Below are 53,821 nucleotides of genomic sequence, written 5' to 3'. Positions count from 1 at the left end.
TACAATCCTGCGGCTCTTTAACAGGACATTTTTTGGAGAATCGACAATCATGTATGCGGTCATCGTAACGGGCGGTAAACAGTACCGCGTCGCTCAAGGCGACAGCATCTTCGTTGAAAAACTGGATGCAGAAGAAGGCGCAAACATTGATTTCGATAATGTCCTGATGGTCGGGGAAGGTGACACCGTGCAAATCGGCGCACCTTACGTTGCAGGCGCGAAAGTCACTGCAAACGTTGTGACCCAGACTCGCGGCGTCAAAGTGCGGATCATGAAATTCCGCCGCCGTAAGCACCATCAGAAATGTACTGGTCATCGCCAGTACCTGACACAAATCGAAATCACTGGTATTTCAGCAGCGTAAGGGGATACAGCAATGGCACATAAGAAAGCAGGCGGTAGTACCCGCAACGGTCGCGATTCAGAATCGAAACGACTTGGCGTTAAGCGCTTTGGTGGTCAATTCGTTCTGGCTGGTAACATTCTTGTTCGCCAGCGTGGTACACGTTTCCATGCTGGTGAAAATGTAGGTCTTGGTAAAGACCATACATTGTTCGCCAAGGCAGACGGCATCGTGGTTTTCAAGCAAAAAGGCGCTGAAAACCGTAAGTTTGTAAGCATCCAGCCTGTTGAAGGTTGCTCTGCTTAAAAACTTCCGTCTTCGGACGATTTGCAGAAAGCCCCGCCTGTCGGGGCTTTTCGCGTGTTATGATCTTGTCATGAAAAGTATCCCACACCCCATTCAGTATCAAGGCAGCAAGCGTAATCTGGCATCCGCTATCCTCGGTTATTTTCCCAAGGATATTGACTGTCTGGTTGAGCCATTTTCAGGTTCTGCTGCTATTAGCATTGCTGCGGCAGCAGGTCGGTTGGCAGCCAGTTACACCATCAATGACTTGAACAAACCTTTGGTGGAATTACTACGGCTAATCGTGGAGCAACCAGCATCAACCGCTGATTTCTACGAACAAGTCTGGAATGGGCAGCTTGAGGGTGATAGCCCAAGCCACTATTACCAGATGCGGGATACGTTTAACCTCAATCAGGATCCCCGGCTTTTCCTGTACTTGTTGGCGCGTTGTGTCAAAGGTGCTGTGCGTTACAATGCAGATGGCTTGTTCAATCAAAGCCCCGACAAGCGACGCAAGGGAACCCGTCCGGCAACCATGCGCAGCAATATCTTGGGTGTTTCTGCTTTGCTGCAAGGGATAAGCCACTTTTCATCCGGTGATTACCGGGAAGTATTGCAAAACATCACGGTTGATGATCTGGTGTACATGGATCCACCTTATCAGGGGGTTTGTGGTGAACGGGATTCCCGCTATTTATCAGGCATTGATCACGATGAATTTGTGCTGGCGCTGGAAGACTTGAATGAACGGGGTATTGCTTATCTGGTCAGTTATGACGGACGTCGGGGCGACAAGACATTTGGTGCGTTGCTGCCCACTTATCTGGAATTATCCCGTATTGAGTTGCACGCAGGGCGTTCCAGCCAATCTACCCTGCTGGGGCGTGATGAAGCCACCTATGAATCACTGTACATGTCGCCAGTCTTGATACAAAAGCGGGCATTGTCTGCCCCGCGCGTTTATCATGTGCCATTACAGCCGCAATACGCTTTGTTTGAGACGGATACCCGTCATGTATGAGGTGTCCGCAGAATTGTTGGCACTTTGCCGTAGCATTCCCTATGAGGTGAGCGGTGATGGTGAAGGCAGTGAATTGAGTCCAGATGATTTCATGCTGTTGTCTGCTTCTGCTAACCGTGCCAAGTCTTGGTCGTGTGAGCATTGTGAAAACTGGAATGGCAGTAAAGATCGGCAGGTTTGCCTGACTTGTTACTGGGCTTTCCCGGAAAATTATACCCATGTGGCAACCCGCCACATTCGTCGTATTGACCTTGTTTGGCAAGGGGATGAGGTCGCTGTTTATGAACAACTGAAAGCAGCCGCTTCTGAGCTTGGTAAAGAAGTCCCTGAGTTTGTTAAAGAAGTGCTTGAGCGGGAAGCCAAGTTACTGGGATAGGATTTATGCATTTTGTTGATGAAGTGGTAATCCGCGTGAAAGCGGGTGATGGTGGTAATGGTTGCGTGAGCTTCCGCCGCGAAAAGTACATTGAATTCGGTGGCCCTAACGGTGGTGATGGCGGTGACGGTGGCGATGTGTATCTGGTTGCCGAGCGCAACTTGAATACCCTGATTGATTTCCGTCATCAGCGCTATTACGAGGGGCAACGTGGCGAAAATGGCGCGGGCAACAACATGACCGGCAAGCGCGGTGATGATCAGGAAATCCGTGTGCCGGTGGGTACGGTGGCTTACGACGAAGAAACCGGTGAAATGATCGGCGATCTGGTCGAGCCGGAACAGCGTTTGCTGGTGGCCAAAGGTGGCTGGCATGGCTTGGGTAACTTACGTTACAAAAGCTCGGTCAATCGTGCACCGCGCCAATCCAAGCCGGGTACGGTAGGCGAATTGCGCGTATTGCGTTTGGAGCTGAAGTTGCTGGCGGATGTGGGCTTGCTGGGCTTGCCGAATGCGGGTAAATCTACCCTGATTAGTGCAGTGTCTTCGGCACGGCCTAAAGTGGCAGATTACCCGTTCACCACCTTGTACCCGAATCTGGGTGTAGTCAGTGTTGGCGTCACGCAAAGTTTCGTGATGGCGGATATCCCCGGTTTGATCGAAGGTGCCGCAGAAGGTGCGGGCTTGGGCATCCAATTCTTGCGTCATTTGGCACGTACCAGTTTGTTACTGCATGTGGTAGACGTAGCGCCGATGGCAGAGGAAAATGAGCCGGTGCGTGCAGTACGTACCATCGAGGGCGAATTGGAGCAGTACAGCGAAGAGCTTGCTAATTATCCGCGCTGGTTGGTGCTGAACAAGATTGACGTGTTGCCGCCGGAAGAACGTGCTTCTCACTGTCAGGCAATTATTGATGGACTCGGTTGGACTGGCCAAGTGTTCCGCATTTCTGCCGCCACCGGTGAAGGCACGCAAGACCTGTGTTTCCACATCATGCAGTATTTGGATGAACATGCAGAACAGCCGACCTGAATTCATGCCCAAGACCCAGCGCTGGGTCGTCAAAATTGGTAGTGCCTTACTGACCCGTGATGGGGAGGGGCTTGATCGTGTCGCACTGGCAGATTGGGCGGGGCAAATGGCTCGCCTGCATCAGTCAGGGGTGGAAATTGTGTTGGTGTCTTCCGGCGCAGTTGCCGAAGGCATGAGCCGCATGGGCTGGAAGGTCAAACCCAAAGCCTTGTTTGAAAAGCAGGCTGCTGCCGCGATTGGGCAGATGAGTCTGATCCATGCCTATGAAATGGTGTTTCAGCAACACGGTTTCCACTCTGCACAAGTCTTGTTGACCCACGATGACCTCGCCAATCGCCGCCGTTACCTCAATGCCCGCAGTACTTTGATGACCTTGATTGAACTCAAGGTGATTCCGGTGATCAATGAGAATGATACGGTGGCGTTTGATGAAATCCGTCTGGGTGACAATGACACGCTTGGCGCGATGGTGGCGAATCTGGTGGAAGCGGATGTGCTGGTGATTCTTACCGATCAGTCCGGTTTGTACGACAAAGACCCGCGTAAGTTTCCTGATGCCCAGATGATCTTTGAGGGGCGTGCTAATAACCCCGATTACGTGGCATTTGCCGGTGGTGCAGGCACCTTGATCGGCAGTGGCGGAATGCGTACCAAGGTCTTGGCAGCGCAACGCGCGTCACGTTCTGGTTGTGCTACGGTGATTGCCTCCGGGCGTGAACCACGGGTGCTGGAGCGCCTGCGTGAGGGGGAATTGCTGGGTACGTTGTTGTTGCCGGATGCCGCCCCGATTGCAGCCCGCAAGCAGTGGATTGCGGGGCAATTAGCCGCTAAGGGTACATTGTGGTTAGATGAAGGGGCTGTAGGCGCTATCCTCAATACCGGCAAGAGTTTATTGCCCGTGGGAGTTTCGCGGGTAGAAGGCATTTTCGACCGGGGCGAAGTGGTCAGTTGTGTGACCGCCGATGGTCGCCTGATTGCCAAGGGATTGGTGAATTATTCGAGTGAAGAAGCTAATCGTATCAAACGTCAGCCGAGCAAATCAATTGAGCAAGTACTAGGCTATGTGGATGCGCCTGAACTGATCCATCGCGATAATTTAGTGTTATTGTAGGGGGAAGTTCGCTTTAGTCGGATTTTATTGTGGTGTGCGCGGGGCGTGGGATATGGTCTGCCACAGCATACACAGAGGAACAGGATATGGATGGCGAGCGTTACAATATTGAAGTGTCGGTGGAATCTCAATTCATCGAAAAAGAGTCTGACCCGGAACACTCACGTTATGTGTTTGCGTATACCGTGACCATTGTGAATCAGGGCAGCATTCCTGCCAAGCTGTTGACCCGGCACTGGATTATTTCCGATGCGGAAGGACGAACCCAAGAAGTCCGTGGGGACGGCGTGGTGGGTGAGCAACCTTACCTGCAACCGGGGGAAGGTTTCCGTTATACCAGTGGCACGATTCTGGATACGCCACTGGGTGTCATGCAGGGGTCTTATCAAATGCTGGCGGATGATGGCGAGCACTTTGATGCGGCGATTTCCCCCTTTCGTCTGGTTGATCCGCGCGTTCTGCACTAAACCCCGCTACTATTTTTAGTCAATAAAAAGGTTCGCACACAGTGTGCGCGAACCCCATTGCGACCTCACTATCCTTGTGAAATTCCGCAAAAGCATTGCCTTGGCAGCGTACACTGAGTGTAGGTCAGTGTGCGGAAAAATCAACTAACCACTTATCCACTCCTGATAGACAGTCTCTAAAATCACGGGGTATATTAATAATAGATCGTATTTATTGTATCTATAAAAAAAGAAGTGGTAACGATGAAAACCCCAAGTAAATCAGTCCATGCAAGTGGGCTCGTGGCTTTGTCTGTTCTCTGTGGGACAGCATTACACAGCCAATCAGCAGAAGCAGCGGTTTACACCTATGTGGATAAGGATGGCACCAAGTGGTTAACCAACACACCTAAAAAGGGCAACAAGTACAAACTGATCGCGAAATACGGTGCACCCCAGAAGAAAACGCCTAAACCCGTGGTTGCCTCTGGCAGTTCCAGCTATTCGGCTACACCTGCCAGCGCCAAAAGCTCCAGAGGTCATTGCGGCGGTCAAAGTCAGGCGCAACTCGACCGTAAAATGCTGATGCATCTGGACTCCATCCGTACCCATGCCCGTGCTTATGGTGTCGATGAGAATCTGGTCATGGCTCTGATGAAGCAGGAATCCTGTTTTAACCCTAATGCACGTTCCAGTGCCGGAGCGATGGGCTTGATGCAGCTCATGCCGGGAACCGCAGACATGCTGGGCGTTGACGATGCGTGGGATCCACATCAAAATATCAAGGGTGGGGTGAAATACTTGGCTGAACAGTTGCGTGCATTCAACGGCAACGAGTCGCTGGCGTTAGCAGCCTACAATGCGGGGCCAGGGGCGGTACGCAAATACAAGGGTATCCCGCCTTACCGTGAAACCCAGAACTATGTTGCCAAAATCATGAGTGACTATCGGGGTGGGCAGGCACGGCCAGCTCAGCAGGCGTCAGGTTTCCAGCGTACTGCCGGTGTGACAACGACAAAGGTGGCGAAAGGTCAGGGGTGGGCGCGTCCGGTGCAAGATTTCACGGTTTTCCGTGGCTTACCGTGAGTTGAGGTAGCCGTGTGAATTCTTTTTACAGGGAGTGTCTTTCACAGACTGGCAACAATTAAACGCTGCGTGTATGCTTTCCGTTTGATTCTGATCTGTGGAGATAAACGATGTCGATGTCTGACCGCGATGGCCTGATTTGGCTGGACGGTGAAATGGTTCCTTGGCGTGAAGCCAAAGTCCACGTCCTGACTCATACCCTGCACTATGGCATGGGCGTTTTTGAAGGCGTGCGGGCGTATAAAACCGACCAAGGCACGGCGATTTTCCGCTTGCAGGATCACACTGACCGCCTGTTTAATTCCGCAAAAATCATGCGGATGCCAATGCCATACAGCAAAGACGTGCTGATGGAAGCGCAAAAGGCCGCCGTGCGCGATAATGATCTGGACTCAGCGTATATCCGCCCGATGTGTTTCTACGGTTCGGAAGGCATGGGTTTGCGTGCTGACAATCTGGAAACCCACGCCATGGTTGCCGCATGGACATGGAGCGCCTACCTTGGTGCTGAGAACATGGAAAAAGGCATCCGCATCAAGACCTCCACCTTTACCCGCCACCATGTCAACATCACCATGTGCAAGGCCAAGGCTAACGGCAATTACATGAACTCGATGCTGGCACTGCGCGAAGCACTCGACGATGGCTATGACGAAGCCCTGTTGCTGGACGTGGATGGTTATGTTGCAGAAGGCAGCGCGGAAAACTTCTTCCTGGTCAAGGATGGCATCATTTACACGCCTGACCTAACGTCAGCACTGGATGGCATTACCCGTAAAACCATCCTGCGTCTGGCCACCGACCTCGGCATTGAAGTGCGTGAAAAGCGCATTACCCGCGACGAAGTGTACATTGCTGACGAAGCCTTTTTCAGTGGCACGGCTGCGGAAGTGACCCCGATTCGTGAACTGGATCGTCGCTCGATTGGTGCAGGCACACGTGGGCCGATTACCGAAAAGCTGCAATCGTTGTACTTCGATGTGGTATACGGTCGTGCGGAAAAATACCGCGACTGGCTGACTTACGTCTGAGCACTTGCCTGAGGAGGCCGCATGTCTACACCTAACGTCGCTGATTACAAACGTTTGAATGATACCCGCGAAGTGGTGGTGAAACGTCAGGATTTACCCCTGTCTTGCCCCACCGATGCAAGCGCGTTGTGGTGTTCACACCCGCGTGTGTCGTTGGCGATTGAGGGTGCTGAAGACAAGACAGCGCGTTGCCCCTATTGCGGTACGCTTTACCGTTTGATCGACTGAACGCGATGGCGTTCACTCCACAACGTTGCCTGATCGTCGGCCCTTCGTGGGTCGGCGACATGGTGATGGCGCAAAGCCTGTTCATGGCCTTGCGTGAACGATTCCCCGCTTTGCAGATTGATGTGCTGGCTCCGGCGTGGAGCAAGCCGATTCTGGCGGCGATGCCGGAAGTCCATGCGGCTATCGAGATGCCGTTGCAGCACGGCGAACTGGCTTTAGGCAAGCGTTACCAATTGGGTAAAGCCTTGCGTGCCAATGCCTATGATTGGGCGATTGTGCTGCCGCGTTCCCTGAAGGCGGCGCTGGTGCCCTTTTGGGCGAATATTCCGGTGCGTACTGGCTACAAAGGCGAAATGCGCTACGGTTTGCTGAACGATATTCGTCCGATGGATAAAGTTGTGCTGACAATGACGGTGCAGCGCTTCGTGGCCTTGGGCTTGCCTGCGGACGCGGCCTTGCCTCCCGCCATTCAAGCCCCGCGATTAAGCGTCGAAAGCTCCTCACCCCCTCCCGCCAAACCGACCCTAGCGTTGTGCCCCGGTGCGGAATACGGCGGTGCAAAACGTTGGCCTGCTGCGTATTTTGCCGAAGTTGCCAAGCATTACATCGCGGGTGGCGGACAAGTGCTGCTATTGGGGTCTGGAAAAGATGCACCCGTTACCGCGCAGATTGCGGCAGCTGTCAATGCCGCTGACTGTCAGGATATGGCAGGCAAAACCAGCTTGCAGGAAGTGCTGGTATTGCTGTCACAAGCCGCTCAGGTGGTCAGCAATGATTCCGGGCTGATGCACGTGGCTGCCGCCGTGGGTTCGCCGGTGATTGCCCTGTATGGCTCTTCCGACCCGACTTACACCCCGCCCTTGAGTGACAAGGCGCAAATCCTCTACCTTGGGCTGGAATGCAGCCCGTGTTTCAAACGCGAATGCCCGCTGGGTCATCTTGACTGTTTGCAAAAGATTACCCCCGCACAAGTCATTTCCCGTTTAAGCAGCCAAGCCGCATAACTCAATGGATTTCCCTGTCGTGGATCCCAGATTTTTACCTGCCCCTTGAAACAGGTCGAGCAATACTTCCTTGATCACGGGAACTGAAACAGAGTTACCAAATTGGCGATAAGCATGGGTATCTTGGGGATGGAGGGTGAACGTATCCGGGAAACCCTGCAAACGGGCGCATTCCCGTGGAGTAATACGCCGTACCCGACCGTTATGGACAACGCCCAGTTTGTGCGCGTCGCTGCTCACCAATGTGATAGAAATGCTCTCAGGGTCAAGGAATTTGAACACCTCAAATGACATATTGCCTGCTACCGGGTTGAATGTGCCGCCGTGGTCTTTCAGGTAGCCCTTTTTCAGCAGCCCTTGCATAACGGCAGACAGGTTGGGTGGGTTGAAAAAGGTTTTGATTTGTTCCAGCGTCAGTTTTTTGCCGTCTTGGTCTGCGCCGAAATGCTTTTTGCGACGGTTGGCAATCAGGGCATTCATGAAGGCAATTTCATCGTCATTGCACTCGCCCTTGATGCCCAGTTCCCACGAGTGGATGGAATTGCCATTACGGTGGTCAATCATCCGGTAGCCGTGCAGGTTTTCAGCCTTGCCATCAACCATGCGTAGTAGCCGCGAAACGAAATCAGGTGTGCAGTCATATACCGGGCTTGGGTTCGGTTCGAGAATATCCCGTACCACTTTGAACGGGTATGTTTGCTCAAACAGGCTGGATTGTGCCAGTTTGTCCTTGAATTTGTGGGAATCTGCTGCCCCTAAATCGGATTGCAGCGATAAGCGTGGCTTACCTTGGTAAACACCGACGATATACACCCGCACCCGATTTTGTGGGATACCAAAACTGGAGCCATTCAGTAACAGGTATTCGACACCATAACCCAGTGCTTCCAAATGCTGGATGATGGTCTTGAAGGTTCTGCCTTTGTCGTGTGTGGTCAGCCCGCGCACATTTTCCAGTAAGAAGCCTTGGGGTTTGTAGTCACGCAATATCCGTTCAATCTGGAAAAACAGGGTTCCCCGCGTATCGCCGAAACCTTGTTGCTTGCCCGCGTATGAAAATGGTTGGCAGGGGAAACCAGCCAACAGGAAATCAAATTCAGGGAATTCCTGGATCGCGTAAATATCCCCTTGCGGTTTTTCACCGAAATTCAGGGCGTAAGTGTCTTGTGCGTGCTTGTCAATTTCAGAAGAGAGGACACACTCGCAGGGGATACCCAATGCTTGCATGGTCTGTTCAAAGCCAAGTCGGATACCGCCAATGCCTGCAAATAAATCAACAAAACGCATCATGCCAGAACCTCCCGAATGAAATTCGCCAAAACGCCTATTTCAGCTTCTGAGTAGGCAACGGTGCAATCGCTGAATTGACAGATAGTACCTACAGCCGATGAGCGCTGGAAATTACCAGCCCCATCCAATACATAGGCGATTTTATGACCGTTTTGGTGCATCAGGCGCTGACGGGCATCAGCTTGACCAGATTTACGCTCAATAACGCTGTTGGTGGTCACTTGAAAACTGACTTCAATGCCCACGCTCTTGCCGTTGCGGGTGATAACAGCATCAAAGGGCATTTCATCGGTTTTTTCATAACCTTGCAGGAGGATTTTGCCATTACGGGTAATGCTATAACCGTTTTGCAATTGCTTTTCAAGCAACTCGACAACATAGCGCTGGGCAATTTGGCCGAGTGTATTGGTATTTGCCCCGGTAGTTATGCGGCTGACGTGGATGTATTTTTCGCGTACATATTTATCAAGTGCGGCATCATCGCCGAGCAATATGCCAATTTCGCATTTTTCCAGTGCTGCAAGATGAGCTTGTTCCGAAGTGGCTGCGTACAGCAAAATCATGATCATGTCATGATGCAGTGGGGTCATCCCCGTCAATTTGGAAATGGCAATGCCGTCAAGATGGAGTTTGGCATTACCCAAACCTTTGATGGGTAGTGCTTTAAAAATATACTCGTGACGCTCTCCTTGACGGAAATATTCAAAATACGGTTCTTGGGCGGTATTCGTGGGAAATACAGACGCGAATTCCCTCCCTAGCCGTTGGATAGCTTCTCCGCCGTAGTCTGCGAGTGTGACCAAATGCTTTAGGAATAAATTGGCAGGCATCCCCGAGGCTTCCAGCACAGCAAATATCTGTTCGGGTGAGTTACCGGACAGTTTCAGGATGCTGAGGAATTTTTCTTGGGTTGCCAGCAAAAGCTGTACAGCGCTTTGGCTTGCCACTTCGGCTTCCAATTCCTTAGGCCACCACTTGATGGCGTTAACCTCTAACTCACTCAATGTCCTGCGGTAATTCATAATTGCTCCGTGCGAAGTATTTGTGGCAAATTCAATTTTCCCTATTTCCTTGCTATAAAGCAAAAGAAGCGCTTTCGCAGCATGGTATGCTGCTTTGCACAAATGAATGCTTGGAGGAATGGTGTGATGGATATTGAACAGCTTGCGATCCGTGATTATTTGGCGAAATGCTCCCCGTTAACCGAGCTTCCAGCGGATGTGCTGGATGAGCTTACCCGTGCGGTGCAAATCCAGCGTGTCCCGCAAGGGACGGATATATTGAGCATCGGTGCAGAAAACCCCTTCGCTTTCCTGATTCGAGCCGGGGCGGTGGATGTGCTGCTGCAAAGTGGCGATTGGTACGGGCGTTTCGGCGAGGGTGACTGGGTTGGCTACCGTTCGGTAATGCGCGGTGGCAAGGTCAGCATGACGGTGCAGGCGATTGAAGATACCTTGCTGTATGCCGTGCCGGGTGAGCTGTTTTTGTCTGTGTTGGAACGCTTTGAAGGGGTGCGCCAGTATTTTTCTGAGCGCAAGCCAGAACGTTTGCGCCATGCGCTTCAGGAAATCCGGGGCAATGATGGTTTAGCACTGGTGGCGATGCACGTGCGTGACCTGATGAAGCTGCCGATGCTGGTGGGCAAAAGCGACAGCATCCAGCAAGTTGCCCGCCAGATGAATGAGTTCGATACCCAAACCGTGATGGTGACGGGCGATGATGGCGGTTTATGCGGCATTGTGACGGATGTGGATTTCCGCAAGCGTGTGGTGGCAGAAGGTCGTAGTGTGGATGCACCGATTGCTGACATTATGACCCTCAACCCTTTGACGCTTGCGCCGCGTGATCAGGCATCAGAAGCTTTGCTGCTAATGTCTCGCCGCAATATCCGCCATCTGCCGGTGGTGGAGAATGGTGATGTGGTCGGCGTGGTGTCGGCTAGTGATTTGTTGCGTACCCAAAGCAGCAGTGCGGTGTATCTGGTCGGCGATATTTTTGCGGCTAACGACGTGGCGCGGCTGGCAGAACTCAGTAAAAATCTGCCGAAAATGCTGGTGAGTTTGGTGAAACAGAGCCTGCCCGCCAACGATATTGGGCAATCGATTACCTCGGTTGGTCAAGCTATTACGAGGCGTTTGCTGGTGATGGCCGAAGAAAAGTTTGGTGTACCACCCGTGCCTTATGCTTTCATTGTGGCGGGTTCGATGGCGCGGCGCGAACAGACTGCGCATTCTGATCAGGATAACGGCATGATTTTGTCGGATGCCTACAACGAAGCCGAACATGGCGATTACTTCCGTGCTGTTGCCAAATACGTCAGTGATGGGCTGGATGCTTGTGGTTATATTTATTGCCCCGGCAATGTGATGGCGACCAATGACCAGTGGCGGCAACCGTTGGCGGTGTGGCGCGATTACTTCACTAACTGGATCGAAAGCCCGCAGCCCAAAGCGTTGATGTACGCCAGTATTTTCTTTGACCTGCGTTGTCTGCACGGTGACAAGCGTTTGCTGGAGGATTTGCAGGCTGACATTCTGGTGAAAACCAAAGTACAGACCCGGTTCCAGGCTTTCATGGCGGGCAATGCTCTCAGTCATAAACCGCCGGTGGGTTTCTTCCGGGGCTTTGTGCTGGATAAGGATAGCAAAGACGCCGACGCCGAAAAGGGCATGGACATGAAAAAACGCGGTGTTGTGCCGGTGATCGACATGGCGCGGCTGTACGCCTTGGCGAGTGGCCTTTCCCCGATCAATACGTGGGAACGGCTGGATGCGATTGCTGAAGCGGGTGGTATGACCCCTAGTACGGTGGATGATTTGCGTGATGCCTTTGAATTCATCAGTATGGTACGTTTACAGCATCAGGCCAAGCAGATTGAAAATGGCCTGAAACCCAATAACCATGTACCGCCAGAAGAGCTGTCTGCATTGGAACGCCGCCACTTGAAGGACGCGTTTGAAGTGATTTCCACCATGCAGGATAGTATGGCAAGCCGTTATCAGGCTGACCGTTTCCGTTAGAGGTCTAACTCAAGGAGCTGCATGTATACCCATCATGCGCAGGTGTTAAGCAACGATATTGGCGCAGCCCCCGATGTGGCGGCTTTGGTCGGTTTTAGCCAGCGTTTGCCAGCGGTATTGGTGCAGATGGTTCAGAATGGTGTTGCCTCTGGCGATGCCGTGTATACCCTCAGTCAATGCGGGCAGGCCATTACCCAGCGTCTGCTGGTATTGGCGGAGGCACGTTTTGGCAGCCCACCGATTCCCTATGCGTTTATTGTGGCGGGTTCGATGGGGCGTAACGAGCAAAGCGCCCATTCGGATCAGGATAACGCCATGATTCTGGCGGATACCTTCCAGCCAGAACGACACGATGCATATTTCTTGCAAGTCGCGCAATTTGTCAGTGATGGTCTGGCAGCCTGTGGGTATGTGTATTGCCCCGGCAATATCATGGCGACCAACCCGCAATGGCGACAACCGCTGCATGTATGGCAAGCGCAATTCCGTCATTGGATCGAAACGCCGGAACCCCTGGCCTTGTTGAATGCCACCATCTTTTTTGACTTGCGCGGTATTTATGGGGAAGCCAGTTTGTGGCATGACTTACGGGATGATCTGTTGGCACGCACCCACAGTCATGAATTGTTTCAGATTTTGCTGGCAGAGAACGCCCGGTCATTCCACCCACCCCTGCGTTTTTGGGGAGGATTTTCATCGCAGCGCAACACGAATGGCGAAAAGGTCATAGACTTGAAGAAAGGCGGTGTCGTGCCGGTAATCGACATGGCACGGGTGTATGCGCTGGCGCAGGGTTTGCCGGAGGTGAATACCGCCGCAAGGCTGCTGGCACTGGCAAGCCACGGGGTGATGAATGCAGGGGATGCCCACGATCTGATTGAGGCGTTGGACTGCATCGGCGGTTTGCGCTTGCAGCATCAGGTACGGCAAATTCAGCAGGGTATCGCGCCGGATAATTTGCTGCTATTGGCTGATTTATCGAGTGAGGAGCGCCATCATCTGAAGGTGATGTTTAAGGTGGTGGCAGGTTTGCAGGAGGCGATGTTCCGTCATTATTGCGTGAACTGAGTGGCCGTCATGAGGAGTGCTTATGTTGAAAGGGATGACTTCCCAGCGTTTGCTGGCGCTGTTCGCGGCGGGCGTGGTGCTGGGGCGTTATTTGCTGGAGCGCCCGCCAGAACGTTTGCCGGTAATGCGTGTTTTGCTGGCGAATAATTTTGAGGCTTTGCAACAGCGCTTGACAGTACCTTGGCGGAACGGTTGGCTTTCAATTCCTCTTGCTGCTGTTCCAGCCCTGCGGCGGTGTCAGGGGAACAGGATGGGGCGGCTTCCGCTAGGTATTCGCTCAGATGGTAAAAATCCACCAGGTAAGTGCCCTGAATGCCAAAACAGAGCACACAGGCTTTTCCCGGACTTTCAGGCCGAGCCGTTTCCAGTACCGTATTGTCCAGCATCAGGCGTCCATGACGTTCCGTCGTCTGCCGAACCGTTTCCGGGGGCAAGGTGATGCCATAATGTTCCTGAAGTTTTTCACTCACCTGCCGGAAAGGATGATCCACCCCAAAATCCGTGACCACCCGTTGCAGCGGCGCGGACACACCCCGGCAACGTACCCCCGCCGTGGCGGAACAGCCGTTCGGTCACTTCAATCAATCCGTAGGTGCTGTGCCAGTAGCGTTTTTTTCCCCATAGGACGCCAACCCGCTTCCTGTCGGCTTTGGTCGGCGGCGGCTTCCTCATGCCGTTGTGCCCAACCGGACAGCGCATCGTGTCCCAGTTGGCGCAGGGTTTCGGTTATCTGCCGTTCTGCTTCATCGGCGCGTTTCAAGTCATCCCCACTCGATTCCATGATGTTCAAGAGGGATTCATCCGTTCCTGAAGTGCGGGATGGTGGGCAAGACGTTGGGCTATCTGCGTTGGCTTGTCTAACAGGCAGGTACTCGTTTAATGGGAATATTAACCGGATATTAGACCATGCATCACTTCCGGTCACACCCTCGCGTGCCCCTAAGATTGTGGTTTGGCGGGCAGAACGGCAAACATGCTAACATGACCACAGCATCACAACCCCGGAGGTCATTATGCCCGCCACCTACATCAACCCGCTGACGGACTTCGGTTTCAAGAAACTGTTCGGCGAAGAACCCAATAAAGAACTGTTGATCAGTTTCCTCAATACCCTGCTGCCCGACCACCACCAGATTGCTGACCTGCAATACACTAAGAATGAATACCAAGGCGTCAGCCCGGTGGATCGGCGTGCCATTTTCGATCTTAATTGCATGAGTACCAGCGGCGAACGTTTCATTATTGAGCTGCAAAAGGTCAAGCAACGTTATTTCAAGGATCGTAGCTTGTATTACGCCACCTTCGCGATTCAGGAGCAGGCCAAACAGGGGGAATGGGATTACAAACTCTCCACGGTTTACACCATCGGCATCCTCGACTTTTTGATGGAGGATGCAGCGCAAAAAGTGCTGTATTACGCCCAACTCAAGGATCAGGATAACCAACCCTTTTTCGACAAGCTGCATTTCATTTATGTGGTCTTGCCGCGCTTTACCAAGACGCTGGAACAGCTCGATAGCCTGCAAGACAAATGGCTGTACACCTTCCGCCATCTGGCAGAACTGACCGATGTGCCCGACCAGTTTACCGAGGACGTGTTCCGCCGCCTGTTCGCCATTGCGGAACTGGCACACTTTGACCCGCAAGACCGGCAGCGTTACGAGGAAAGCTTGAAGTATCTGCGGGATTTGAAGAACTCGGAAGTCACTGCCCGTGAGGAGGGGCGGCAGGAAGGTATTCAGATCGGGCGGGAAAAAGGGCGGGAGGAAGGCCGAGAAGAAGGCCGAGAGGAAGGTGCCTATGCCAAAGCAGAAAGTATTGCCCGTCAACTGCTCCAACTGGGGGCTTTGTCGGATGAAGAAATCGCTCAAGTGGCGGGTTTGCCCTTGGCGGTTATCCAGCAACTCGCTATGCTAAAATGACCACAGCATCACAACCCGGGAGGTCATTATGCCCGCCACCTACACCAACCTGCTGACGGACTTCGGTTTTTTTTGTAAAGATTTGCTGGGCAAGCCTGACGGGGAAGTCCAGCCTCTTCAAGCACAGGTGTGGTAAGGATTTAGATGTGAGCCTTGTGAAACATGAATGGAATAAATAATCAAGGATGTGCCGGATCCGGGCTAAAGATCCGGCACGTTGCAAGTGAGACATTATGGGGGCTGATCATCTCACCCGTCCTTGAACAACCACGTTAAGAGGAAGAGATAAGGATAACTTCCATGTTATTTTTACATTCCGTTGGTCGTAACCTTAATGTAGCCTGAATCTGAAAAAACACAAGACTTATGTGCAAAGTTTCTTCGTAAATATTTCTCAAGGATGGAAGTTGCCCCGCATTTGCCGTAAAGTGCCAAGGTATTACTGAAGCAGACACCCGCAGGAATCATGGCCGAGATTATCCGTATCGCAACCCGCACCAGTCCCCTCGCTATGTGGCAAGCTGAACACGTTGCCCGCCGCTTACAGGAACTTCACCCCGGCCTCCAGATTGAAATGGTAGGTATGGTTACGCGAGGTGACAAAATTCTCGATAGCCCGCTCTCCAAAATCGGTGGCAAGGGTTTATTCGTCAAGGAACTGGAAGTCGGGATGCTGGAGGGCACAGCCGATATTGCGGTGCATTCCATGAAAGATGTGCCGATGGAATTCCCCGAAGGTTTGCACCTGCCGATTATTCTGGAGCGCGAAGACCCCCGCGATGCGTTTGTTTCCAACCGTTACTCAACGCTCGATGCATTGCCGGAAGGCGCGATTGTGGGTACATCCAGCTTGCGTCGCCAGACTCAAATCCGGGCGCGTTACCCGCATTTGCAGATCAGGGATTTGCGCGGCAACGTCAACACACGTTTGTCGAAGCTGGATAACGGTGAATACGATGCCATTATCCTCGCCGCTGCGGGGTTGATCCGCCTCGAATTCCAGCCGCGCATTACCGCTTACCTGTCGACCGAACAGAGCTTGCCTGCGATTGGGCAAGGCGCGGTCGGCATTGAATGTCGTCGTAACGACCCACGCGTGGAAAATCTGCTCGCGCCCTTGCGTCATGCCGAAACCACCGTGCGGGTACGCGCCGAGCGTGCCATGAACCAGCGCCTCAACGGTGGTTGCCAAGTGCCGGTGGCCGGTTTTGCCGAGCTGGAAGATGGCGGATTACGCTTGCGTGGCCTGATCGGTTTCCCGGATGGTTCCGCCGTGTACACGTGTGAACAGCGCGGCTGTGTGGTTGACCCGGAATCTTTGGGTATCGCCGTAGCCGAAGACTTGCTGGCGCAGGGTGGCGACAAAGTGTTGGCGTCACTGGGTATTCATGCCTGAAACCCTGCGCGGTTTGACGGTTCTGGTGACACGCCCGGCGCATCAGGCCAGCGGTTTCCAGCATTTATTGACAGAGGCGGGGGCGCAGGCGCTGTTGTTCCCGGTGGTGGAAGTGTGTCAACCCGACGATTTGCGCGTTGCCAGCGCCCAATTTGCTGATTTATCCCGCTACGATACTGCGTTGTTTATCAGTGCTAACGCGGTGGCGTTTGGTTTGAAGTTGCTGGATGCGCTCCAACAACAGCACTTACAGGCCATGACGCTAGGGGCGATTGGTAAAAAGACCGCCAGCGCCTTGCAGCAGCACGGTTTTACGGTGCAATGGGTTCCGGCAACGGGGTTTACCAGCGAAGATTTTCTGGCGCTGTCGCAAACCCAAGCATTGGCGGGTAGGCGTATTCTGATCTTTCGAGGGAGTGAAGGTCGGGAATTGCTCGCGGATACCTTGCGCGAACGCGGCGCAAGCGTCGATCAGGTGGCCGTTTACCAACGGATTTGCCCAAAAGTTGATGCCAGTCACCTGAAACAACACCATGAACAGCGCCAGCTTGATATAATTGCCGTCACTAGCAGCGAGGGGATATTGAACCTGCTCGTTATGCTGGATAATCCTGACTGGATAAAAACGGTTCCCCTGCTGCTTGGCAGCCAGCGTATGCTGGAGACGGCACGGCAAGCCGGGTTCAGCGGAACCCTCGTCATGGCAGATAACCCCAGCGATGAGGCCATGTTTCAAGCACTCACGCATTGGGTACAGGAACGACAATAATGATTGATAAACCAGCGACACACCAAGCTGACAATACAACCTTCGACACTACTGTTGATGCCGTCGATAATCTCAGTGCCAAAGCGGATTCCCCGCGTAGCGCCAGTGCGCGTTTTGCCTTGTTTATTGCGATTTTATCCCTACTCTTCACCGTTATCGGCATTGCCGCAGGTTACAAACATTGGCAGCGTATGAATGACCGGGCGCGTGCCAATGCAAGTGAAATTGCGACATTACGCGAGAAATTACAGTCTGTACCGGCCAGTGATGCACTCGATACCTTGCGTAAGGATCTGGAAGCGAAAACCTCGAAAACCTTGGCGGCTAACGATCAAATGATTCAGGAAATGTCTCGCATCCAGAACCAGACCCGCCAGTTTGCTGATACGGTGGCTTCACAGGTGGAGCAGGTCACGTTTTTGCAAGCCAAGATGCAACAAAATGCCGCACCTGCCAGTGCCAGTGAATGGCAAATTGCCGAAGTCGAATTCCTGTTGCAATTGGCGAGCCGCCAACTGCATTTGGCACGGGATGTGAAAGCCGCTACTGCTGCGCTGAAAGAAGCAGATGGGGTGCTGGCGAAAGTTGGCTCGGTCAATTACTTGCCGGTACGCCAACAGATTGCACAGGATATTTCCACGCTGGAAGCTACGGCTGTTCCTGATATTGCGGGTACTTCCCAACACATCAACGCGCTGATATTGGGGCTGAAACCCTTGCCAGCCTTGAATACCACGCCGACTCAGGGTGAGCCGCTGGCCTTGACTGAGGACGCTGCCGCCGCAGATGGCAATTCCCTGTGGGCTGATTACAAGCGCAAAGTGGCGGATGCGTTTGATGATGCTATCGTGATACGCCAGCATGACAAGCCTATTCAGATGCAGATGGATGCGGATGCCCGCTTGCACCTGTTCCAACTGTTACGGGTGCGCCTGGAGACCTTACGGTTGCTGGTGCTGGAGCGTGATAATGCCGGTTTCCATGCCCAGCTTGGGCTGATTCGTGATGCAGTCAGCACGTATTACCCTGCCGATCTGGCCAAGCCCTTGCTGACTGAGTTGGAAGGTTTCGATAAGCTGGAATTGCAGCCGACTACCCCGGATATTTCCGCGAGTCTCAAACAACTGGAAAGCGCCCGCCATACCGAGGCTGTCGAGCAAAAGGCGACGGTAGCGGTTGATGCTCCCGAAAAATCCGCCGACGAACCCACCGAGAAGGCCAAAAAAGAAGGGGGTAAACACGAATGATCTTTTATCTGATCGTGTTGCTGATTGTGGTGGCGGTGGTGTTCTGGCTGGGGCAGTGGGTATTGTTGAATCCGGGCATCACCACCATTACCTGGGGGGTGTGGAGTCTGGAAATGAAGACCGCCACCCTCGCCGCCCTTATTTTACTGGCGTGTGTGGCTTTTTACGTGTTTGTAGCCTTGTTGCGTCACGGCTTCGGGATGCGCCGCAGTTTCAGCCGTTTCCGTGCCGCGCGTTTGGGCAGCAAGGCCAACCGTGCCTTGACCCAAGGCTTGATCCAATTAACCGAAGGCCATTGGGATAAGGCTGAAAAGCTACTGGTTGATCATGCCCCTTACAGTGATACCCCGCTGCTAAATTATTTGGCGGCGGCTCGTGCGGCGCACATGCGCGAAGCCTACGAACGCCGTGACGAACTCCTCAAGCAGGCGATTGAAAGCGACAGTAAAGCCAATGTTGCCGTGGGTGTGTCGCAAGCAGAAATGCAATTTGGTAGCGAGCAATTTGAGCAAGCTCATGCCACTTTGGTGCGGTTGCGTGAACTGTCACCCAAGCACCCTTATGTACTGAAGTTGCTTGCAAAAGTGTTGTATCGGCAGGAAAGTTGGGAGGCGCTACTCGGCTTATTACCGGATTTGGCAAAACAGAGTCTGCTGAAAAACGATGAGATGAGTAAGGTGCAAGGCGCAACCTTACAAGCCATGTTCCAGCACTATGCCAAAGAAGGGCATACCGACAAACTCCAAGCGATGTGGAAAAAACTTCCCACTCCGATTCGCGAAAACCACGATGCGATTTTGTTGTACGCCAAAGCCTTGCACACTGCTGGGGATGATTTGGCCTGCAATGGCCTGATCAGCAATATCCTCAATAAGCGTTGGGATGATGGCTTGGCGGATTTATTCGGGCGTACCCAGCACCACAGTTTGGGGAGCACCATTCAGCAAGCGGAAAAATGGCAACTCAGCCAAGCCGATAATAACCCAGCTTTGCTGCTGCTGTTAGCGCGTCTTTACAACCAGCAAAAGCTGTGGGGCATGGCGAAAAGCTATTACGAGTCCAGCCTTAACCAGACCCCGAATGCCGAAGGCTATCTGGAACTGGCAGAATTGCTGGAAACCATGAAAGAGCCGGAAAATGCCCAGCGTTGTTACCGTTTAGGCTTGCGTTACTGTATTCGTCATGACGGTGAAAAGCTAAGCCTGACGCCGACACAGCGCCCGCAGCTTAACCCGCAGGCGCCACCAGCGTTAACCCCTTACAACGGGTTATAAGGCAAACGGGCTACCCCGGATGCCACTGCCGCTTTGGATACGGCAGCCGGTACACGTTCACGCAAACGCGGGTCGAACGGGGTCGGGATAATGTAATGCTTGCCGAATGACAAACTGTCGAGGCTATAAGCCGTCAACACTTCAGCGGGGACAGGTTCCCGTGCCAATTCCGCCAAAGCATACACCGCCGCTTTCAGCATCTCGTTATTGATGCAGCGGGCGCGTACATCCAACGCTCCACGGAACAGGAACGGGAAACCCAGCACGTTATTGATCTGGTTGGGGTAATCACTGCGTCCGGTAGCCATCAGCAGGTCATCACGTGCCGCCAGTGCCACGGCTGGCGCAATTTCCGGGTCAGGGTTAGACAGGGCAAACACAATCGGATTAGCTGCCATGCTGTTGAGCATGTCGACGCTCATGACATTGGGACCCGATAGGCCAATGAACACATCCGCACCCCGGCAAGCATCTGCCAAGGTGTGTTTGTCCGTTTCCACCGCATAATCGCGTTTGAATGCATTCAAGTCAGTACGCCCGGTGTGCAATACGCCTTTGCTATCCACCATCAGCAGCTTTTGCTTGTTCGCACCCAGAGCCGTCAGCAGGTTCATGGAGGCTACCCCGGCAGCACCTGCACCGACGCAGACAATATTCACGTCTTCCAGTTTTTTGCCCTGAATTTCCAGTGCATTCATCAGCCCGGCAGAAATAATCGTGGCCGTGCCATGTTGGTCATCGTGGAATACTGGAATATCGAGCATTTCCTGCAAGCGCTTTTCGATCTCGAAACAGCGTGGCGCGGAAATGTCTTCCAGATTAATGCCACCGAAGGTTCCTGCGATGTTCTTGACGACGGTGATGAATTCTTCCACATCTTGCGTGGCCACTTCGATGTCAAACACGTCGATGTCAGCAAAGCGTTTGAACAGGACGCCCTTGCCTTCCATGACGGGTTTGCCCGCGAGTGCGCCGACATTACCCAAACCCAGCACCGCTGAACCATCGGAAATGACCGCGACCAGATTGCCCTTGCCGGTGTACAGGTAAGCGGCTTCCGGGTCTTTGTGGATTTCGCGTACCGGTTCGGCGACGCCCGGCGTGTAAGCCAATGACAGGTCACGCTGAGTAACAGTGGGTTTAGTAATAGCCGTAGCAATTTTGCCGGGACGTGGTTCTGCGTGATATTTCAACGCATCTTCTTTCAAGTTTGACATGGCTCCTCCGCCTTGCTGAGATCCGGTGTAATAAAGTGCGTGCTAACTGGGTGCGTACTGATCTTATCAGTAATCGCGTAAAACCTCGTCCTTCAGGGCGAGGATATAAGCGTCTTCGGCTTTCTCTGATGAAGTATCGTCCACTCAGTGGTTTTTTGCCATCATGCCGCTACACTCTACCCCATGAATCCAGCCACAACCACCTTGAAAACGCTCAAAGTTCGCATCCGCGACAAACACGCGCCCGTGTTGCGTCAGTGGGCGTTTGAGTGCAATCAGGTGTGGAATTTCGCCAATGCTTACACAGCAGAATACAGCAATATCGCCATTCCCGGCGTGGGTTGGCTACGCAGTAACATCACCGCCTTCGACCTAGCCAAACAACAGGCAGCGTACAAAAAAGAGCGCGGCTTCAACCTGCATTCGCAAACCGTGCAAGAAGTCACTGAGGCCCACGCGAAAGCCCGCAAACATTTCAAAAAAGACAAATTGCGCTGGCGGATTTCCGGTGGCTCCCAACGTTCGCTGGGCTGGATTCCCTTCAAGTCGGGTGCGGCGGTTTGGAAGGACGGACAAGTCCGTTACAACAAACATTTTTTCAAAGTGTGGGACAGTTACGGTTTGTCACAATACGCCTTCCGTTCCGGCTCGTTTTCCGAAGATGCACGGGGACGTTGGTATTTCAATGTGGTGGTGCAGGTTGAAGTTGTTACAAATGAAAGCCAAACCGCGATTGGCATTGACCTTGGCTTAAAAACCACGGCCACTTGTAGCGATGGCAGGGTGCTGGAACGCCAGCAGCGTTACCGAAATCTTGAAGTGAAGCTCGGTAAAGCTCAACGCGCCAAACAAAAACGGCGAGTGAAAGCCATTCATGCCAAAATCAAACACCAACGCAAGGACGACACCCACAAATTCACCACAGCACTGGTGCAACAGCACGGTGCTATATTCGTCGGCAACGTCAGCAGTGCTGGCCTAGCGAAAACCACGATGGCGAAAAGCGTCTTGGATGCAGGCTGGTTCATGCTTAAAACCCAACTGAAATACAAAGCGATCGCGCGGTCAGTGGTGTTTGAAGAAGTCAACGAAGCGTACAGTACCCAGACTTGTTCGTGTTGCGGAAGTCTTTCCGTCAACAGTCCGAAAGGTAGAGCAGGGCTTGGAATAAGGGAGTGGATGTGTGCCAACTGTGGCACGCTGCACGACAGAGATGTCAATGCAGCCCGCAACATTCTCGCGGCTGGGCATAGCCGTCTCGCAGGAGGAATCCTCGTCCTTTAGGGAGGGGAGGATGTCAATGTATGGTCTTGAGTAATTGGCCGGGGCTAGGTTCGCCGTTCGGGTATAGGCCGTTCAGTACCCGCAAATGTGCGGCGGCGTTGTTGCTCAGGCGGCTGGATTGCGCCAATGTGGTAAAATTATCGCCGGGGCTTGCTGTGATCAGCCGTACCTGTACGGTTTGCCCGTTACCCAGTGGCAGGCGCAAGCCTTCCAGTTGGCGCAAGTAGGTTTCACGACCGGGGTCGCGCCCACCGCCGCCGTATTGGCGTGCTTGACTGATCAGTTGTTGCAGGCGCACGTCATTGTTAGGGTGGGTGGAAAACAGGTCGCGGTAAGAGTCAGAGGTATTGCCATTGAATTGATCGTAGGCTTGCAGGGTAGCAATGACGTTCGCCATGTTGGCAGGGTCATAACCGGCACGGGCGAGGAATTGTGCCCCCAGCCCGTCGGCATCAAGTTCTTGATTACGGCTGTAACTGTTCAGACCAAGTTCGCCGATGGTGTTAAATAATTCTTTATTGCCCAGTTGTTCACCTGCCATCGTGGTGAGAATGCCACCCACCGTACTCCATGAGGCTTGGCTGACATTGTGACGTGCTGAGACGTGACCGATTTCATGCCCCAATACCCCGGCAAGTTCAGCCTCGGAATTCAAGTAGGCCATTAAACCAGTGGTGATATAGACATAGCCACCGGGTAAGGCAAAAGCATTGACTGCTACGTCATCCAGTACGGTAAAGGTAAAACGTATATTCTGGCGGGGGCTTTGTGCCGCCATGAGTTGCCCAACCCGGCTGACGTAGGCTTGGAGTGCTGCGTTCTGGTAGGGGGGGCTTTTCGCAAGCATTTCCTGATGAGCTTGTTGACCGGTCTGAATTTCTTCTGCCTCTGACATGAGGGCAAGTTCGTTTTTGCCGGATACTGGGTTGGCGGAACATCCACCCAGCACAACTGCGCTGCTGAGGAGGATGCTAGTAAATAGAGTGGTTAGCCGCATTATTGATTCTCCATCACAAACAAAAAAGGCGCTCTTGCGAGCGCCTTTTAATAATGCATGATTCTCGAACAGTCTGCTAGGGCTTACTTGCCGCCACGAGCATAACGGTTCTTGAACTTTTCCACGCGACCAGCAGTTGTATTAACAGCTTGCTTGCCGGTGTAGAACGGGTGAGATTGGCTAGAAATTTCCACTTTGACCAGTGGGTATTCTTTGCCGTCTTCCCAAGCAATGTTTTCACGGGTGTTGACCGTGGAGCGGGTCAGAAACGCGAAGCCGCTAGTCAGGTCTTGAAAGACGACTTCTCTGTAGTTTGGATGAATGCCGGGCTTCATGTTGAAATCCTCAAGTTATTCGGTATGTGCGAAAAGCGCAACATACTAACGCTATTGCAGTGAAAGTTCAATCTCGGCTTGCACATTGACTTGCAAGTTCTGTTTGCCACCTTCTAACGAGGGGGCAGCGGGGGCGGCATCTGCTGACATCGCTGCCATGCGGTACATCGGCATAGGAGGGGATTCGCCGCCAACGGCTTGCACATCCAGCCGTACTACGCGGTATTCTGCCCGCCCCATCCCGGCCTTGAGTTGTTCGGCACGGTCTTTGAAATTTTTCAGCGCTTGGTCGATCAGGGCTTTTTCGGTTTCAGCTTTAACTTCGGGGGAAACGCTGTAGTTGATGCCTTCAATACGCAGTTTTTCCTGCAATTTGCCGAGCAAGCCGCTAAGGGCTTTGCTGTCCTTGCTTTTTAGCTGGATGCTTTGGCGGACTTGCCAGCCGGTGACGCGCCCGTCGGTGTACACCGGGTTGGTGGTGTAATTGAGGGTGCGGCTTTCCACGGCGGTTTCCGGTTTGGTCAGTTCCAGTGCCCAAGTGATGGATTGATTGACGGCATCTGCCATCGCGACGGTATCTTGCCCTTGCTGCTCGGCGTATAACACCGCCGCCAGCATATCGTTGGTTACTTCTTTTTCTGCCGTAACGGCAAAAGCAATCCGGTCGTAAACGGGCTTGTCTTCAGCATGGGCGGTGCTTAAGGCAGCTAGCCCCAGTAGTACCGCAGCGAGTGGCTTTTTCATCAGGAATACTCCGTAGAAGCGTTCTGTTAGAAGTTGTCCGTTGAGGTGAACAGGCCGACGCGCAGGTCTTTGGCGGTGTAAATTTCACGACCGTCTACTTCCATGCTGGCATCGCCAATGCCCATCACCAGTTTGCGGGTAATGACCCGTGTCAAATCAACCTTGTAAGTCACTTTTTTGGCTTTTGGCAGTACTTGACCAAAGAATTTCACTTCGCCCACACCCAAGGCGCGTCCGTGACCGGGGTTGCCCAGCCAAGCGAGGTAGAAACCGATGATTTGCCACATCGCATCCAACCCCAGACAGCCAGGCATCACCGGGTCGCCGGGGAAATGGCAGTCAAAGAACCACAGGTCAGGGGTCACATCCAGTTCCGCGAGAATGTGGCCTTTGCCGTGTTTACCGCCGTCAGCGCTGATTTCGACAACACGATCCATCATCAGCATATTCGGGGTGGGCAATTGGGCATTGCCGGGGCCGAACATTTCGCCACGGCCACATTGCAGGAGTTCTTCACGGGTAAAACTGGATTGTCTGGACATAATGCAAGCTCAAAAGTGTCTTTAAAGCAAAGATTGTAACGGAATCTGTCTCAGAAAGCATAATCAACTGCAAGCCCGATAAACACGGCCATCCCCAGCCAGTGGTTATTCAGGAAGGCTTGCAAGCTCGGTAAAGGTTCACGGTGACGGATCAGCCATTGTTGGTAAACTGATAGTCCTGCCGCCACCAGCAAGCCGAACCAATACCCGCCACCCAAGCTGCTGAGGATACCTACCCACGCGAGTAGTAACAGGGTTAACACTTGCAGTACGCCAATCAGGAGGCGGTCATGTTGCCCGAACAGGATGGCGGTGGATTTCACTCCGATTTTCAGGTCATCTTCGCGGTCACACATGGCGTACATGGTGTCATAGGCGGTCGTCCACAACACCGCTGCCAGAAATAACAACCATGCCACCAAGGGCGGCATTTCCCCGGTGACAGCCGTGAAGGCCATCGGGATGGCCCATGCAAATGCTGCCCCGAGATGTACCTGCGGCAAATGGTGAAAGCGTTTCATGAAGGGGTAAGTGGCAGCTAGCAGTACAGCCACCAGTGACAGGGCAATGGTCAGGCCATTCAGCAGCAGCGCCAGCAAAAATGAGAGGATTCCCAGTACAGCAAATACGCCCAGGGCTTCTTTGGGGGTAATCAGCCCGGCGGCGAGCGGGCGGGTTTTGGTACGGGCAACGTGCGGGTCAACTTCGCGGTCTGCGTAGTCGTTGATGGCGCAACCGGCAGAGCGCATCAGTACCACACCTGCCATGAAAACCAGCAAGATAGTCAGATCCGGCACACCTTCGGCAGCGATCCACAAAGCCCAGAGGGTAGGCCACAACAGCAGGTAGATGCCGATAGGCCGGTCAAGCCGTACCAAACGGGCGTAATGGTGCAATTTTTCCATGACAGCCACCCTTATTGGGGGTCAAGCATGAGGCGTTCGACGGGTTTACCGTGTTGCAAGTGACTTTCGATGATTTCGTCAATGTCTGTTTGATCGACGTAGGTATACCAGATGGCTTCGGGGTAAACGACGATGACGGGGCCTTCGGCGCAACGGTTGAGGCAACCGGCTGAGTTGATGCGGGATTGGCCGTCTTTGTGCAACCCCAGTGCCTTGGTGCGTTGCTTGGCATAATCACGCATGGCTTGGGCATCGAACGTAGCACAACAGGCTTCGCCATTTTCACGCTGATTGGTGCAGAAAAAGACGTGGTGTTGGTAATAACTCATGGGGTGTGGCCTGCCTGAAGGATAATGGTTTGATTATGCCAGAGGGAGGGATACCCACAAAATAAAACAGGGTGGAAAAATCCACCCTGTTTCGTACTCATCAGCCTAACGGCTAGTGATCACTTTGGTGCAGCTTGGTCAGCAGCAGGAGCGGCTTGGTCAGCGGCTGGTGCAGTTTGTTCAGCAGCAGGAGCAGCTTGCTCAGCGGCTGGTGCAGCTTGTTCAGCAGCAGCTTCAGCTTTAGGCGCTTCAGCAGCTTTTTCGCCACAAGCGGTCAGAGCGAAAGCAGCCAGCAGCGCAGCGATCAGCAGACGATATTGAGTCATTGTTTTATCTCCACAAAAGTTGACTTTAGAAAAAATAATTAAGTATCAGCAGCGTTGTGAACGAATGCGACACTCGGCAATTTTCCTTATTCCTTGAAAACTGCCTTATCTATATGAGCAATCCTTGCTTCCCTATGATGGGGATTCCTACTCTGCTAATCGTAGCACTGTTTTTGGGTTCGTGTATAAGTTTTTAATGAAATGTTAATACAGGTTTATTGGGCATTAGATATACTGTTCATGCTAACCAGCACGCCATTAATCTCCGCTCCCTCGTCCATCTGTATTTCCAGGTAGTGAATATTGCCGTTTATCTGAGCAGTTGATTTAAGTGAAATGCGTCGCGAGGCAAATACATCACCGGATATTTTGCCCGAAACAATCACCAATGGTGCCCGGATTTCGCCGGTAACTTCGCTATCTCCCTGAATATACAAGGCGGCACGGGAATCCATCGGCGCTGCAATATTGCCATTAACTTTGCCATGGACATATAAATTATTTTGGAAGGAGATGTTGCCAACAATTTCCAAGTCTTTTTCAAGCAACGAGGCTGAAGAGGCGTTTCTGGTGGTCATGGGTTCGTCTTAATGAATGGGTTTGGAAAAATCAGAATAATCGGGCGATAGTAACAGGTGTTATGGGAAACATCATGCATTATTACTGCTGTTACCATCATCACGGATTTGCTCCAGTTCATGTTCTAGGACGGCAATGGTGTCGTCACGCATTTGCAGGTCGTCCATCAAAGCTTGCACGCGGATTTCATACATTTCCAGACGTTCCAGCACATCGCTTTCCTGTTGGGAACTGTTTTCCAGTCGCGCTTGGAGTTTTTCTGTACGTTCTTCCGCTTCCTTAAGGTCGCGCCGCAGGGTGGCGTTGTCACGGTGGCATTGCTCCAGCCGGAAGCGGGCATCAAAAGGGTTATCGGATGTTTCTGGCATCCGCGTGCTACGGGTTTGTGTGGTTTTATTGCATAGCCACCAACCAATTCCCAAGCCGATAAGGCTGGCAATGGTTAAAAGGAAAGCAATTTGTATGGTCAGATAAAGCATCGGCTCCCTCTCGCCTTAATCATTTGACTGCCCTATTGTAGCAGTATCGCGCAAATAGAGAACTTCGCCTTTCATCAGAAAAATATTTTTCAGGGGCATTTATGGACTATGATTAAAAAGTCTTCTAGTATCCCGTTAGAATATACTATAAATAACCTGTTGAGTATTTTGCATGACCCTGAAACTATGCTAGAAAAATTATTGCGCAGTGGGAGTGTGCAGTCCCCGCCGGAATTGCCCTTAACTTTTAGTCTTGCGTCTGAGCGCCAGCTCCGGCTTCAACACTATTCCGAGCCGTTAAGGGCGTGGCGTTTTCTTTCGCATCATGTTCGACGTTATCCGCATGACTTGCGTGCTCATACCCAACGCATCCTGTTGGCGCAGCAAGAAGTCTTGCGCAGCCGTTTGGCTGGCAGTTTACAGGACTTATTTCTTGCCTTGGGTAATGCCGGTCATCTGCTGCGTGAGCGTTTGTTTCATTTGGTGAAAGATGATTTGAGCCGTGCCGACGAGATGTTCTTTCAGGAATGGTTGCAGGTGGCTGCCGATGCTGCGGGTGTTGAAGCGTATCAGCAGTGGCGCGAAGGTTCAGTGCTGTCAACAGGGCAGGATACGGCATCAATCAAGTTACTGGCGATTGAACGTAGTCAGGAAACAGCGGAGTATTCCACGGTTATGGAAGAAGTCTTCGCCTGTTTGGAGTATGGTCAGGTGGATACCGCACAGGCATTGCTGGAAACAGAAGTCATTGCTGGCCGGGCGGATGCGGCGATGGAAGAAGAGCTTGTCAACATTTATCAGTACACGCGCAGCAAGGATGGGCTGGCAAACATGATTAGGCATCTACAAGAAAATGGAAGCGAGGTTTCGGCTCTGTGGCTGGAAAAGCAGCAGGAATCAGAACAATGGTAAAAAAATAACGAGACGCAGGCTGGATTTATGTTGAAACACCCCAAATCAGGCCCTTTGAAAGTGGCGCTGCTGGCGATTAGCCCGCATAACCGGGCGATTCTTGAGTTTTTCTTCTCAGGCGCTGGTCGTAATTTATTCAAAGTCGTCACAGAGGCCGAGGCTGATGCCTTTATTCTTGACCATGACCACCCGGATGCCAAGGAAGATTGGCAAAAACAGCTTGTCTTGCACAAGCCTGGCATTATTCTGTCGGTGCATCAGGTGGAGTTACCCCAGTGCATCTGGATACCCAAACCATTAACCTCAAGGGCGTTAACGGATGCGGTAGATCGGGTTCAGGATCTGGTGGCGAGCGAGAAATCCCCGCCAGTTGCTGCGCGGGCGGTAGTAGCTGATATTGCTGAAAAGCCCCTCGATCCCCCCCCGGAAAAACCCGTCGGACAGCATTTTCGTGACCTTCCCCAACCTTTCGGGATACCTGCACGCCCTGATCGTGTGGACAGAAAACTACGGTCGCTAGTGATTAACCTGCCCGATGATGAGGATGCCGAAGAGGCCACCTTCCCCAGCGTGCCAGCCGATGTGAGTGCCCCGACAGGGATTTCTGACCCGGCAGAAACCGATATTCCGCTGGAAGAAATCGATCGTCCGGTTGAGCCTGGGTTATCAGATGAAGAGGCTGAGCAGCGTTGGAAAGCCCTGTGCGGTGAGCAGGATGATGTACACGCGGCGGCTGAGGTTGCCCTGTTTACCCCAGAAAATTATTTATTAGCGACTGTATTGGACGCTTGGCGGCAGGCGCGAGAAGCGCAACAGACCGTTCATCTCAAGTTTTCCTCGCAGGATTACGTCTTGCTGATGCCGAAACAGGGGTTGGCTTTCTGTACACTGGACACTCGGTCTGAAGAATTCCGCACCCTGTGCAATAATCCAGTACAAACCGGGCAATTTGCGGTACATATACCTGACGCTAAAGAGCTTGAACAAATGGAGTCACCCGTTAAAGGTGATGCGGATGCTCTGCTGCTGGATATTGAGGCGTTTGTATGGGTGAGCAGTCTGCTGACTGCGCGGGGACGTTTGGGACGTGGTGTCGATATTGAGCAAAATATTTCCCTGAAATATTGGCCCAATCTGACCCGTCTGGAGCAGTTCCCTCACGTTATGCGTATTGCTGCCCTGTGGCATCAGCGTCCAGCCAATGCGCTGGAGATCGCCAAGGCGCTGAATATCCCGCAGCGGTATGTATTCGCATTCCATACTGCCGCCAGCGCACTTAACCTGTTTGAAATGGATCAGAACAAACTCAAGAGCCGTGAAAAAGAGAAACCAAAGCAAGAAAACCGTGGTTTCTTCTCGCGCTTCTTGAAGCGTTTGTTGGGAGGGGGGACGAAATAGCCTTATGAGTATGATCAACCGTAAAATCATCTTTACCGGTCCCGTGGGTGCAGGCAAGACCACTGCTATTGCTTCCATCAGTGATATCAAGCCGATTGCTACCGATGAGTACGCGTCGGACATGACCAAGAGCCGCAAGCCGCAAACCACTGTTGCTATGGATTACGGCCTGATCCGTCTGAGTGACAACGAGCGGGTGCATTTGTATGGCACACCCGGTCAGGAGCGCTTCGATTTCATGTGGGACATTCTTACCAAAGGCGGGATTGGCCTGATCCTGCTGCTGGATAATACCCGCCATGATCCCTTTCAGGATATCCGCTTTTACACCAATGCATTCCGCGATTTTATCGAGAAACAGCAAATGGTGGTGGGCGTGACCCGGATGGATTTGCAGCGCAAACCAGGGTTGCCCGAATACCGGCATTATCTGGAATCCTTGTCGTTGCAAGCCCCTGTTTTCGAGGTGGATGCGCGTAGCCATAAAGATATCACCATGCTGCTTCAGGCGTTGCTGTTCTCGCTGGATCCGGGAGTGATCAACTGATGAGCGAATACATACTCACTGAAAACCTGCATTTAAGCATTACCCCGGCGGGTACTTATTACGCTGTACAGGATAATGCCGAAGAACCAGGGCGACTGTTTTTACACCGTTTGCTGCAAGAAGCTGTTACGCCCTTGTTTACGGTGGATGTGGCTTGTGAGTTGAGCGGTTACAAGAAAAAACGGGCACTAGAGTTTGTTCACTGGATGCAGGAGGCCGGGTTGATTTTGGGGCAGGAAAACAGTGAAACAGCCCCGGAAAAAACCTTGGAGCGCTTGCTGCCCAAACTGCTGCGTACCTTGTCGGATGAGGGCAAAGCGATTTTGGCAGAAAGTCGGGGTTTGTATCTGGGCAGCGCTGGGTTTACCCATGAGGCGGCTGAAGAACTGGCAGCATTGAGTGCCAACCTGACAGCCGTGTATGCCCGCCATAAGGAATTACTGCACGGCAATTTGGGCTACCGCCAGCGTGCCTGGGGTCTGGTGGATGCTAGTGGCAATAGTGAGGTGGGGTTTTGGCCGTTATATATCGGGCAGAACCGTTTTACCCTGATTATCGGCGGTATCCCGCAGTTCAATCAGCCTGATTTTAAACGTTTGGTGTGGGCGCTGGAAATGCGTTACGGCAATATTGAAATACCCGTTTAACTGTGAATGAAGATTTATAACCAAGGAGATAAAACGCCATGCGCTCTGAAATGCTGAACTCCATCCTGAGTGACCTGAATGGTTCGTCTGCTGACATTGAGGCTTCTGCCGTCCTGTCCACGGATGGCCTGATGATGGCTTCCATGCTTCCCGGCGGGATGGATGAAGACCGTGTGGGTGCGATGAGTGCCGCCATGTTGTCATTGGGGGATCGCACTGCTGAAGAACTGGCTCGTGGTGCACTCGAACAAGTGCTGATCAAGGGAGCCAGAGGCTATATTTTGATGACGCACGCCGGTAATGAGGCTGTGGTGACGGTGCTCGCAAAGCCGAATGCCCGTCTTGGCCTGATTTTCCTGGATGTGAAACGCGCCGCAGAAAATATTGGAAAAATCATTTAAGTATAAGTAGCGCTAAATAAACCGTTTATTTATTTAAATAATAATAAAAAAGTTGCTCAGTCAATGCAGTTTTTAATGTGTGCGGTGTAAGTGTGCCGCGCACCAGATTGCGTGGGGTCAACACGGAGAGATGCGATGGAAGACATGACTACGCGGGATGTACAGGAACCCTACCGAGAGCACCTGATGCATTACTATGATGGTACTTCGCGGCGCGTACTGGTGAAAGACGAGGAAATTCCTTTCCCAGAAGGGAAGTTGATTGTTTCCCGGACTGACCTGCAAGGGGTTATTACCCATTGTAATCAGGCATTTGTTGAGATGTCGGGTTATACCGAAGCGGAGTTGATTGGTCAGCCACACTATATTTTGCGGCACCCAGATATGCCAAGATCCCTTTTCAAGGAGGCTTGGAATACTGTGACGCAAGGCCAAAAGTGGCATGGTTATGTTAAAAACTTGTGCAAAGATGGACGTTACTATTGGGTCTACGCCACTATTATCCTGAATGTGCGCAACGGCGAAGCGGTGAGCTGTACTTCGGTGCGGCGTAAACCTTCCCGTACCCAAGTGGAGGCATGTATGACGCTTTATTCTCAGTTAAAGCAGGCAGAGGTGTAAGGTTATGCGTTATGTGATGACGGTCAGCCCTGATTTCCCCCCTGCCCAGATTGCAGGCTGGTATATCTTTAATACCTGGCTGCAACGCCAATTGGGGGTGCAGATTCATGTGGAGTTGTACCAGAACTTTGCCAACCAGCGGACAGCCATCCAGAACGATAGCATTGATTTGATTTACGCCAACCCTTTCGATGCCGCCATGTTGGTGCGCGAAAAAGGTTTTACGGCAATTGCTACCCCGTTGCACAAATCGGATGAAGCCATTATTGCGGTTGCGGTAGATTCAGCAGTGCGGCATATCGAAGACCTGAAACCAGGGATTCGGATTGCTACCACAGATGACCCGGATGTGAACCTGATCTCCATGATCATGCTGGAACCGGCGGATTTGTCAGCCGATAATGTCGAGACACAGGCGGTTGACACTTATGTGCTGGTTGCCAAGCAATTATTGCAGGGGCAAGCGGATGTGGGATTTTTCCTGCGGGATGCCTTTGAGGCACTTTCCGGGGTGATCCAGCGTCAGGTGCGCGAATTGATCCGCAGTGAAATACACGTGATCCGCCATGTGTTGTTGGTAAGTCCGCGAATGCAGGCACTACGCCCAGAGTTGCAGCAACTTCTGCCAGCAATGGGGAATGATGCCAAAGGTAAAAGTGTGTTGGAAAGCCTCGGCTTGCTGGGCTGGGAAATACAGGAACAGGAAGACACCGAATTTATGATTGACCTGATGGATACACTGGTTAGCTAGCCATGAAAAAATTGACCCTATTCAGCCTGCCATTGCACGCCAGATTGCCGCGTGTGCTGGTGACTGCTGCATTCATCGGGGTGTGCTTGTCTGGCACTGCCCTGGCTGAAGAGAAGGTCTGGGAAATCCAGTCCGGTAATGTCTTGAGTAAAATTGTTGCGGAGCACTACCCCGGCTACGCTAACACTCAAGCGATCATGCAGGAAATCCTTAAGCGTAACCCGACGGCGTTCAGCAAGCCGGATGTTAACAGCCTGATTGTTGGCAAAACCCTGACGTTGCCGGATGCCAAGGATATTCCAGAGCTGGAGCCACCGCCACCAGATCCTTCTCCACCGCAAGCAGGGGCTGACCCGGCGGCGATTGCGGAACTCAAAGACACGATTGCAATGCTGCAAGAAGAAAATGCAGGCTTGCAGGAAATGGTCAAAGGGGCTGTCGAAGCACCCGCACCGGATACTAACGCCACTGATGCGTTGCAAAAGCAACTGGATGAAGCCAAGCAGTCACTTCAGGAAAGTGAGGCTGCTAAACGCACGCTGGAAGAGCAGTTAGCTAGCGCCAAGCGCGATAACGAAACCTTGCAGAATGATTTGCAACAGATTCGTGCCGCTGTGGCGGTGGCTGAAAATAATGCTGCCAGCGCAGGAAACCTGCCCTGGATACTGTTGGGTTTGCTGGCTTTATTGACGATTCCCCTGATCTGGCTGTTGCGTCGCAAACGTGAACCTGTAGCATTGGTTCCTACGGGTACTGCCACGGCAACTGCTGCGGTAGATGCACCTGCCCCGGCATCAGCCCATGTTCGCCCCGCTGTTGCCGCCGCTGTCTCGCCGGATGATGTGCCAGAAATGGTAACCACGGTAGTTGAGGAGGTGGAGGAAGGCAATGCCGATGCTGCCCTCAAGCTGGATATTGCCCGTGCTTATCTGGATTTGCGTGATGCGCCTGCCGCAGCAGACATTTTGAAGGATGTACTGGTGGAAGGCGTTGGGCAACAACGTCAGGAAGCCCGTGAAATCCTTTCCTTCATTACCTGACGCTTGGCGGGCTATTAGCCGTTAATCATTAAAAATTAGCAGGTTATCCTGCTAATCTGCTGGTTCTTCCCCTCCATCCGGCTGTTGCTGGCTGACAACCATCAAACTTCTTAATCTCAATGCTCAACCATTGAACTATATTCAATGGTCTGAGCAATGATTTTGGAGTGTTGAATGGCTTTTCCTGCTTTCGCTGTAGGCAAACAGCAATTACTGCCTTTCGCTGCGTTACTGTTATTGGTGACGGTTACCCTGTTGACCTTGTTGAGTCTGCTGGTACGACAGCCCACCATCGAAACTGATTTATTGCAGCGTACCCGTCAAGCATTGGCGGAGGCCGGGCTGCCTACGCATATGGTGCGTTTTAACGGTCGGGATGGCATCTTGTCTGGAACCGTGGTGGGTGAGGCCGAAGCAGAGCGTTTACAGGCGCTGGTTGGCAATGTTTACGGGGTACGTCAGGTAGAAAATCGCTTGGTTCCCGTGAGTAGCAGCACGGCGCAACAAGCGCTGGATGTGTCTAACGTTTTACCGCCAGTACCTACCGGCAAGTTGTACATCCCCTCCAAGAAATATCCTATTGAACAGATCGACTTGAGTCCTATCCAGTTTGAGTATGCCCGCGCCGAGCTGGATGCAGAGAGTATTGCCGTGTTGGGGCAAGTGCTGGCGGAGCTGCGCAAACACTCTGGCATGGTGATTGAGGTGTCAGCCCACACCGATAATGAGGGAACGGCACTGGGAAATCTGGCGGTGAGTCAGGCGCGTGCTGAAGGGGTGCGTAACTATTTGCTGTCCGAGAACGTGGATGCCAAACAGGTGGTGGCTAAAGGTTATGGTTCTACCCGCCCGGTTGTTGATCACAATAGTGCTGAAGATTCCAGCAAGAATCGGCGTGTCGATATTACCGTGTTGGAGGAGTAGTGTATGGAATATCTTGCCATCCAGATGTCGGTGTTGTTAGGGGGCGCTATCGTCGTGGGTGGGCTGGTTGGCTGGTGGGTTGCCCGATTTATCTATCATCAGGCTGCTACGGCGTGTCGCATCGAACTGGCGGGTTTGCGGCGGAATTATGAGGATTCGGCACGGGAAAATGTTAATGTGCGTAACACGATACGGCAATTGGAAGGCGTTTTACGCAAGATTGGCACGCCGCCTTCGGATACCGAGTACGGTCAATTCTTGCAAGTCAGGAAAACACTGGAAAAAACCCGGCTGCAATACCAGAGCTTGCTGGATAAATGTCATCAGCAGCAACAGGTGTTGGGCAATTTGACGGCTGAACTGCAAGGTAACAAACAGGAACTGGCGGCATTGCAGGCAGCTTTGAGCCAGCAGCAGGGCGTGATTACCACTAGTTCTTCCGTGCCGTTACGTGAGGATACCTTCAGCGCTGCCAACCGTGATGATTTGACGCGCATTCAGGGTATCAACCCGCGTGTCGCCAGCAAGTTACAGGCGCTGGGGATTGTCACCTACCGTCAGGTGGCTGAATTTACTTCAGATGATCTGTATTCCATTCAGCGCGTTCTTGGCGCTGAACTTTCCTCTGTACCCGAAGGGTGGGTGCAGAGTGCCCACTCGCTCTTCCAGCAACAATCCCCACCCTTGCAGGCATAAGCCTTGCTGTTGGTATTAGATCGTGCAACTCAAAACTTGGCTGGTTTTGTGCGGGTGCGGATGACGATAAACCCTGTCCTGAGTTCAGCGTGGTAAATCAGGCCAATTTCCTGACCTTCGTCGGTGCCGATGAAGCAGGTTTGGCGCTCCAGTGCGGCAGGTTGCCACCAGGGGATTGCCGGGGTTTGTGCCATGAATACCTTTTGCAGGGTTTCAGGGGTTAAATCCTGTTGCTTGAGCCGGTTCTGAAGGATGAAATTTTTCACAGGGGGGGCATCTGCTTTGAAGGTGAACCATGAGTTGTTGACTTGTGCGGAAACCTGTTTGATGGCTTGCACATCACTCAGGCTTGCGGGGGAAGTGTTGAACCAGTCGGCAAGTGCCTGCTTGGCCTGCTCAGGATCAGCCGCCCGCAGTGTGGTTTTTGAGGCCGGGAAAATGTACTCGCCAATGTAAGGCGTTACGATCAGGCTGAGACCAGAAAGGATGACCAGCACCATCATGAAGGGAAAAAAGTATTTCATAAGGACTCACATTACAGTTTGAATAATTGTACCGCATTGGCGGTGGTCACTTCAGCAATCCGTGCGAGGCTTTCGCCGCGTAGTTCAGCCAAGGTGGCGGCGATGACCGGCAAGCGGGTGGGGTCATTGCGTTTGCCACGCCAGGCGCTATCCGGCTGGTCGGGGGCGTCAGTTTCCAGCAACAGGGCTTCCAGCGGTACATTGGCAAGGATAGTACGTAAGCGTTGGGCGCGTGGATAGGTTGATGTGCCGCCAACACCCAGATAAAACCCGCGTTCGATCAGTTGGTTGGCTTGTTGCTGGCTACCCGCGAAGCTGTGAATGACACCTTTTAAATTATTTTCACCAGAGAAGCGCCGAATGTGTTTCAGAACACAGTCAAGCGAGCGTCTTGCATGGATAATCAGCGGCAGATCGAATTCACGGGCAAGCTTCAAATGAGCAGTGAAGAGGTCTTCTTGCGTCTGGATATCCAGATGTGGCAGAAAAAAGTCCAATCCGCATTCGCCAACGGCAACGGGTTGTTCTTGTTCCAGCCAGTGGCGTAAAGCCACGATATCTTCAGGGGTATGTTCTGCCAGGTATACCGGATGCAGACCATAAGTCGCATGAAAATGTGGGGATTCAGAACAAATATCGCGCAGTCGCGGCCAATGTTTGGCGCTGGTTGCCGGGAATATAAGATCAGTGACCCCCCGTTCGTGCATTTTATCGACTAATAATGACCTGTCATCAGTAAAATCAGGCTCGTCGAAGTGGCAATGTGTGTCGATCAGTTTCATTTGCAGTAAAATACAAGATTATCAGTGTAATGAACAGGATGTGACGGTTTAACAGTACTTGTGTTGCTGGTTGTTGTTGCCTGAAAAAGGAGCTAGCCAAACAAATGAAAATAACTATAAAATGTGGTTATGTGGTCAGTTGCGTTAAGATAGGCTCGTGAGGGGCTATAAATTATGAAAAAAATACCTGACACGGTACGCCTGTTTCAGGTCACCGACAGTCACTGCTACGCCAGCGATGATTCCCGTTTGACCTGGACGGATATGCCTATTTATCCGAATCTGTCGTTGAAGGCCATGTTGGCACATTTGCGGACGCGTGTTGTTGGTTACAGTGCCTTGATGCTGACCGGGGATTTGGCGCAGGAAGAGACTCCCGCGACCTATCAGCGTGTCAATACGATGCTGAATGCTTTTCCGTTGCCGGTGTATACCATTCCGGGTAATCATGATATTCCCAAGATGATGCAGGAAAATCTCAGTGGTAATGTGCAAATGCCGGAACATGTGGCAGTGGGTAAGTGGCATTTGTTATTGCTGGATACCCATGCTGACGGCAAACCCGACGGGCGTTTGACGGATGAGCAATTCGAGCGCTTTGAAAAATTGCTGGTGAGTATCCGGGAAGACCATTTCGTGGCTGTTTTCATGCACCATCACCCCGTTCCTATCGGCAGCGAGTGGATGGATGTGATGGGGTTGCGACAAAGAACCTATTTCTGGAATCTGGTGGAACACTTCCCTCAGGTGAAAGTGGTCTTCAATGGGCATATCCATCAGGAATTCAACGGTCAGCATGAGTATGCTGGTGGACGCACGGTGGCTGTCCACGGTACACCGGCAACGTGTGTGCAGATGAAGCCGGTACGCCAAAATATCGAGTTCGACCACACGCGCCCGGCGTGGCGTGATATTGTGCTGTTGCCGGATGGTCGTGTGCAAACGCAGGTACATTACCTGCCTTTTGTGGTGCGTGAAGAGGCCATCAAATCCTCGATTTGACAGCCTAAGCCTAATCCCGTAACGTGCAGCACTGTTCAGGTGCTGCCCGTTTGTTGCGGGCGTTAAACGGGAAGTTGGTGTAAGACCAACACTGCCCTCGCAACGGTAAGCAGTTTAAATAAGCTGTAAGTCCGATACCGGCCTGACAAGGTGCGACCTTACCTCGGTCGCTTGGTATACGTGCGCGACGGGCGCATCGCTACGGACGGAACCCATATCCCATGAAATCATTCCCTCTTGCCGTAGTGTTCGGCACTGCTGCTGTTTGCCTGTCGGCATCCCCGCTGGTATTGGCGGAAGACGCCACACCCACCTCCCTTAATGACATCGTTGTTACCGCTGACCGCAAGGCGCAGACGGTAGACGGAACCCTTGCTCCGGTCAGCATTATTACCCGCGCCGCTATTGAAAAATATCAGGCGAGCAGCCTGCCTGAGGTTTTGCGGCGTTTACCGGGCATTACCCTCAGTAATAGCGGTGGGGTTGGTAAAACAACGTCGGTGTTTATTCGCGGCACTCATTCCAGTCATGTACTGGTCTTAGTCGATGGTATTAAAGTCGGTTCCGCCACCACCGGCAGCGTAGCGTTTGAAGACCTGCCATTGGATCAAGTGGAACGTATCGAAGTCGTGCGTGGCCCGCGTTCCAGTCTGTACGGCTCGGAAGCGATTGGCGGCGTGATCCAGATTTTCACCCGCAAAGGCGGCAAAGGTTTTCAGCCAGAAGTCAGTGTAGGCATTGGTAGCCACAATACTCAACAAGCCCATGCAAACCTTGCGGGCGGTGATGGCACAACGTGGTACAACCTGAATGCTGGCAAGGACAAAACCGACGGCATCAATGTTACTGCCAATAACAGCGAACCGGATCGGGATGGTTATAAACGTGACAGCGTTACCTTGCGTGCCGGACACCGTTTTGCTGATGGTACGATGCTGGAAGCGTCTGCCTTGCACGCCAAGGGTGAAAACCATTTCGATGGCAGCTTCAATAATGAGTCACGTTTTACCCAGCAGGTGCTGAATGCCAAGTTACAGCGTTTACTGAATGACAATGTGTTACTGACTGCACAACTGGGGCAGGCACGGGACGATTCTGACAATTACCTCAACGGTGTCCCGCTGACGGCTTACCGCACCTACAATACTCAGCGTAATACAGGCACACTTCAGGCCGATATGGTCGTGGGTGCGAAGGGAACGGCAACGCTGGGGCTTGATCAGCAACAGGACAAGGTAATCAGTGACAGTGCCTACGAGCGCACTTCCCGCGACAATACCGGCGTGTTTGCCAATTACCAGACAGATATTGGCGCAATACGGCTGGATGTTTCTGCCCGTCATGACAAGAATGAACAGTTTGGTAGCCACAATACCGGAAACATCGCGCTGGGGCGTGATCTCAACAACGGGATGCGGGTAACGGCAGCGTATGGCACGGCGTTTAAAGCACCGACGTTCAATGACCTGTATTACCCGTTCAGTGGTGACCCGAATTTGCAGCCGGAAACCTCCCAAAGTGTGGAACTGGGTGTTTCTGGGAAACTGGCTGGTGACAGAGTGCAGTGGTCAGCCAATGCCTTCAGCAATGAGATTGAGCATTTGATTAGCTACCCTCCACCCGATTACGCCGTTAGCCAGACCGATAAGGCGCGAATTCGTGGGCTGGAACTGAGTGCTGCTACGCAAGTGGCAGGCTGGGACATCAACGCCAATGCTACCGTGCAGCAGCCGGAAAACCGCAGCGGTACGAATACCGGCAAGACCCTGATTTACCGCCCCAAGCAGTTTGCCAATGTGGATGTTGACCGTGCGATGGGCAAATTCCGCGTGGGCGGCAGTGTCCATGCCGAAAGCCAGCGTTACACCGACGATACTAATACCGAGAGCAAAAAACTGGCGGGTTATGGCACGCTGGACTTACGCGCTGATTATCGGGTGTCGAAAGACTGGACAGTGGGCGCAAAAGTCGGCAACGTACTGGGCAAGGATTACCAAACCAGCAACGGCTATAATCAAGACGGTGTTAATGGCTTAGTGACAGTTAAGTACGCGCCGAAGTAATTTACCCACCTAACAGGAGATGTTTATGTTCACACTTTCAACCAAAAACCAATGGCTGGTGGGCGGCGTATTGCTAGCAGCCATGCTCGTTACCCGTGCGCATGTGAGCGATCATTTGCTGGATGCGTCGTGGGCGGTGTTCTTGCTGGCAGGTTTTTATCTGCGCAAGGTGCTGGCGTTTGGCGTATTCATGGCGACCGCTGTGGCGATTGATTACATGGCCATCAATCAGTTTGGTGTCAGCAGTTTCTGTGTGTCGCAGGCGTATGTGGCGTTGGTTCCGGCTTACGGTGCGTTGTTTATGGCTGGGCGTTGGTTTGCGGGTCAATATCAGGGCGAAACGCTGGCATCACTGGGCAAACTGATGCTGGCGGTTGTGGTTGGTTTCGCGGTGTCGGAATTGATTTCCAGCGGCAGCTTTTATGCGCTTTCCGGGACAGTGACTGATGTCAGTCTGGCGGGTTTCATGGAATCTTTGCTGAAGTATTCTCCGCACGGTTTGTACATCATGAGCCTGTACGTGACGATTGCGGCTTTGCTGCATGTTGCATTACGTCAGGTAACGCAGTCTGACCTAGCCGTTTGAGGGGTTAACCCCGTGTATAACCCGTCTTGGCAGGTTATGCACGGATGGGATGCTCATTTGCCCCTTATTTATCCACCAGTGCCACACTCACCGTGGGCACGGGGGCTTTTGCCAACTTTTCCTGAGCCGCAATCCGGTTTGCTGTTGTCGCACCTGCTGCGGTAATCAAAGCGGCCAGTACAAAACCAAGGGTTATGGGGTCTGCAAAACCACGCATCTTTTTCATCACATTCACCTCTTTGTTTCCATTGACGATGGGCGCAGAATACAGACCTAGCGTCAAGCAATGGTCAAGGTAGAAGCCCCAGTGAAAAAATGTAAGCTCATGTTATTTGGCGGTTTTCGCTTGATAAATATCAATGGCGAAACACTTGCGCCTAATTCCCGCAAGGCCAAGGCGTTACTGGCATGGCTGGCAGTCAACCCGGACAGGCAGCATCCCCGTGAGCAACTGGCAGCGGTACTCTGGCCTGACAGTGATGAAATTCAGGGCAGGCACAGCCTGCGGCAGGCATTGGCTGAGTTGCGCAAGGTGTTGCCGGATGATGCCGGCCCCTTGCATACCACCAAGGACTGGATTGTGCTCGACAGCGAGCAGATTGCTGTCGATGTCATTGATTTTGACAAGGAGCTTACCAGCGGCACGGATATGGCGCTGGATCGTGCGATTGAGTTGTACACCGGCGCGTTTCTGGAAGGCTGTAACCCGCACTCGGATTCCTTTGATGAATGGCTGGAAACCTACCGTAATGATTACAGCATCCGCGCTTCCGCCGCGCTGGAGCAACGGCTAGCAAGCCTGCTGGAGCAAGGGGAGGATGAGCGGGTGGCTTATTTTGCGGTGCGTTTGTTGGGGATTGACCCTTTGCGGGAGCAGGCATACCGGGCTTTGTTATGGGCGCATGTCAGGCTGGGGAACCATGCCGCTGCCCTGCGCTGGTATCGGCGTTGCCAGAACGTGTTGCAGCGCGAACTGGGGGTGGAACCTGACCCGGCAACCCAGGCACTGTACGCTGAACTCCTGTCTGGCTGGGTAGCAGAGTCAGCCGAAGCACCCGTGAAACCCGCCTTGCCGACCAAGCCCCCCGCACTTACCTGTTCCGCTAAAAAAACGGCGCGTATCCTCTATCTGGTCGAAACGGCGATTGAAGGCATTCTGGACAATATCGGTGGGCAAGGTTTCCTGATACGCGGTGAAAGTACCCCGGAAAAAACCGCCTTGCTTGATAGCATTACTACCTTGGCGACCTCCCGTGGTTTTTCCTGTTGCCAGCGCGAAGTACCCGGCTTTGCCAATGCGGAGGATGATGCGCTTTGGGAAGCGTTCACCCGTGGTACGTCAGCCTGTTTGCTGAACCAGCCGGTGTTATTGGTGGTGGAAAACATCCATCTTGCCAGTCTGGGAACACTGAAATTACTGGCTGGCTTGATTGCCGCAGCGGGTAATGGTGCGATCCTGTTGGTGATGACTTCCTGCTTTGAAGGTGAACCGCTGGATCCGGTCTGGCGGGGGGCAATGCGGGGTGCGCCATTGACGACGGTTGACCTGTAATGCGTTTAATCCTTGCCCCAATGGAAGGCGTGATGGATCACACCATGCGTGACCTGCTGACCCGCGTGGGTGGCTACGAACGCTGCGTGACCGAATTCGTGCGCGTGGTGGATCGGCAATTGCCCTCGCGGGTGTTTTACCGCGCCTGCCCGGAATTACGCAACGGTGGAACAACCCCAGCGGGAACGCCGGTTTACGTGCAACTCCTCGGCGGCGACCCAGAGAGCATGGCGCTGAATGCGCAAGTGCTGGAACGTTTGGGTGCACCCGGCATCGACATCAATTTCGGCTGCCCCTCCAAAACCGTGAATAAAAGCGATGGCGGCTCGGTGCTGCTGCGTGAACCTGATCGGGTACACGGCATCATTCGAGCAGTACGCGAAGTGGTCAGCCCGCACATTCCGGTAACCGCCAAAATCCGTCTCGGTTTCAAGGACAGCAGCCTGTTTGAAGACATTGCGCTGGGGGTGGAAGCGGCCGGGGCAACCGAGTTGTGCATCCACGCCCGTACCAAACAGCACGGTTACTTGCCCCCAGCCTATTGGGCAGAAATCGGCAAGGTAAAACCCAAACTCAGTATCCCGGTGATTGCCAATGGCGAAATCTGGTCAGGCGCGAATGCCCGCCAAGCGCAGGCCGACAGCGGTTGTACTGATTTAATGCTGGGGCGTGGCGCGTTGAGTTTCCCTGATCTGGCGCGGGTCATTCACGCCCAGCAGGCCGGGGAAGCCTACACCCCGCTGCCGTGGGCGGAGGTCTTGCCGCTGGTGGTGCAATACGCCGGAGAGCTTGAGCAACGTGCGCCGAAATACGCCGCTAGTTTCATCAAGCAATGGTTTACCTATTTGCGCCGCCAATACCCCGAAGCGGAAAGCCTGTTCCAGCACATAAAACGCATGAAACTGCCTTGTGAGATCAAAGCCGCTATCATCTCGCCTTTTCACCAAGGTAACGACTATGACTGACACCGCCAAAAACACTCGCCACCAAGCCCGCATGGCATGTAAAAAAGCCGTGATTGACGCCAGCATTGCGCGTGCGGATCAGGAAAAAGGTTTGCTGCTGGTGCTGACTGGCAATGGCAAGGGCAAGTCCAGTTCGGCATTTGGCATGGTGGGACGTTCCTTGGGGCATGGCATGAAGGTGGGCGTTTGCCAGTTCCTCAAAAGCCGTACCGATACGGGTGAAGAGGCATTTTTTAGCCGCGACCCCAAGGTGGAATGGCATGTGCTGGGCGATGGTTTTACGTGGGAAACCCAGAACCGCGAGCAGGATATTGCCACTTCACAACGCGGCTGGGCAGTGGCGCAGCGGATGCTGGCCGATCCCAGTTACGCGATGGTGGTGCTGGATGAGCTGACCTACCTGTTGAATTACGGCTATCTGGATGCCGATCAGGTGCTGGATGACATCGCCGCCCGCCCAGCGATGCAGCATGTGGTAGTCACAGGGCGGGCAGCCAGCGAAGCCTTACGCGACCTTGCTGACACCGTGTCAGACATTGCCGATGTGAAACACGCTTACCGCGAGGGCATCATGGCACAAAAGGGGGTTGATCTGTAACCCACTGATCCACCAAGACTTTGGCGCGGCGTGCATATTCGTCATACGCCTTTTTCCAGTCTTTCCCGGTTAGTTCCGGGAAGTACAAGGGCTGGCAATCTTGCGCCATGATGTCGGTGTCGGCGAGGTAATAGCCTTTGTTACGGTAACGCCAAGTGAATTCTGCCCCACCGCATTGCAGTGCATTCTTCGGGAAGGCGCGTTTCAGGAATAACTGGGTGCGGATTTCCTTGTAACCCTGTTCCTTTTGCTGGTTGGTGACGTACACATTGCCGTCACCTTCTGCCAGTACCCGGTATTTGCTGTTAGCGGTTTTTTGCACGACCCAATAATGGGGTTCGGTGTCACCGCTGCGTAAGGCTTCGGATGCGTCGGCACTCAGGCATTGCTTGGCTGAAAAGGCCACCATCCATTCCTGGGTAGCACTTTTATCATCCAGCTCAAACGGCACGGCAAGCATCGGGCAGTTAGTGCGCTTGGCAAGGTTTTCCGGGGTATACAGTGTCGGGAATAGCGGGCGGAACGGGTTGGTGGTAGTTGATGCTGCCAACGCTGCTTTCAGTTCACGGGAAATCGGCTTGAAGGCATCGGCATAGGCTGTGCCCACGAGGTCAGCTTTGTTTTTATAGAGCACTACCGAGCCATTCGCGGGTGGCAGGGATGCGCTCAAGGGGGGAAAACGGGTTTCAAAGAAGGCTTTATACCAGCTACTCCCCAGCTTGACCGCCTGAGCGTCGGGGGCGGCGAAGCTGCTGGCACTGAAGCAGCACCCTAATGCCAACAGTAAAGGGGTTAGCGTTTTTGTGTGACACACCATCAGGTCTTCATCCTCCATGATAATCCTGTGATTTGATCGGTCTTTAACCGATTAACTCACCACTTGGGCAAAACCGCGTTGTGACAGCTCGACCATCACGGCTTGCCATTGCGCGGGCGTCTGTGGATATTGACCCTTCAACAGGGTTAGTAGTTCAACCATATCGACATTCCGGTAGCAAGTCCCGTTCGGAATGACTTGCTGCCGGAAATCCCGCGTAGCCGGTACGCCTAAAATGGCTTCGTATTGGTAGTACCGCGCATCCGTTGAGCGGATGGATGCTTTATTGCTGAAACCCAGCACATAAATATTAGCACCACCTCCCAAGCGTAGAGGATACAACGCGATTTTGCTATCCGCCAAGGGACGATTGTTGATGTCAGTGTTACCGAGGATCGAGCCGCTCAACATGCCATTGATGGAAATAGTGTGTTCCCCGCCGATTTGCAGGCTGTTGCTGCGGATGTGCAGGTTACGGAATGCGCCATCCGTCGCAAAGACACCTTGCAATGCGCCATCCGAATAAATCAGGTTGCCGGTTACGCTAACATTGTTCATGACTGCCCCACCGAACTGGTTGATGCCGTCGCTAATGCCGGGAATCAACTGCACGGCATCACGGTGCGCCATGCGCAGGAAGGGGAAAACCCGGTAGGGGCGTCCTTGCTGTTTCTGGTATTCGTTGATGCTGTTGACCAGTCGATTAAAATCTTGCGCAAATTCGGAGTAAACGGTGTCATCGACGATCATCAAATTGCCGATGGTAATGTTACCCGAGCTGTAAACCTGCATAAAGTCGCGGATAAAGAACGTTTCCCCCGCGTGTAGCCCACGGGTATTCAGGGTGGGGAAGCGCCGTTGGTCGGCACTGCCGGGGTGTGGCAAGCTATTGTTCAAGGCTTGCGACTGCGCCTGATTACGAATCCAGTGCAGCGGTGAGCCGTTGTTTTGGCGGACAATATCATAAGCCGCCGCCTTGGCATCGTTGGCGGGGATACTGGAGCTGCTGTATTCACCATCCAGCAAAGCTTTGAGAATGGCGTTGTGGGCGTAATCCTGACTGCCACCGCTGGCATTGAAGGCATCTGCTGTGGTTGTGATGAAATCATTGCTGCTGATAGCCGGTTGCGGCGTTATTACTGGTGTTGGCGCAGGGACAGGTCGCGGTGCTGGCGCGTTCAACCAGTCGGTTAAGCGTTTGGACTCGGCATTGTAACTGTCGCGGCGGTCACGCCAGACATAAGCCGACGCAGTATTGCTGACTTTCAAGGATGCGCGCATTCGTGTGTCAGCATCCAGCGCCAGACGGTTCAATTCCAGAATTTTGGCTTTGACAACAGCACGGTCATCGGTGCTGGTAGTAATAGTTTGTGGCATGGCGAGGCTCCCCAAAGAGTTATTTTTGCCCATTTTCTAGTTAGATAGACCAACATGTCTCTCTAAAGTTAGATGGGCGTAGCCATTTTCGCCATGTTATTTTTTAGCCACAATAACCGTTCATTTGTGGGAAGCTACCATTTACCGGGATAATCCTTGCTTTAAGAAAATGACAATGCAGCCCCAAGCAGCCAGAACATTTCGCCGCTTTCCACACTTGCACCCGCTGTATCCCCGGTACAGCCTTGCAAACGTTGCAACATGAGCCGTCGTAGTAGCCAAAAGCCCAGTAAGGTCAAGCTGATAGCAGCGCTGGAAACGGCTAGCCCCAGCAGCAAACCACCCAGCGTTATCCACCACGCGGCGGTGCGCGGCAGGTGTTGCGTGACCGCACTGGCAAGGCCGCCTGCCCGCACATACGGCGTGGTTAAAAACAGCAGCAGGATCAAGGTGCGCCCGATCACGGGGGCGAGCAAGATAACCTGCCAGTGGTGATGCTCCAGCAAGACTGCCAAGGCCGCAAATTTCAGCAGTAACACTCCCACCAAGGCAATCACCCCCGCCGCACCAACCAGCGGGTCTTTGAGGATGCGCTGGGTTTTTTCCGCATCGCCAAAGCCGCCGAGCCAAGCATCGGCACTGTCTGCCAGACCATCCAAGTGCAAGCCCCCTGTCAAGGCTGCCCATAGTACGGTGAGGATGGCTGCCAGTAATAAGGGGGGGGCATGAGGAAATACCAGTACCGGCAGGTACAATAAAGCGCCAATCAGCAAGCCAACCAGCGGGTAATACAAGGCAGCACGGGCAAAGTCAGGCGCTTCCAGCTTACCCAGCACAGGCACAGGCAAGCGGGTGAGGAAGGCAATGGCAAGGAACAGGTGGGTTGGTATCAAGCGTGCGGCAAACCGTGCGCCAACAATGAGGTTTCGCCATCCGGGTAAGTGCGCACGCGGGTAATCTGCGCGTAGCCGACTTCAAACCGCAAACTGCGCTGGTAGAGGATATTCAGCACCTTGGCGAGTACCACGCGGATCACGCCTGCATGAGTCAACAGCAAGATGTTTTTCCCGGCATAGAGGGTTTGCAATTCATCCCATGCTTGTTGTACCCGGTCGATGAAATCTTCCATCGCCTCGCCATTAGGCGCGACAAAACGGCGTGGTTGATACCACAGTTGTTGCATCAGCTCTGGGTATTCTTCCCAGATGGTGGTTTGGGGTTTACCGATCCAGTCACCAAAATCCATTTCCCCAAAGCGCGGGTCAACTCCAAACGGGCAGTTCAGGCGTTGTGCCAACAGGCGGGCAAAGTCATGGCAGCGACGACTGGGGGAACTGATGACCATATCCCACTGCCCGCGCTGGGTTGCTAACGTCAGTTGCTTCCAGCCATGGTTGCCGAGTGGTTCGTTGCTGGGGGCGCAAAACAGGTTCGGCGTAACCACTTGTCCGTGGCGTAACAAGTCCACCGTGGTGGGTATGGTGATGGGTTCAGGCGGTTGTTCTTCAGGGGGCGCAACGGTTTCCTGCGGTTCGTCAGGAACCACTTCCGGGTTGGTGTTGCTTGCGTCAGTGTCGTTTTGCATCGCGGTACTCACAGTTTTCCGGCCACAGCCGCTTCAGCGAAGGTTGCCATCTGGTTGTGCAAGGCACAGGCCAAGCGTAACAGGGGGACGGCAACCGCAGCACCGCTGCCTTCGCCCAAGCGTAAGTTTAAGTCTAGCAGAGGGCGCTGTTTTAATGCGGCAACAGCAAAGAAATGCCCCGGTTCTGCCGAGGTATGCGACAGGAATAACCAGTCTGCCACGCTGGGCTGTACCTTGCTAGCAATCAGCGCGGCGGCAGTGCTGATGAAACCGTCCACCAGCACGGGCAAGCCAAGCTGGGCAGCCCGCAGATACGCGCCAGTCAGGGCTGCGATTTCAAAGCCACCCAAGCGGCGCAACACTTCCAGCGGCTCGTCGAAATGGCTGCGGTGCTGGTTGAGGATGCGGCGAATCACGTTTACCTTGTGCTCGATGCCCGCGTGGTCCAGACCTGTACCGGAGCCGGTAGCATCGAGTATCGCCACATCCAGCAAGGCACAATACATCGCGGTCGCGGCGGTGGTATTGGCAATGCCCATTTCTCCGCCGATGAATAGCTCGGCATTACTGGCGTGGGCGCGTTCTGCGGCATCCGCCCCGGCTTGTAGGGCAAGGTTGAGTTGGGCGCTGGTCATGGCGGCATCGAGGGCGCTGTTCGCCGTGCCATTACCTGACCGTTGGCTAATGAGCTTGGGGTGCGTAATCGGGGTTTTGACGCCGACATCGACGATTTCCAAGGTTGCGCCCAGTGCGCGTGCCAGCACGTTAATGGCCGCGCCGCCATTCAGAAAGTTGTGCACCATTTGCACGGTAACGGCTTGCGGGAAAGCTGAGACACCCTCTTCGGCCACCCCGTGGTCGGCGGCGAAGACACTGATGTGTACCTTGTCGACAGCGGGTTGTTCACTGCCTTGTAATCCAGCAAGGCGGATGGCAACCGCTTCCAGCTCACCCAGTGCGCCGGGGGGTTTGGTGAGTTGCGACTGGCGTAAGTGTGCCGCTGCTATCGCCGCCACGTTGGGGGCTTTTACGGGGGTCTTTAACCATTCCATGGCATGATTCCTTTCAGTGGGTGCGGCAAACCTGCCACCATGAATACTACCGTTGCCAGTTGCGCTGCCAGTTGCTGGTGAAGCTGGCCTGCGTGGTCGACGTAACGCCGGGTTAGTTCGCCTAACGGTACAACGCCCAGACCGACTTCGTTGCTGACCAGCAGCAGATCACCGGGCAGTTGTGGCAAGCATTCCAGCAAGGCTTGCGTTTCGGTGGGCAGGCGGTTGGCATCTTCCTGACATAATAGGTTGGTGAGCCATAGGGTCAGGCAATCGACCAGCAGCAAGCGTCCGGGGGCGGCGTATTGTTGCAGGGTGGTTGCCAGTGCCAGCGGTTCCTCGATGGTCTGCCAATGGGCGGGGCGTGAAGCGCGGTGGTGAGCAATGCGGGCGTGCATTTCGGCATCGTGCGCGGTTGCGGTGGCGATGTAGATCACCTCACGCCCGGACTGCTGGGCAAGGGTCTCGGCGTGGCGGCTTTTGCCGGAGCGTGCGCCGCCAAGGATTAAGGCTTGCAAGGGTTTCAGGCTTCCAGCAATTGCAGGGTCAGCGGTTCCGGGCCGGAAATCTGGTAGCGGAAAGCGCTGCCAGGCTCTTCGTGCAGCGCGACGATTTGCGGTTCAATCGGCAGTTCGCGGCCTTCGCGGGCAATCAACGCGATGGCGGTGATGCTGGCAGGGCGGCCGAAATCGAACAGCTCATTCATCGCGCCGCGTAGGGTGCGCCCGGTGTAGATCACGTCATCCACCAGCAAGACGTGGCGATTTTCAATCTCAAACGGCAGGCGTGAAGGCTTTTGCTGGCGGTGCAGCCCAACCTGACTAAAATCGTCACGGTAGAAGGTGGTGTTCAGCTCGCCCAGCTCTTCCGGGATATGGAGGCGCTGGTGCAATGCTTGTGCCACCCAGACGCCGCCGGTGTGCAGGCCGACCATTACCGGGTCGGTAATGTGATGGTTCTGTATCCATTGGCGAGTCTGCTGTTCGAGTTGGTCGAGCAGCGCGGTAACGTTATAATTTTTGTTGTCCATGATGGTATTCCTGAATCCAGCTTTCCAGAATGATGGTTGCTGCTATTTGGTCAATTTCTTCTTTGCGCACTTTACGTTTACGCCCCGCTTGCCGTGTCTGCTTGAGACGTTGCTCGGCTTCGAGGGAAGACAGTTGTTCACTCACCACGTCCACTGGCAGACCGTAGCGGCCTTCCAGTTGGCGGATGAAGCGTAAAATCGGTTCCTGCATGGCGCTATCCGAGCCATCCAGCTTGCGGGGCATTCCCACGACCAGCCGCTTGGGCTGCCATTCTTGCAGGCAGCGAGTAATGGCGTTCCAGTCAGGTACGCCATCCTGTGCTTGCACGGTGGATTGCGGGGTGGCGATACCGGTGAGGGTATTGGTAATGGCAACGCCAATGCGTGCCTTGCCGTAATCAAAGCCTAAGATAGTCATGTGGCTCATGCGTGACCTGCGGCAATGCCCAGCAGGTTAACGTCGATACCCAGTGTCCGTGCCGCGCCTTGCCAGCGATCCTGATACGGCATTTCAAACAGGATGGGGGGCGTACATGGGCAGGTGAGCCAGGTATTTTCCTTGATTTCGTGTTCCACTTGACCGGGGCTCCAGCCTGCACAGCCCAGCAGCAGCAAGAAGTGCGCAGGGCCGTTGCCGTGGGCAATGTCTTGCAGGATGTCGCGGGAAGAGGTTAGCGCCAATTCATCCGAGACCCGCAAGGTGCTTTCCCAATTGCGTGAGCCGTCGTGTAGCACGAAGCCTTGCTCGGCCTGCACCGGCCCACCACTGAGGGCAAATTGCCCGGCAATGTGCGGATCGTCGATATTGATGTCGAGTTGCTCAAACAATTCGCCGACCGTCATGCCCAGCGGGCGGTTGACGGTCACGCCAAACGCGCCGAATTCGTCATGCTGACAGATCAGGCTGACCGTATGGTCAAAGTTCGGGTCGCCCATATTGGGCATGGCGATCAGCAGATGGTTACGCAGGTTGAGTATGTCTTGGGTCACGGCTGTTCCGGTTAATGCTGGGCTTACTGGGTATTCAGGATGCCGCTGTGGAAAATCCACGTGCGAGTAATGTTGAGTTGATCCCACTTGCGGCGGATTTCGTCGGGGAGTGCGGGGTAAGGGCCTGCGAGTTTGATAATGCGCAGTGCCGCTTTGTCCAACACGTCATACCCTGATGATAGACTAATTTGCGCATCCACGACACGTCCCTCATGATCCAGTGTGGCATTCAGGATAAGTTTGCCACTGAGGTTGCGGGCAATGGCTTCTTCGGGGAAGTTGATATTGCCGATGCGCTCGATTTTTTTGATCCAGGTGTCGATGTATTCGGCCTCCACGGCACTTTTGGCGCTTACCGCGTCAATGAAGTGGATACGTGGGCGACGGGCGTAACGGGCTTCATCTTCATCCATTTCGGTGAGTAATTGGGCAATTTCTTCGGTGGCATCGGTACGTTCGTCGGCGACGGGCACATCCTCATTCTCTTCAGGCTGCTCGGGCAGTTTTTCGACGCGCTTGAAGGTTTCACCCTTGGTAGTGAGGATTTGTGGGGTGAGCTTGAGCGGGGTGTCGGGCGAACCAGCTTCCGACTGGAGCGGTGATTCACCACTGCTTTCTATCGGTAACAACGAGGAAAGCGGGCTTTGTGGGCGGTTCTTTTCATCGCTGCTGCCGCTGGCTTGCTGGTTGGCTTGGGCAATAAAATCCACCACCTCGGGCACAACGTCGGAATGCGTTTGCACGAGGGTAATATCCAGCACGGGCGCGAACTTGGTGTTCTGGTTGATTTCAGGCAAGAAGCCAACGCCAAAAATCAGCAGCAGGTGCAGTACTGCGGCGATGGGGAAGGTTTTTGCTAGCGGCTCATTCGCCAGATTCATGGGTAATACAGACATTTTTATAATACGCAGATAATGTTTTCCACGGACAGGACATTGTTTTTAATATTATCCTGCTTGTTTTTTTTCAAGGAAAGCCCCTGTGATTAGGGGTATCTTAACACTTTAATGAGTCAATTGAGTAGAGCCTTATGTGGAAACAAATGCTCGGGTTGTTGCTGGCGGTGGTGCTGGGCGTGGGTGGCGCGTGGTTATTTACCTCAAGCGGGTGGCTAGCCTCGGATGCAAATAAATCCGGTCTCCCCCTGCCACAAGGCGGGGATTTCACCCTGCAATCCGCTAAGGGTGCGGTTAATCTGGCGGACTTTCGGGGCAAAGTAGTGGTGCTGTATTTTGGGTATACCGCCTGCCCGGATATTTGCCCGACGTCGATGGCGACCCTGAAAGCGGCATTGGCGCTGTTGACCTCGGCAGAAGTCGCCAAAGTGCAAGGTTTGTTCGTCTCGGTTGACCCGGAGCGCGATACCTTGGAACACATCCAGCGTTACGTGGGTTATTTTCACCCGAGCTTGGTCGGTGTGAGCGGCACGCAGGCAGAGTTGCAGGAAATTACCCGGCGTTACGGTGCGTTTTACCGCAAGGTGGAAGTGCCGGGGTCGGCGATGGCGTATACCATTGACCATTCCGCGATCCTGTACGTGCTGGATAAGCAAGGCAAAGTACAGGAACAGGTACAACACGCCGTGCCGCCCGCAGAATTGGCCGCCGCTATCCGCCGCTGGTTGTAAGGTTTACAGTTTGCGGCACAGCATGTGCTGATAACGGGCAAGGGAGCGCCACGGTTCCTGCCGCGAATAGAGGCGTTCCAGCGGCAGTACTTCTTCCAGCTTGGCGGTTTTGCGCACGCCGTGGTACATGTAGTCGTAGAAACAGCGCACCCCTGACCAAGTGTCCAGTTCCAGCCCCAGTTCGGCTAGCCAGACGAGCACTTCCTCGGGTTTCAGGGGGGAAATCGGGGCTAGCCCTTGGCGTCCGTCACTGGCGATGTTGCCCCGGCTTACCGTGTCCAAATCCCCGGCAATCAGGCGACGCATGACGGTGGAATGGTGGTTGAAAAACATCAGTGACAGCGAGCCACCCGGTTTCAGGCAATGCAGTAATTGCTCCAGCACGGCGCGTGGTTCCGCCAGCCATTCGAGCACGGCGTGGAAGGTGATCAGGTCAAAGGGGCCGCAACCTTTACTGACCAACTCTTGCACGCTGGCTTGCAGCAGGTGGATGGAGTCTTGTAAACCTTGTTGGGCAATGGTGGCTTCGGCGCGTTGCAACATGTCGCCGGAAGGTTCTGCTAGCACGATTTGATGACCTTGTTGTGCCAGCCAGATAGCCATTTGCCCCAAGCCGCCACCTGCATCGAGAATTTGCAAGGGGCGCGTGCCGCTATCCACTACCAATGCCTGCAAATCGTCTTGCAAAATGGCGAGACGGATCACGCCTCGCGGGTCATCGTAAATGCTGCGCTGGAAGCGTTGTGCCAGCCCATCGAAAATACGGTCTTGCTTCATCCTGGGAGCCTATGGTGATTACTAGGTTATTTCACCGATTTTTTTGAAAAAAGTGACAAAAAAATCTTGACGTGTAAACCGCTGTTTACCGCTGGTTTGCTATACTTTTAAGAATGCCAGAGAGACCCCTCAACTGACCACTGGCATCTATTCACCGGCTTACTTTCGAGTAAGCCGGTTTTTTTATCCAGTTCAGTAACAGACAGTTTTGCTGATTCATCCCCACGATTGGCTTTACACCACGCCGCTTTAAAAGTATTGAAACGTTCTCGGCGGCATTGGGCACGAGGTCGATGCCCAGCCGTGAAAGCGGTGGCTTCATCCAGAAAAAACAGTTCGGAATAACTGCCGGGGCTGAAAATCTGACGTTTCACTCGCTGACCGTTCACGCTTTGATAATCCAGTGTGCAAGTAATCCATGCCTTGTGTGCCCAAGGTTTGATTGAAAAAGATGACAGTGATCTGGTGTATGTGCCTTGGGACGATCTGGACATCAAGCTGAATCTGAAACACGCAGCGTGATTGACCAGCCGTGTGTTGGCTTCGGCTACGCTCAGCCAACGGGCACGACCGTAGCCTGAGCGCAGTCGAAGGCGGTGGTCACGGTGTTTGTCAAGCCTGTTGTTCGAGGTTTTCCCAGCGGGCAAAAGCGGTTTCCAGTTCACTCTCCAACCCTTGTAACTCATCCTGCCGCGCAACCACTTGTGCATTGTCCTGCTGGTAAAAGTCAGGTTGGCTCATCAGCTCGTGCAGGGCGGCAATCGCGGTTTCCAGTTGTTCAATACGAGCAGGCAGCTGCTCCAGTTCGCGCTGATCTTTGAAACTGAGTTTTTTGGTTTTCGGTGCAGGTTTTGCAGCTTCCACCGGCT

General features: G+C 53.4%; 66 protein-coding genes and 1 riboswitch (1 of these 67 running past the window's edge). Of the genes, 36 read left to right on the top strand and 30 right to left on the bottom strand.

Annotated features, from left to right (window positions below):
• Positions 1 to 49: 49 nt before the first annotated feature.
• From rplU to waaF, 11 genes are all read left to right on the top strand, one after another.
• Positions 50 to 364, top strand: coding sequence for a 50S ribosomal protein L21 (rplU, locus tag J9253_RS14770; protein ID WP_210221678.1), 315 nt, complete (start codon positions 50 to 52; stop codon positions 362 to 364).
• A gap of 12 nt (positions 365 to 376) precedes the next feature.
• A complete protein-coding gene (gene rpmA, locus J9253_RS14765; protein ID WP_028489325.1) occupies positions 377 to 649 on the top strand; it encodes a 50S ribosomal protein L27 in 273 nt (90 codons plus the stop codon).
• A 70-nt stretch (positions 650 to 719) separates the two neighbouring features.
• Entirely contained in the window at positions 720 to 1,652 is a 933-nt protein-coding gene (locus tag J9253_RS14760) for a Dam family site-specific DNA-(adenine-N6)-methyltransferase (protein ID WP_210221677.1), read from the top strand.
• The gene (locus tag J9253_RS14755; RefSeq protein WP_210221676.1) at positions 1,645 to 2,028 is read left to right on the top strand and encodes a hypothetical protein; all 384 of its coding nucleotides are present in this window, start codon (positions 1,645 to 1,647) and stop codon (positions 2,026 to 2,028) included. The genes J9253_RS14760 and J9253_RS14755 overlap by 8 nt, the downstream gene beginning before the upstream one ends.
• 5 nt (positions 2,029 to 2,033) lie before the next feature.
• A complete protein-coding gene (cgtA, locus tag J9253_RS14750) occupies positions 2,034 to 3,059 on the top strand; it encodes an Obg family GTPase CgtA (protein ID WP_210221675.1) in 1,026 nt (341 codons plus the stop codon).
• Positions 3,040 to 4,170, top strand: coding sequence for a glutamate 5-kinase (gene proB / locus J9253_RS14745; RefSeq protein ID WP_051543290.1), 1,131 nt, complete (start codon positions 3,040 to 3,042; stop codon positions 4,168 to 4,170). Before cgtA ends, proB begins: the two co-directional genes overlap by 20 nt.
• An 86-nt stretch (positions 4,171 to 4,256) precedes the next feature.
• Entirely contained in the window at positions 4,257 to 4,637 is a 381-nt protein-coding gene (gene apaG, locus J9253_RS14740) for a Co2+/Mg2+ efflux protein ApaG (RefSeq protein ID WP_210221674.1), read from the top strand.
• Between the two features lie 282 nt (positions 4,638 to 4,919).
• Positions 4,920 to 5,702, top strand: a complete 783-nt coding sequence (locus tag J9253_RS21255) for a lytic transglycosylase domain-containing protein (RefSeq protein WP_210221673.1) — start codon at positions 4,920 to 4,922, stop codon at positions 5,700 to 5,702.
• A gap of 110 nt (positions 5,703 to 5,812) precedes the next feature.
• Positions 5,813 to 6,733, top strand: a complete 921-nt coding sequence (locus J9253_RS14730; protein ID WP_210221672.1) for a branched-chain amino acid transaminase — start codon at positions 5,813 to 5,815, stop codon at positions 6,731 to 6,733.
• Between the two features lie 21 nt (positions 6,734 to 6,754).
• Complete coding sequence (locus J9253_RS14725) at positions 6,755 to 6,961, top strand: zinc-finger domain-containing protein (RefSeq protein ID WP_038141195.1); 207 nt, start codon at positions 6,755 to 6,757, stop codon at positions 6,959 to 6,961.
• 5 nt (positions 6,962 to 6,966) lie between these two features.
• On the top strand, positions 6,967 to 7,965 hold the full coding sequence (gene waaF / locus J9253_RS14720) for a lipopolysaccharide heptosyltransferase II (protein WP_210221671.1): 999 nt from the start codon (positions 6,967 to 6,969) through the stop codon (positions 7,963 to 7,965).
• Here the strand turns inward: waaF and dcm are convergent.
• Positions 7,945 to 9,255 carry a DNA cytosine methyltransferase gene (dcm, locus tag J9253_RS14715; RefSeq protein ID WP_210221670.1) on the bottom strand — a complete coding sequence of 437 codons (1,311 nt, stop codon included), beginning with the start codon at positions 9,253 to 9,255 and terminating at the stop codon, positions 7,945 to 7,947. The two genes, waaF and dcm, sit on opposite strands and share 21 nt — an antisense overlap.
• A complete protein-coding gene (locus tag J9253_RS14710; RefSeq protein WP_210221669.1) occupies positions 9,252 to 10,277 on the bottom strand; it encodes a restriction endonuclease in 1,026 nt (341 codons plus the stop codon). The genes dcm and J9253_RS14710 overlap by 4 nt, the downstream gene beginning before the upstream one ends.
• 126 nt (positions 10,278 to 10,403) lie before the next feature.
• Between J9253_RS14710 and J9253_RS14705 the strand changes: the two genes are divergently transcribed.
• Together J9253_RS14705 and J9253_RS14700 are read left to right on the top strand one after the other, a co-directional pair.
• Positions 10,404 to 12,275, top strand: coding sequence for a DUF294 nucleotidyltransferase-like domain-containing protein (locus tag J9253_RS14705; protein ID WP_210221668.1), 1,872 nt, complete (start codon positions 10,404 to 10,406; stop codon positions 12,273 to 12,275).
• Between the two features lie 21 nt (positions 12,276 to 12,296).
• Complete coding sequence (locus J9253_RS14700) at positions 12,297 to 13,343, top strand: DUF294 nucleotidyltransferase-like domain-containing protein (protein ID WP_210221667.1); 1,047 nt, start codon at positions 12,297 to 12,299, stop codon at positions 13,341 to 13,343.
• A 20-nt stretch (positions 13,344 to 13,363) separates the two neighbouring features.
• Here the strand turns inward: J9253_RS14700 and J9253_RS14695 are convergent, their stop codons facing one another.
• Positions 13,364 to 13,873, bottom strand: coding sequence for a hypothetical protein (locus J9253_RS14695; protein WP_210221666.1), 510 nt, complete (start codon positions 13,871 to 13,873; stop codon positions 13,364 to 13,366).
• A 47-nt stretch (positions 13,874 to 13,920) separates the two neighbouring features.
• Positions 13,921 to 14,133 (bottom strand): hypothetical protein, encoded by a 213-nt coding sequence (locus J9253_RS14690; protein ID WP_210221665.1) that lies wholly within the window; start codon positions 14,131 to 14,133, stop codon positions 13,921 to 13,923.
• Positions 14,134 to 14,356: 223 nt separating this feature from the next.
• Between J9253_RS14690 and J9253_RS14685 the strand changes: the two genes are divergently transcribed.
• The 5 genes from J9253_RS14685 to J9253_RS14665 all read left to right on the top strand — a co-directional run bounded on the left by J9253_RS14685 (position 14,357) and on the right by J9253_RS14665 (position 19,951).
• Positions 14,357 to 15,265: an Rpn family recombination-promoting nuclease/putative transposase gene (locus J9253_RS14685; RefSeq protein WP_210221664.1), complete on the top strand. Its 909-nt coding sequence runs from the start codon at positions 14,357 to 14,359 to the stop codon at positions 15,263 to 15,265.
• 466 nt (positions 15,266 to 15,731) lie between these two features.
• On the top strand, positions 15,732 to 16,661 hold the full coding sequence (gene hemC / locus J9253_RS14680) for a hydroxymethylbilane synthase (protein WP_210221663.1): 930 nt from the start codon (positions 15,732 to 15,734) through the stop codon (positions 16,659 to 16,661).
• Positions 16,654 to 17,430, top strand: a complete 777-nt coding sequence (locus J9253_RS14675) for a uroporphyrinogen-III synthase (RefSeq protein ID WP_210221662.1) — start codon at positions 16,654 to 16,656, stop codon at positions 17,428 to 17,430. Before hemC ends, J9253_RS14675 begins: the two co-directional genes overlap by 8 nt.
• The gene (locus J9253_RS14670; RefSeq protein WP_210221661.1) at positions 17,430 to 18,677 is read left to right on the top strand and encodes a uroporphyrinogen-III C-methyltransferase; all 1,248 of its coding nucleotides are present in this window, start codon (positions 17,430 to 17,432) and stop codon (positions 18,675 to 18,677) included. The genes J9253_RS14675 and J9253_RS14670 overlap by 1 nt, the downstream gene beginning before the upstream one ends.
• The gene (locus J9253_RS14665) at positions 18,674 to 19,951 is read left to right on the top strand and encodes a heme biosynthesis protein HemY (protein ID WP_210221660.1); all 1,278 of its coding nucleotides are present in this window, start codon (positions 18,674 to 18,676) and stop codon (positions 19,949 to 19,951) included. The genes J9253_RS14670 and J9253_RS14665 overlap by 4 nt, the downstream gene beginning before the upstream one ends.
• On the opposite strand, the gene J9253_RS14660 is transcribed toward J9253_RS14665, so the two are convergent.
• A complete protein-coding gene (locus J9253_RS14660; RefSeq protein ID WP_210221659.1) occupies positions 19,936 to 21,168 on the bottom strand; it encodes a malic enzyme-like NAD(P)-binding protein in 1,233 nt (410 codons plus the stop codon). The two genes, J9253_RS14665 and J9253_RS14660, sit on opposite strands and share 16 nt — an antisense overlap.
• A 183-nt stretch (positions 21,169 to 21,351) precedes the next feature.
• Here J9253_RS14660 and J9253_RS14655 point away from each other — a divergent pair, with 183 nt between their 5' ends.
• Positions 21,352 to 22,452 (top strand): RNA-guided endonuclease InsQ/TnpB family protein, encoded by a 1,101-nt coding sequence (locus tag J9253_RS14655; protein WP_210221658.1) that lies wholly within the window; start codon positions 21,352 to 21,354, stop codon positions 22,450 to 22,452.
• Between the two features lie 13 nt (positions 22,453 to 22,465).
• On the opposite strand, the gene J9253_RS14650 is transcribed toward J9253_RS14655, so the two are convergent.
• The 9 genes from J9253_RS14650 to J9253_RS14610 form a co-directional block, all read right to left on the bottom strand.
• Positions 22,466 to 23,449 carry a M48 family metalloprotease gene (locus J9253_RS14650; protein ID WP_210221657.1) on the bottom strand — a complete coding sequence of 328 codons (984 nt, stop codon included), beginning with the start codon at positions 23,447 to 23,449 and terminating at the stop codon, positions 22,466 to 22,468.
• Between the two features lie 83 nt (positions 23,450 to 23,532).
• Complete coding sequence (locus J9253_RS14645; RefSeq protein ID WP_028488493.1) at positions 23,533 to 23,784, bottom strand: type B 50S ribosomal protein L31; 252 nt, start codon at positions 23,782 to 23,784, stop codon at positions 23,533 to 23,535.
• Positions 23,785 to 23,835: 51 nt separating this feature from the next.
• On the bottom strand, positions 23,836 to 24,528 hold the full coding sequence (locus tag J9253_RS14640) for an SIMPL domain-containing protein (RefSeq protein ID WP_210221656.1): 693 nt from the start codon (positions 24,526 to 24,528) through the stop codon (positions 23,836 to 23,838).
• Positions 24,529 to 24,554: 26 nt separating this feature from the next.
• Positions 24,555 to 25,070, bottom strand: coding sequence for a 3-hydroxyacyl-[acyl-carrier-protein] dehydratase FabA (fabA, locus tag J9253_RS14635; protein ID WP_028488495.1), 516 nt, complete (start codon positions 25,068 to 25,070; stop codon positions 24,555 to 24,557).
• Between the two features lie 50 nt (positions 25,071 to 25,120).
• Positions 25,121 to 25,975 (bottom strand): 4-hydroxybenzoate octaprenyltransferase, encoded by an 855-nt coding sequence (gene ubiA / locus J9253_RS14630; protein ID WP_210221655.1) that lies wholly within the window; start codon positions 25,973 to 25,975, stop codon positions 25,121 to 25,123.
• 11 nt (positions 25,976 to 25,986) lie between these two features.
• Positions 25,987 to 26,304, bottom strand: coding sequence for a (2Fe-2S) ferredoxin domain-containing protein (locus J9253_RS14625; RefSeq protein ID WP_210221654.1), 318 nt, complete (start codon positions 26,302 to 26,304; stop codon positions 25,987 to 25,989).
• A gap of 119 nt (positions 26,305 to 26,423) precedes the next feature.
• On the bottom strand, positions 26,424 to 26,630 hold the full coding sequence (locus J9253_RS14620) for a hypothetical protein (protein WP_210221653.1): 207 nt from the start codon (positions 26,628 to 26,630) through the stop codon (positions 26,424 to 26,426).
• Positions 26,631 to 26,845: 215 nt separating this feature from the next.
• Positions 26,846 to 27,208: a bactofilin family protein gene (locus J9253_RS14615; protein WP_210221652.1), complete on the bottom strand. Its 363-nt coding sequence runs from the start codon at positions 27,206 to 27,208 to the stop codon at positions 26,846 to 26,848.
• 72 nt (positions 27,209 to 27,280) lie between these two features.
• A complete protein-coding gene (locus J9253_RS14610) occupies positions 27,281 to 27,688 on the bottom strand; it encodes a hypothetical protein (protein WP_210221651.1) in 408 nt (135 codons plus the stop codon).
• A gap of 186 nt (positions 27,689 to 27,874) precedes the next feature.
• Between J9253_RS14610 and J9253_RS14605 the strand changes: the two genes are divergently transcribed.
• The 10 genes from J9253_RS14605 to J9253_RS14560 all read left to right on the top strand — a co-directional run bounded on the left by J9253_RS14605 (position 27,875) and on the right by J9253_RS14560 (position 35,625).
• The gene (locus tag J9253_RS14605; protein ID WP_210221650.1) at positions 27,875 to 28,600 is read left to right on the top strand and encodes a hypothetical protein; all 726 of its coding nucleotides are present in this window, start codon (positions 27,875 to 27,877) and stop codon (positions 28,598 to 28,600) included.
• Positions 28,601 to 28,627: 27 nt separating this feature from the next.
• Positions 28,628 to 29,998: a hypothetical protein gene (locus J9253_RS14600; protein ID WP_210221649.1), complete on the top strand. Its 1,371-nt coding sequence runs from the start codon at positions 28,628 to 28,630 to the stop codon at positions 29,996 to 29,998.
• Between the two features lie 4 nt (positions 29,999 to 30,002).
• Entirely contained in the window at positions 30,003 to 30,545 is a 543-nt protein-coding gene (locus J9253_RS14595; RefSeq protein ID WP_210221648.1) for a GTP-binding protein, read from the top strand.
• Positions 30,545 to 31,192, top strand: a complete 648-nt coding sequence (locus tag J9253_RS14590; RefSeq protein ID WP_210221647.1) for a hypothetical protein — start codon at positions 30,545 to 30,547, stop codon at positions 31,190 to 31,192. The genes J9253_RS14595 and J9253_RS14590 overlap by 1 nt, the downstream gene beginning before the upstream one ends.
• Positions 31,193 to 31,230: 38 nt before the next feature.
• Complete coding sequence (locus J9253_RS14585) at positions 31,231 to 31,593, top strand: roadblock/LC7 domain-containing protein (protein ID WP_028488505.1); 363 nt, start codon at positions 31,231 to 31,233, stop codon at positions 31,591 to 31,593.
• Positions 31,594 to 31,728: 135 nt separating this feature from the next.
• Positions 31,729 to 32,214 carry a PAS domain-containing protein gene (locus J9253_RS14580; protein ID WP_210221646.1) on the top strand — a complete coding sequence of 162 codons (486 nt, stop codon included), beginning with the start codon at positions 31,729 to 31,731 and terminating at the stop codon, positions 32,212 to 32,214.
• A 4-nt stretch (positions 32,215 to 32,218) separates the two neighbouring features.
• A complete protein-coding gene (locus J9253_RS14575; protein ID WP_210221645.1) occupies positions 32,219 to 32,965 on the top strand; it encodes a phosphate/phosphite/phosphonate ABC transporter substrate-binding protein in 747 nt (248 codons plus the stop codon).
• Positions 32,966 to 32,967: 2 nt separating this feature from the next.
• Positions 32,968 to 34,005 carry a FimV/HubP family polar landmark protein gene (locus J9253_RS14570; protein WP_210221644.1) on the top strand — a complete coding sequence of 346 codons (1,038 nt, stop codon included), beginning with the start codon at positions 32,968 to 32,970 and terminating at the stop codon, positions 34,003 to 34,005.
• A gap of 174 nt (positions 34,006 to 34,179) precedes the next feature.
• The gene (locus J9253_RS14565) at positions 34,180 to 34,929 is read left to right on the top strand and encodes an OmpA family protein (RefSeq protein WP_210221643.1); all 750 of its coding nucleotides are present in this window, start codon (positions 34,180 to 34,182) and stop codon (positions 34,927 to 34,929) included.
• A gap of 3 nt (positions 34,930 to 34,932) precedes the next feature.
• Positions 34,933 to 35,625 (top strand): hypothetical protein, encoded by a 693-nt coding sequence (locus J9253_RS14560; RefSeq protein ID WP_210221642.1) that lies wholly within the window; start codon positions 34,933 to 34,935, stop codon positions 35,623 to 35,625.
• Positions 35,626 to 35,654: 29 nt separating this feature from the next.
• Here J9253_RS14560 and J9253_RS14555 read toward each other — a convergent pair whose 3' ends face one another.
• Both J9253_RS14555 and J9253_RS14550 read right to left on the bottom strand, forming a co-directional pair.
• Entirely contained in the window at positions 35,655 to 36,149 is a 495-nt protein-coding gene (locus J9253_RS14555; protein WP_210221641.1) for a hypothetical protein, read from the bottom strand.
• 11 nt (positions 36,150 to 36,160) lie between these two features.
• Entirely contained in the window at positions 36,161 to 36,931 is a 771-nt protein-coding gene (locus tag J9253_RS14550) for a TatD family hydrolase (protein WP_210221640.1), read from the bottom strand.
• 174 nt (positions 36,932 to 37,105) lie between these two features.
• Between J9253_RS14550 and J9253_RS14545 the strand changes: the two genes are divergently transcribed.
• From J9253_RS14545 to J9253_RS14535, 3 genes are all read left to right on the top strand, one after another.
• Positions 37,106 to 37,933, top strand: coding sequence for a metallophosphoesterase (locus J9253_RS14545; RefSeq protein ID WP_210221639.1), 828 nt, complete (start codon positions 37,106 to 37,108; stop codon positions 37,931 to 37,933).
• Between the two features lie 21 nt (positions 37,934 to 37,954).
• A riboswitch (cobalamin riboswitch) is annotated at positions 37,955 to 38,093 on the top strand.
• A 61-nt stretch (positions 38,094 to 38,154) separates the two neighbouring features.
• On the top strand, positions 38,155 to 39,996 hold the full coding sequence (gene btuB, locus J9253_RS14540; protein WP_210221638.1) for a TonB-dependent vitamin B12 receptor: 1,842 nt from the start codon (positions 38,155 to 38,157) through the stop codon (positions 39,994 to 39,996).
• A gap of 25 nt (positions 39,997 to 40,021) precedes the next feature.
• Positions 40,022 to 40,582, top strand: a complete 561-nt coding sequence (locus J9253_RS14535; protein ID WP_210221637.1) for a hypothetical protein — start codon at positions 40,022 to 40,024, stop codon at positions 40,580 to 40,582.
• A 64-nt stretch (positions 40,583 to 40,646) separates the two neighbouring features.
• On the opposite strand, the gene J9253_RS14530 is transcribed toward J9253_RS14535, so the two are convergent.
• Positions 40,647 to 40,808, bottom strand: a complete 162-nt coding sequence (locus tag J9253_RS14530) for a hypothetical protein (RefSeq protein WP_210221636.1) — start codon at positions 40,806 to 40,808, stop codon at positions 40,647 to 40,649.
• A gap of 120 nt (positions 40,809 to 40,928) precedes the next feature.
• Between J9253_RS14530 and J9253_RS14525 the strand changes: the two genes are divergently transcribed.
• Genes J9253_RS14525 through cobO form a run of 3 tightly spaced genes read left to right on the top strand, consistent with a single transcriptional unit; the run spans position 40,929 to position 43,697 of the window.
• A complete protein-coding gene (locus J9253_RS14525; RefSeq protein WP_210221635.1) occupies positions 40,929 to 42,134 on the top strand; it encodes an AfsR/SARP family transcriptional regulator in 1,206 nt (401 codons plus the stop codon).
• A complete protein-coding gene (locus tag J9253_RS14520; RefSeq protein WP_210221634.1) occupies positions 42,134 to 43,099 on the top strand; it encodes a tRNA-dihydrouridine synthase in 966 nt (321 codons plus the stop codon). The genes J9253_RS14525 and J9253_RS14520 overlap by 1 nt, the downstream gene beginning before the upstream one ends.
• A complete protein-coding gene (gene cobO, locus J9253_RS14515; protein WP_210221633.1) occupies positions 43,092 to 43,697 on the top strand; it encodes a cob(I)yrinic acid a,c-diamide adenosyltransferase in 606 nt (201 codons plus the stop codon). The genes J9253_RS14520 and cobO overlap by 8 nt, the downstream gene beginning before the upstream one ends.
• On the opposite strand, the gene J9253_RS14510 is transcribed toward cobO, so the two are convergent.
• The 10 genes from J9253_RS14510 to J9253_RS14465 all read right to left on the bottom strand — a co-directional run bounded on the left by J9253_RS14510 (position 43,669) and on the right by J9253_RS14465 (position 51,444).
• Positions 43,669 to 44,532, bottom strand: coding sequence for a hypothetical protein (locus J9253_RS14510; RefSeq protein WP_210221632.1), 864 nt, complete (start codon positions 44,530 to 44,532; stop codon positions 43,669 to 43,671). The two genes, cobO and J9253_RS14510, sit on opposite strands and share 29 nt — an antisense overlap.
• A 33-nt stretch (positions 44,533 to 44,565) precedes the next feature.
• Positions 44,566 to 45,891, bottom strand: a complete 1,326-nt coding sequence (locus tag J9253_RS14505; RefSeq protein WP_210221631.1) for a hypothetical protein — start codon at positions 45,889 to 45,891, stop codon at positions 44,566 to 44,568.
• 161 nt (positions 45,892 to 46,052) lie between these two features.
• The gene (locus J9253_RS14500) at positions 46,053 to 46,784 is read right to left on the bottom strand and encodes an adenosylcobinamide-GDP ribazoletransferase (RefSeq protein ID WP_210221630.1); all 732 of its coding nucleotides are present in this window, start codon (positions 46,782 to 46,784) and stop codon (positions 46,053 to 46,055) included.
• Entirely contained in the window at positions 46,781 to 47,476 is a 696-nt protein-coding gene (locus J9253_RS14495; protein ID WP_210221629.1) for a histidine phosphatase family protein, read from the bottom strand. The genes J9253_RS14500 and J9253_RS14495 overlap by 4 nt, the downstream gene beginning before the upstream one ends.
• An 8-nt stretch (positions 47,477 to 47,484) precedes the next feature.
• Entirely contained in the window at positions 47,485 to 48,528 is a 1,044-nt protein-coding gene (gene cobT / locus J9253_RS14490; protein ID WP_210221628.1) for a nicotinate-nucleotide--dimethylbenzimidazole phosphoribosyltransferase, read from the bottom strand.
• A complete protein-coding gene (cobU, locus tag J9253_RS14485) occupies positions 48,516 to 49,046 on the bottom strand; it encodes a bifunctional adenosylcobinamide kinase/adenosylcobinamide-phosphate guanylyltransferase (RefSeq protein ID WP_210221627.1) in 531 nt (176 codons plus the stop codon). The genes cobT and cobU overlap by 13 nt, the downstream gene beginning before the upstream one ends.
• Before the next feature lie 5 nt (positions 49,047 to 49,051).
• Positions 49,052 to 49,558 carry a bifunctional pyr operon transcriptional regulator/uracil phosphoribosyltransferase PyrR gene (gene pyrR, locus J9253_RS14480; RefSeq protein WP_210221626.1) on the bottom strand — a complete coding sequence of 169 codons (507 nt, stop codon included), beginning with the start codon at positions 49,556 to 49,558 and terminating at the stop codon, positions 49,052 to 49,054.
• Complete coding sequence (ruvX, locus tag J9253_RS14475; RefSeq protein ID WP_210221625.1) at positions 49,539 to 49,985, bottom strand: Holliday junction resolvase RuvX; 447 nt, start codon at positions 49,983 to 49,985, stop codon at positions 49,539 to 49,541. Before ruvX ends, pyrR begins: the two co-directional genes overlap by 20 nt.
• Positions 49,982 to 50,548: a YqgE/AlgH family protein gene (locus J9253_RS14470; RefSeq protein ID WP_210221624.1), complete on the bottom strand. Its 567-nt coding sequence runs from the start codon at positions 50,546 to 50,548 to the stop codon at positions 49,982 to 49,984. The genes ruvX and J9253_RS14470 overlap by 4 nt, the downstream gene beginning before the upstream one ends.
• A gap of 23 nt (positions 50,549 to 50,571) precedes the next feature.
• Positions 50,572 to 51,444: an energy transducer TonB gene (locus tag J9253_RS14465; protein WP_210221623.1), complete on the bottom strand. Its 873-nt coding sequence runs from the start codon at positions 51,442 to 51,444 to the stop codon at positions 50,572 to 50,574.
• A 134-nt stretch (positions 51,445 to 51,578) separates the two neighbouring features.
• Between J9253_RS14465 and J9253_RS14460 the strand changes: the two genes are divergently transcribed.
• Entirely contained in the window at positions 51,579 to 52,175 is a 597-nt protein-coding gene (locus J9253_RS14460) for an SCO family protein (protein WP_210221622.1), read from the top strand.
• A 3-nt stretch (positions 52,176 to 52,178) separates the two neighbouring features.
• On the opposite strand, the gene J9253_RS14455 is transcribed toward J9253_RS14460, so the two are convergent.
• The 3 genes from J9253_RS14455 to J9253_RS14445 form a co-directional block, all read right to left on the bottom strand.
• Complete coding sequence (locus J9253_RS14455) at positions 52,179 to 52,952, bottom strand: methyltransferase domain-containing protein (RefSeq protein WP_210221621.1); 774 nt, start codon at positions 52,950 to 52,952, stop codon at positions 52,179 to 52,181.
• 107 nt (positions 52,953 to 53,059) lie between these two features.
• A complete protein-coding gene (locus J9253_RS14450) occupies positions 53,060 to 53,341 on the bottom strand; it encodes a hypothetical protein (protein WP_210221620.1) in 282 nt (93 codons plus the stop codon).
• Positions 53,342 to 53,564: 223 nt separating this feature from the next.
• Positions 53,565 to 53,821, bottom strand: the end of a protein-coding gene (locus tag J9253_RS14445) for an ATP-binding cassette domain-containing protein (protein ID WP_210221619.1). It continues 1,546 nt past the right edge of the window; the window shows 257 of its 1,803 coding nt (coding positions 1,547–1,803); its start codon lies beyond the right edge, outside the window; it ends in the stop codon at positions 53,565 to 53,567.

The sequence above is a fragment of the Thiothrix litoralis genome (assembly GCF_017901135.1).
Classification (GTDB): Bacteria; Pseudomonadota; Gammaproteobacteria; order Thiotrichales; family Thiotrichaceae; genus Thiothrix; species Thiothrix litoralis.
This window is presented reverse-complemented; position numbering and strand designations above follow the sequence as displayed.

What these genes read in the sequence shown, in the direction of transcription:
- rplU (WP_210221678.1), top strand. Translation starts at nt 50, where the DNA reads ATGTATGCGGTCATCGTAACGGGCGGTAAACAGTACCGCGTCGCTCAA.
- rpmA (WP_028489325.1), top strand. Translation starts at nt 377, where the DNA reads ATGGCACATAAGAAAGCAGGCGGTAGTACCCGCAACGGTCGCGATTCA.
- J9253_RS14760 (WP_210221677.1), top strand. Translation starts at nt 720, where the DNA reads ATGAAAAGTATCCCACACCCCATTCAGTATCAAGGCAGCAAGCGTAAT.
- J9253_RS14755 (WP_210221676.1), top strand. Translation starts at nt 1,645, where the DNA reads ATGTATGAGGTGTCCGCAGAATTGTTGGCACTTTGCCGTAGCATTCCC.
- cgtA (WP_210221675.1), top strand. Translation starts at nt 2,034, where the DNA reads ATGCATTTTGTTGATGAAGTGGTAATCCGCGTGAAAGCGGGTGATGGT.
- proB (WP_051543290.1), top strand. Translation starts at nt 3,040, where the DNA reads ATGCAGAACAGCCGACCTGAATTCATGCCCAAGACCCAGCGCTGGGTC.
- apaG (WP_210221674.1), top strand. Translation starts at nt 4,257, where the DNA reads ATGGATGGCGAGCGTTACAATATTGAAGTGTCGGTGGAATCTCAATTC.
- J9253_RS14730 (WP_210221672.1), top strand. Translation starts at nt 5,813, where the DNA reads ATGTCGATGTCTGACCGCGATGGCCTGATTTGGCTGGACGGTGAAATG.
- J9253_RS14725 (WP_038141195.1), top strand. Translation starts at nt 6,755, where the DNA reads ATGTCTACACCTAACGTCGCTGATTACAAACGTTTGAATGATACCCGC.
- waaF (WP_210221671.1), top strand. Translation starts at nt 6,967, where the DNA reads ATGGCGTTCACTCCACAACGTTGCCTGATCGTCGGCCCTTCGTGGGTC.
- dcm (WP_210221670.1), bottom strand. Translation starts at nt 9,255, where the DNA reads ATGATGCGTTTTGTTGATTTATTTGCAGGCATTGGCGGTATCCGACTT.
- J9253_RS14710 (WP_210221669.1), bottom strand. Translation starts at nt 10,277, where the DNA reads ATGAATTACCGCAGGACATTGAGTGAGTTAGAGGTTAACGCCATCAAG.
- J9253_RS14705 (WP_210221668.1), top strand. Translation starts at nt 10,404, where the DNA reads ATGGATATTGAACAGCTTGCGATCCGTGATTATTTGGCGAAATGCTCC.
- J9253_RS14700 (WP_210221667.1), top strand. Translation starts at nt 12,297, where the DNA reads ATGTATACCCATCATGCGCAGGTGTTAAGCAACGATATTGGCGCAGCC.
- J9253_RS14685 (WP_210221664.1), top strand. Translation starts at nt 14,357, where the DNA reads ATGCCCGCCACCTACATCAACCCGCTGACGGACTTCGGTTTCAAGAAA.
- hemC (WP_210221663.1), top strand. Translation starts at nt 15,732, where the DNA reads ATGGCCGAGATTATCCGTATCGCAACCCGCACCAGTCCCCTCGCTATG.
- J9253_RS14675 (WP_210221662.1), top strand. Translation starts at nt 16,654, where the DNA reads ATGCCTGAAACCCTGCGCGGTTTGACGGTTCTGGTGACACGCCCGGCG.
- J9253_RS14670 (WP_210221661.1), top strand. Translation starts at nt 17,430, where the DNA reads ATGATTGATAAACCAGCGACACACCAAGCTGACAATACAACCTTCGAC.
- J9253_RS14665 (WP_210221660.1), top strand. Translation starts at nt 18,674, where the DNA reads ATGATCTTTTATCTGATCGTGTTGCTGATTGTGGTGGCGGTGGTGTTC.
- J9253_RS14660 (WP_210221659.1), bottom strand. Translation starts at nt 21,168, where the DNA reads ATGTCAAACTTGAAAGAAGATGCGTTGAAATATCACGCAGAACCACGT.
- J9253_RS14655 (WP_210221658.1), top strand. Translation starts at nt 21,352, where the DNA reads ATGAATCCAGCCACAACCACCTTGAAAACGCTCAAAGTTCGCATCCGC.
- J9253_RS14650 (WP_210221657.1), bottom strand. Translation starts at nt 23,449, where the DNA reads ATGCGGCTAACCACTCTATTTACTAGCATCCTCCTCAGCAGCGCAGTT.
- J9253_RS14645 (WP_028488493.1), bottom strand. Translation starts at nt 23,784, where the DNA reads ATGAAGCCCGGCATTCATCCAAACTACAGAGAAGTCGTCTTTCAAGAC.
- J9253_RS14640 (WP_210221656.1), bottom strand. Translation starts at nt 24,528, where the DNA reads ATGAAAAAGCCACTCGCTGCGGTACTACTGGGGCTAGCTGCCTTAAGC.
- fabA (WP_028488495.1), bottom strand. Translation starts at nt 25,070, where the DNA reads ATGTCCAGACAATCCAGTTTTACCCGTGAAGAACTCCTGCAATGTGGC.
- ubiA (WP_210221655.1), bottom strand. Translation starts at nt 25,975, where the DNA reads ATGGAAAAATTGCACCATTACGCCCGTTTGGTACGGCTTGACCGGCCT.
- J9253_RS14625 (WP_210221654.1), bottom strand. Translation starts at nt 26,304, where the DNA reads ATGAGTTATTACCAACACCACGTCTTTTTCTGCACCAATCAGCGTGAA.
- J9253_RS14620 (WP_210221653.1), bottom strand. Translation starts at nt 26,630, where the DNA reads ATGACTCAATATCGTCTGCTGATCGCTGCGCTGCTGGCTGCTTTCGCT.
- J9253_RS14615 (WP_210221652.1), bottom strand. Translation starts at nt 27,208, where the DNA reads ATGACCACCAGAAACGCCTCTTCAGCCTCGTTGCTTGAAAAAGACTTG.
- J9253_RS14610 (WP_210221651.1), bottom strand. Translation starts at nt 27,688, where the DNA reads ATGCTTTATCTGACCATACAAATTGCTTTCCTTTTAACCATTGCCAGC.
- J9253_RS14605 (WP_210221650.1), top strand. Translation starts at nt 27,875, where the DNA reads ATGCTAGAAAAATTATTGCGCAGTGGGAGTGTGCAGTCCCCGCCGGAA.
- J9253_RS14600 (WP_210221649.1), top strand. Translation starts at nt 28,628, where the DNA reads ATGTTGAAACACCCCAAATCAGGCCCTTTGAAAGTGGCGCTGCTGGCG.
- J9253_RS14595 (WP_210221648.1), top strand. Translation starts at nt 30,003, where the DNA reads ATGAGTATGATCAACCGTAAAATCATCTTTACCGGTCCCGTGGGTGCA.
- J9253_RS14590 (WP_210221647.1), top strand. Translation starts at nt 30,545, where the DNA reads ATGAGCGAATACATACTCACTGAAAACCTGCATTTAAGCATTACCCCG.
- J9253_RS14585 (WP_028488505.1), top strand. Translation starts at nt 31,231, where the DNA reads ATGCGCTCTGAAATGCTGAACTCCATCCTGAGTGACCTGAATGGTTCG.
- J9253_RS14580 (WP_210221646.1), top strand. Translation starts at nt 31,729, where the DNA reads ATGGAAGACATGACTACGCGGGATGTACAGGAACCCTACCGAGAGCAC.
- J9253_RS14575 (WP_210221645.1), top strand. Translation starts at nt 32,219, where the DNA reads ATGCGTTATGTGATGACGGTCAGCCCTGATTTCCCCCCTGCCCAGATT.
- J9253_RS14570 (WP_210221644.1), top strand. Translation starts at nt 32,968, where the DNA reads ATGAAAAAATTGACCCTATTCAGCCTGCCATTGCACGCCAGATTGCCG.
- J9253_RS14565 (WP_210221643.1), top strand. Translation starts at nt 34,180, where the DNA reads ATGGCTTTTCCTGCTTTCGCTGTAGGCAAACAGCAATTACTGCCTTTC.
- J9253_RS14560 (WP_210221642.1), top strand. Translation starts at nt 34,933, where the DNA reads ATGGAATATCTTGCCATCCAGATGTCGGTGTTGTTAGGGGGCGCTATC.
- J9253_RS14555 (WP_210221641.1), bottom strand. Translation starts at nt 36,149, where the DNA reads ATGAAATACTTTTTTCCCTTCATGATGGTGCTGGTCATCCTTTCTGGT.
- J9253_RS14550 (WP_210221640.1), bottom strand. Translation starts at nt 36,931, where the DNA reads ATGAAACTGATCGACACACATTGCCACTTCGACGAGCCTGATTTTACT.
- J9253_RS14545 (WP_210221639.1), top strand. Translation starts at nt 37,106, where the DNA reads ATGAAAAAAATACCTGACACGGTACGCCTGTTTCAGGTCACCGACAGT.
- btuB (WP_210221638.1), top strand. Translation starts at nt 38,155, where the DNA reads ATGAAATCATTCCCTCTTGCCGTAGTGTTCGGCACTGCTGCTGTTTGC.
- J9253_RS14535 (WP_210221637.1), top strand. Translation starts at nt 40,022, where the DNA reads ATGTTCACACTTTCAACCAAAAACCAATGGCTGGTGGGCGGCGTATTG.
- J9253_RS14530 (WP_210221636.1), bottom strand. Translation starts at nt 40,808, where the DNA reads ATGAAAAAGATGCGTGGTTTTGCAGACCCCATAACCCTTGGTTTTGTA.
- J9253_RS14520 (WP_210221634.1), top strand. Translation starts at nt 42,134, where the DNA reads ATGCGTTTAATCCTTGCCCCAATGGAAGGCGTGATGGATCACACCATG.
- cobO (WP_210221633.1), top strand. Translation starts at nt 43,092, where the DNA reads ATGACTGACACCGCCAAAAACACTCGCCACCAAGCCCGCATGGCATGT.
- J9253_RS14510 (WP_210221632.1), bottom strand. Translation starts at nt 44,532, where the DNA reads ATGGAGGATGAAGACCTGATGGTGTGTCACACAAAAACGCTAACCCCT.
- J9253_RS14505 (WP_210221631.1), bottom strand. Translation starts at nt 45,891, where the DNA reads ATGCCACAAACTATTACTACCAGCACCGATGACCGTGCTGTTGTCAAA.
- J9253_RS14495 (WP_210221629.1), bottom strand. Translation starts at nt 47,476, where the DNA reads ATGCAAAACGACACTGACGCAAGCAACACCAACCCGGAAGTGGTTCCT.
- cobT (WP_210221628.1), bottom strand. Translation starts at nt 48,528, where the DNA reads ATGGAATGGTTAAAGACCCCCGTAAAAGCCCCCAACGTGGCGGCGATA.
- pyrR (WP_210221626.1), bottom strand. Translation starts at nt 49,558, where the DNA reads ATGGACAACAAAAATTATAACGTTACCGCGCTGCTCGACCAACTCGAA.
- ruvX (WP_210221625.1), bottom strand. Translation starts at nt 49,985, where the DNA reads ATGAGCCACATGACTATCTTAGGCTTTGATTACGGCAAGGCACGCATT.
- J9253_RS14465 (WP_210221623.1), bottom strand. Translation starts at nt 51,444, where the DNA reads ATGTCTGTATTACCCATGAATCTGGCGAATGAGCCGCTAGCAAAAACC.
- J9253_RS14460 (WP_210221622.1), top strand. Translation starts at nt 51,579, where the DNA reads ATGTGGAAACAAATGCTCGGGTTGTTGCTGGCGGTGGTGCTGGGCGTG.
- J9253_RS14455 (WP_210221621.1), bottom strand. Translation starts at nt 52,952, where the DNA reads ATGAAGCAAGACCGTATTTTCGATGGGCTGGCACAACGCTTCCAGCGC.